The organism is Sutterella sp. AM11-39 (assembly GCF_003472385.1).
Classification (GTDB): Bacteria; Pseudomonadota; Gammaproteobacteria; order Burkholderiales; family Burkholderiaceae_F; genus Duodenibacillus; species Duodenibacillus intestinigallinarum.
Genome location: NZ_QRLV01000003.1, coordinates 1 through 55,145, shown reverse-complemented (window position 1 = coordinate 55,145; position 55,145 = coordinate 1). Strand labels below are relative to the sequence as shown.

Annotated in this window: 63 protein-coding genes, 6 tRNA genes and 1 pseudogene (1 of these 70 running past the window's edge); 27 read left to right on the top strand and 43 right to left on the bottom strand. The window is 55.0% G+C overall.

Annotated features, from left to right (window positions below; all coding sequences use genetic code 11):
• Positions 1-16: the beginning of a polyprenyl synthetase family protein gene (locus DW133_RS03550; RefSeq protein ID WP_118275273.1), read on the bottom strand. The gene continues 905 nt to the left of window position 1, outside the view; only the first 16 of its 921 coding nucleotides appear in the window; its start codon is at positions 14-16; its stop codon lies off the left edge, out of view.
• A 15-nt stretch (positions 17-31) separates the two neighbouring features.
• Complete coding sequence (locus DW133_RS03545) at positions 32-268, bottom strand: exodeoxyribonuclease VII small subunit (protein WP_118275430.1); 237 nt, start codon at positions 266-268, stop codon at positions 32-34.
• A 287-nt stretch (positions 269-555) separates the two neighbouring features.
• Here DW133_RS03545 and DW133_RS03540 point away from each other — a divergent pair, with 287 nt between their 5' ends.
• Positions 556-1,797, top strand: a complete 1,242-nt coding sequence (locus DW133_RS03540; protein ID WP_158571106.1) for a multidrug effflux MFS transporter — start codon at positions 556-558, stop codon at positions 1,795-1,797.
• 101 nt (positions 1,798-1,898) lie between these two features.
• Here DW133_RS03540 and ansB read toward each other — a convergent pair whose 3' ends face one another.
• A complete protein-coding gene (gene ansB / locus DW133_RS03535; protein WP_369907921.1) occupies positions 1,899-2,945 on the bottom strand; it encodes an L-asparaginase 2 in 1,047 nt (348 codons plus the stop codon).
• 336 nt (positions 2,946-3,281) lie between these two features.
• Here ansB and DW133_RS03525 point away from each other — a divergent pair.
• The 5 genes from DW133_RS03525 (at position 3,282) to gluQRS (ending at position 4,658) form a co-directional block, all read left to right on the top strand.
• Positions 3,282-3,357, top strand: a tRNA-Gly gene (locus DW133_RS03525).
• A gap of 32 nt (positions 3,358-3,389) precedes the next feature.
• A tRNA-Cys gene (locus tag DW133_RS03520) sits at positions 3,390-3,463 on the top strand.
• A 33-nt stretch (positions 3,464-3,496) separates the two neighbouring features.
• A tRNA-Gly gene (locus tag DW133_RS03515) sits at positions 3,497-3,572 on the top strand.
• 45 nt (positions 3,573-3,617) lie between these two features.
• A tRNA-Gly gene (locus tag DW133_RS03510) sits at positions 3,618-3,693 on the top strand.
• A gap of 92 nt (positions 3,694-3,785) precedes the next feature.
• Positions 3,786-4,658, top strand: a complete 873-nt coding sequence (gene gluQRS, locus DW133_RS03505) for a tRNA glutamyl-Q(34) synthetase GluQRS (protein WP_118275269.1) — start codon at positions 3,786-3,788, stop codon at positions 4,656-4,658.
• Between the two features lie 3 nt (positions 4,659-4,661).
• Here the strand turns inward: gluQRS and DW133_RS03500 are convergent, their stop codons facing one another.
• From DW133_RS03500 to DW133_RS10020, 12 genes and pseudogenes are all read right to left on the bottom strand, one after another.
• Positions 4,662-5,114 carry a hypothetical protein gene (locus DW133_RS03500; protein ID WP_118275268.1) on the bottom strand — a complete coding sequence of 151 codons (453 nt, stop codon included), beginning with the start codon at positions 5,112-5,114 and terminating at the stop codon, positions 4,662-4,664.
• Between the two features lie 101 nt (positions 5,115-5,215).
• The gene (locus tag DW133_RS03495; protein WP_147408854.1) at positions 5,216-6,151 is read right to left on the bottom strand and encodes a histone deacetylase family protein; all 936 of its coding nucleotides are present in this window, start codon (positions 6,149-6,151) and stop codon (positions 5,216-5,218) included.
• A gap of 144 nt (positions 6,152-6,295) precedes the next feature.
• A complete protein-coding gene (gene rbr / locus DW133_RS03490; RefSeq protein WP_369907920.1) occupies positions 6,296-6,823 on the bottom strand; it encodes a rubrerythrin in 528 nt (175 codons plus the stop codon).
• A 51-nt stretch (positions 6,824-6,874) separates the two neighbouring features.
• A pseudogene (locus tag DW133_RS10275) lies at positions 6,875-6,967 on the bottom strand (rubredoxin-like domain-containing protein); the annotation flags it as partial.
• 564 nt (positions 6,968-7,531) lie between these two features.
• Entirely contained in the window at positions 7,532-8,608 is a 1,077-nt protein-coding gene (locus DW133_RS03485; RefSeq protein WP_118275265.1) for a site-specific integrase, read from the bottom strand.
• A 358-nt stretch (positions 8,609-8,966) separates the two neighbouring features.
• Positions 8,967-9,641: a hypothetical protein gene (locus DW133_RS09975; RefSeq protein WP_147408853.1), complete on the bottom strand. Its 675-nt coding sequence runs from the start codon at positions 9,639-9,641 to the stop codon at positions 8,967-8,969.
• Positions 9,642-10,508: a DNA-processing protein DprA gene (locus DW133_RS03480; RefSeq protein WP_118275264.1), complete on the bottom strand. Its 867-nt coding sequence runs from the start codon at positions 10,506-10,508 to the stop codon at positions 9,642-9,644.
• An 86-nt stretch (positions 10,509-10,594) separates the two neighbouring features.
• The gene (locus tag DW133_RS03475) at positions 10,595-11,059 is read right to left on the bottom strand and encodes a DUF2514 family protein (RefSeq protein ID WP_147408852.1); all 465 of its coding nucleotides are present in this window, start codon (positions 11,057-11,059) and stop codon (positions 10,595-10,597) included.
• Positions 11,060-11,098: 39 nt separating this feature from the next.
• Positions 11,099-11,323 (bottom strand): hypothetical protein, encoded by a 225-nt coding sequence (locus DW133_RS03470; protein WP_147408851.1) that lies wholly within the window; start codon positions 11,321-11,323, stop codon positions 11,099-11,101.
• Positions 11,307-11,570, bottom strand: coding sequence for a hypothetical protein (locus DW133_RS03465; RefSeq protein ID WP_118275261.1), 264 nt, complete (start codon positions 11,568-11,570; stop codon positions 11,307-11,309). Before DW133_RS03465 ends, DW133_RS03470 begins: the two co-directional genes overlap by 17 nt.
• A gap of 2 nt (positions 11,571-11,572) precedes the next feature.
• Entirely contained in the window at positions 11,573-11,815 is a 243-nt protein-coding gene (locus tag DW133_RS03460) for a Gp49 family protein (RefSeq protein WP_118275260.1), read from the bottom strand.
• Between the two features lie 56 nt (positions 11,816-11,871).
• Positions 11,872-12,036 carry a hypothetical protein gene (locus DW133_RS10020; RefSeq protein WP_158571105.1) on the bottom strand — a complete coding sequence of 55 codons (165 nt, stop codon included), beginning with the start codon at positions 12,034-12,036 and terminating at the stop codon, positions 11,872-11,874.
• A 94-nt stretch (positions 12,037-12,130) separates the two neighbouring features.
• Here DW133_RS10020 and DW133_RS03455 point away from each other — a divergent pair, with 94 nt between their 5' ends.
• The 14 genes from DW133_RS03455 (at position 12,131) to DW133_RS03390 (ending at position 17,851) form a co-directional block, all read left to right on the top strand.
• The gene (locus DW133_RS03455) at positions 12,131-12,427 is read left to right on the top strand and encodes a hypothetical protein (RefSeq protein WP_147408850.1); all 297 of its coding nucleotides are present in this window, start codon (positions 12,131-12,133) and stop codon (positions 12,425-12,427) included.
• A gap of 11 nt (positions 12,428-12,438) precedes the next feature.
• Positions 12,439-12,765 (top strand): hypothetical protein, encoded by a 327-nt coding sequence (locus DW133_RS03450; protein WP_118275258.1) that lies wholly within the window; start codon positions 12,439-12,441, stop codon positions 12,763-12,765.
• 399 nt (positions 12,766-13,164) lie between these two features.
• Positions 13,165-13,238, top strand: a tRNA-Gln gene (locus DW133_RS03445).
• 96 nt (positions 13,239-13,334) lie between these two features.
• Complete coding sequence (locus DW133_RS03440; RefSeq protein WP_118275257.1) at positions 13,335-14,306, top strand: hypothetical protein; 972 nt, start codon at positions 13,335-13,337, stop codon at positions 14,304-14,306.
• Between the two features lie 71 nt (positions 14,307-14,377).
• On the top strand, positions 14,378-14,569 hold the full coding sequence (locus tag DW133_RS03435; RefSeq protein WP_118275256.1) for a hypothetical protein: 192 nt from the start codon (positions 14,378-14,380) through the stop codon (positions 14,567-14,569).
• Complete coding sequence (locus tag DW133_RS03430) at positions 14,566-15,186, top strand: ERF family protein (protein WP_118275255.1); 621 nt, start codon at positions 14,566-14,568, stop codon at positions 15,184-15,186. Before DW133_RS03435 ends, DW133_RS03430 begins: the two co-directional genes overlap by 4 nt.
• Positions 15,183-15,830 (top strand): lambda exonuclease family protein, encoded by a 648-nt coding sequence (locus tag DW133_RS03425; RefSeq protein ID WP_158571104.1) that lies wholly within the window; start codon positions 15,183-15,185, stop codon positions 15,828-15,830. The genes DW133_RS03430 and DW133_RS03425 overlap by 4 nt, the downstream gene beginning before the upstream one ends.
• Positions 15,827-16,099, top strand: coding sequence for a hypothetical protein (locus DW133_RS03420; protein WP_118275253.1), 273 nt, complete (start codon positions 15,827-15,829; stop codon positions 16,097-16,099). The genes DW133_RS03425 and DW133_RS03420 overlap by 4 nt, the downstream gene beginning before the upstream one ends.
• A 33-nt stretch (positions 16,100-16,132) precedes the next feature.
• Positions 16,133-16,450 (top strand): hypothetical protein, encoded by a 318-nt coding sequence (locus DW133_RS03415; protein WP_118275252.1) that lies wholly within the window; start codon positions 16,133-16,135, stop codon positions 16,448-16,450.
• Positions 16,447-16,659: a hypothetical protein gene (locus DW133_RS10170; protein WP_118275251.1), complete on the top strand. Its 213-nt coding sequence runs from the start codon at positions 16,447-16,449 to the stop codon at positions 16,657-16,659. The genes DW133_RS03415 and DW133_RS10170 overlap by 4 nt, the downstream gene beginning before the upstream one ends.
• Positions 16,656-16,922, top strand: a complete 267-nt coding sequence (locus DW133_RS03405; protein ID WP_118275250.1) for a hypothetical protein — start codon at positions 16,656-16,658, stop codon at positions 16,920-16,922. The genes DW133_RS10170 and DW133_RS03405 overlap by 4 nt, the downstream gene beginning before the upstream one ends.
• Before the next feature lie 145 nt (positions 16,923-17,067).
• Complete coding sequence (locus DW133_RS03400) at positions 17,068-17,295, top strand: hypothetical protein (RefSeq protein ID WP_199588784.1); 228 nt, start codon at positions 17,068-17,070, stop codon at positions 17,293-17,295.
• 27 nt (positions 17,296-17,322) lie between these two features.
• Positions 17,323-17,658: a hypothetical protein gene (locus tag DW133_RS03395; protein ID WP_118275248.1), complete on the top strand. Its 336-nt coding sequence runs from the start codon at positions 17,323-17,325 to the stop codon at positions 17,656-17,658.
• Positions 17,639-17,851, top strand: a complete 213-nt coding sequence (locus DW133_RS03390) for an AlpA family transcriptional regulator (RefSeq protein WP_118275247.1) — start codon at positions 17,639-17,641, stop codon at positions 17,849-17,851. Before DW133_RS03395 ends, DW133_RS03390 begins: the two co-directional genes overlap by 20 nt.
• Here the strand turns inward: DW133_RS03390 and DW133_RS03385 are convergent.
• From DW133_RS03385 to alr, 5 genes are all read right to left on the bottom strand, one after another.
• Entirely contained in the window at positions 17,817-19,160 is a 1,344-nt protein-coding gene (locus DW133_RS03385; RefSeq protein WP_118275246.1) for an integrase arm-type DNA-binding domain-containing protein, read from the bottom strand. The two genes, DW133_RS03390 and DW133_RS03385, sit on opposite strands and share 35 nt — an antisense overlap.
• Positions 19,161-19,317: 157 nt before the next feature.
• Positions 19,318-19,402, bottom strand: a tRNA-Leu gene (locus DW133_RS03380).
• 63 nt (positions 19,403-19,465) lie between these two features.
• Entirely contained in the window at positions 19,466-20,302 is an 837-nt protein-coding gene (locus DW133_RS03375) for a hypothetical protein (protein ID WP_118275245.1), read from the bottom strand.
• Positions 20,303-20,419: 117 nt separating this feature from the next.
• Positions 20,420-21,796, bottom strand: a complete 1,377-nt coding sequence (gene radA, locus DW133_RS03370; RefSeq protein WP_118275244.1) for a DNA repair protein RadA — start codon at positions 21,794-21,796, stop codon at positions 20,420-20,422.
• A 12-nt stretch (positions 21,797-21,808) separates the two neighbouring features.
• Entirely contained in the window at positions 21,809-22,885 is a 1,077-nt protein-coding gene (alr, locus tag DW133_RS03365) for an alanine racemase (RefSeq protein WP_118275243.1), read from the bottom strand.
• 344 nt (positions 22,886-23,229) lie between these two features.
• Between alr and lplT the strand changes: the two genes are divergently transcribed.
• The 4 genes from lplT to DW133_RS03345 all read left to right on the top strand — a co-directional run bounded on the left by lplT (position 23,230) and on the right by DW133_RS03345 (position 27,663).
• Complete coding sequence (gene lplT, locus DW133_RS03360) at positions 23,230-24,564, top strand: lysophospholipid transporter LplT (protein ID WP_118275242.1); 1,335 nt, start codon at positions 23,230-23,232, stop codon at positions 24,562-24,564.
• A 213-nt stretch (positions 24,565-24,777) separates the two neighbouring features.
• Entirely contained in the window at positions 24,778-25,458 is a 681-nt protein-coding gene (locus DW133_RS03355; protein WP_199588783.1) for a DJ-1 family glyoxalase III, read from the top strand.
• A 249-nt stretch (positions 25,459-25,707) separates the two neighbouring features.
• The gene (locus DW133_RS03350; protein ID WP_118275241.1) at positions 25,708-26,049 is read left to right on the top strand and encodes a cytochrome c3 family protein; all 342 of its coding nucleotides are present in this window, start codon (positions 25,708-25,710) and stop codon (positions 26,047-26,049) included.
• A 33-nt stretch (positions 26,050-26,082) separates the two neighbouring features.
• Entirely contained in the window at positions 26,083-27,663 is a 1,581-nt protein-coding gene (locus tag DW133_RS03345) for an FAD-binding protein (RefSeq protein ID WP_118275240.1), read from the top strand.
• A gap of 78 nt (positions 27,664-27,741) precedes the next feature.
• Here DW133_RS03345 and DW133_RS03340 read toward each other — a convergent pair whose 3' ends face one another.
• Together DW133_RS03340 and DW133_RS03335 are read right to left on the bottom strand one after the other, a co-directional pair.
• The gene (locus DW133_RS03340; RefSeq protein WP_233542098.1) at positions 27,742-28,368 is read right to left on the bottom strand and encodes a response regulator transcription factor; all 627 of its coding nucleotides are present in this window, start codon (positions 28,366-28,368) and stop codon (positions 27,742-27,744) included.
• Positions 28,349-30,151: a PhnD/SsuA/transferrin family substrate-binding protein gene (locus DW133_RS03335; protein WP_158571102.1), complete on the bottom strand. Its 1,803-nt coding sequence runs from the start codon at positions 30,149-30,151 to the stop codon at positions 28,349-28,351. The genes DW133_RS03340 and DW133_RS03335 overlap by 20 nt, the downstream gene beginning before the upstream one ends.
• A gap of 367 nt (positions 30,152-30,518) precedes the next feature.
• On the opposite strand from DW133_RS03335, the gene DW133_RS03330 reads away from it, so the two are divergent.
• On the top strand, positions 30,519-32,198 hold the full coding sequence (locus DW133_RS03330; protein WP_118275238.1) for a VWA domain-containing protein: 1,680 nt from the start codon (positions 30,519-30,521) through the stop codon (positions 32,196-32,198).
• Positions 32,199-32,266: 68 nt separating this feature from the next.
• Here the strand turns inward: DW133_RS03330 and DW133_RS03325 are convergent, their stop codons facing one another.
• The 15 genes from DW133_RS03325 to ndk form a co-directional block, all read right to left on the bottom strand.
• Positions 32,267-32,800 carry a phosphoribosyltransferase gene (locus DW133_RS03325; protein ID WP_118275237.1) on the bottom strand — a complete coding sequence of 178 codons (534 nt, stop codon included), beginning with the start codon at positions 32,798-32,800 and terminating at the stop codon, positions 32,267-32,269.
• A gap of 150 nt (positions 32,801-32,950) precedes the next feature.
• Positions 32,951-34,243, bottom strand: coding sequence for an adenylosuccinate synthase (locus DW133_RS03320; protein ID WP_118275236.1), 1,293 nt, complete (start codon positions 34,241-34,243; stop codon positions 32,951-32,953).
• A gap of 22 nt (positions 34,244-34,265) precedes the next feature.
• Positions 34,266-35,420 (bottom strand): ATP phosphoribosyltransferase regulatory subunit, encoded by a 1,155-nt coding sequence (locus DW133_RS03315; RefSeq protein ID WP_158571101.1) that lies wholly within the window; start codon positions 35,418-35,420, stop codon positions 34,266-34,268.
• A 92-nt stretch (positions 35,421-35,512) separates the two neighbouring features.
• Positions 35,513-35,707, bottom strand: a complete 195-nt coding sequence (locus DW133_RS03310; RefSeq protein ID WP_118275234.1) for a DUF2065 family protein — start codon at positions 35,705-35,707, stop codon at positions 35,513-35,515.
• Between the two features lie 21 nt (positions 35,708-35,728).
• Positions 35,729-36,601: a protease modulator HflC gene (gene hflC / locus DW133_RS03305; RefSeq protein WP_118275233.1), complete on the bottom strand. Its 873-nt coding sequence runs from the start codon at positions 36,599-36,601 to the stop codon at positions 35,729-35,731.
• 20 nt (positions 36,602-36,621) lie between these two features.
• On the bottom strand, positions 36,622-38,088 hold the full coding sequence (gene hflK / locus DW133_RS03300) for an FtsH protease activity modulator HflK (protein ID WP_118275232.1): 1,467 nt from the start codon (positions 38,086-38,088) through the stop codon (positions 36,622-36,624).
• Positions 38,089-38,287: 199 nt separating this feature from the next.
• Positions 38,288-39,505 carry a GTPase HflX gene (gene hflX / locus DW133_RS03295; protein WP_233542097.1) on the bottom strand — a complete coding sequence of 406 codons (1,218 nt, stop codon included), beginning with the start codon at positions 39,503-39,505 and terminating at the stop codon, positions 38,288-38,290.
• Between the two features lie 30 nt (positions 39,506-39,535).
• Positions 39,536-39,775 (bottom strand): RNA chaperone Hfq, encoded by a 240-nt coding sequence (gene hfq, locus DW133_RS03290; protein WP_118275231.1) that lies wholly within the window; start codon positions 39,773-39,775, stop codon positions 39,536-39,538.
• Positions 39,776-40,082: 307 nt separating this feature from the next.
• Entirely contained in the window at positions 40,083-41,438 is a 1,356-nt protein-coding gene (der, locus tag DW133_RS03285) for a ribosome biogenesis GTPase Der (RefSeq protein WP_118275230.1), read from the bottom strand.
• 18 nt (positions 41,439-41,456) lie between these two features.
• Complete coding sequence (gene bamB, locus DW133_RS03280) at positions 41,457-42,584, bottom strand: outer membrane protein assembly factor BamB (protein WP_118275229.1); 1,128 nt, start codon at positions 42,582-42,584, stop codon at positions 41,457-41,459.
• A gap of 70 nt (positions 42,585-42,654) precedes the next feature.
• Positions 42,655-43,296: a tetratricopeptide repeat protein gene (locus DW133_RS03275; protein WP_118275228.1), complete on the bottom strand. Its 642-nt coding sequence runs from the start codon at positions 43,294-43,296 to the stop codon at positions 42,655-42,657.
• A gap of 133 nt (positions 43,297-43,429) precedes the next feature.
• Positions 43,430-44,728, bottom strand: a complete 1,299-nt coding sequence (hisS, locus tag DW133_RS03270; protein WP_118275227.1) for a histidine--tRNA ligase — start codon at positions 44,726-44,728, stop codon at positions 43,430-43,432.
• Between the two features lie 538 nt (positions 44,729-45,266).
• Positions 45,267-46,547 (bottom strand): flavodoxin-dependent (E)-4-hydroxy-3-methylbut-2-enyl-diphosphate synthase, encoded by a 1,281-nt coding sequence (ispG, locus tag DW133_RS03265; RefSeq protein ID WP_118275226.1) that lies wholly within the window; start codon positions 46,545-46,547, stop codon positions 45,267-45,269.
• A gap of 31 nt (positions 46,548-46,578) precedes the next feature.
• Positions 46,579-47,739, bottom strand: a complete 1,161-nt coding sequence (gene rlmN / locus DW133_RS03260) for a 23S rRNA (adenine(2503)-C(2))-methyltransferase RlmN (RefSeq protein WP_118275225.1) — start codon at positions 47,737-47,739, stop codon at positions 46,579-46,581.
• A gap of 32 nt (positions 47,740-47,771) precedes the next feature.
• Positions 47,772-48,197 (bottom strand): nucleoside-diphosphate kinase, encoded by a 426-nt coding sequence (gene ndk, locus DW133_RS03255; RefSeq protein ID WP_118275426.1) that lies wholly within the window; start codon positions 48,195-48,197, stop codon positions 47,772-47,774.
• Positions 48,198-48,706: 509 nt separating this feature from the next.
• Between ndk and DW133_RS03250 the strand changes: the two genes are divergently transcribed.
• The gene (locus tag DW133_RS03250; RefSeq protein WP_118275224.1) at positions 48,707-49,048 is read left to right on the top strand and encodes an H-NS family nucleoid-associated regulatory protein; all 342 of its coding nucleotides are present in this window, start codon (positions 48,707-48,709) and stop codon (positions 49,046-49,048) included.
• Between the two features lie 278 nt (positions 49,049-49,326).
• On the opposite strand, the gene rlmD is transcribed toward DW133_RS03250, so the two are convergent.
• The 6 genes from rlmD to DW133_RS03215 all read right to left on the bottom strand — a co-directional run bounded on the left by rlmD (position 49,327) and on the right by DW133_RS03215 (position 54,497).
• Entirely contained in the window at positions 49,327-50,706 is a 1,380-nt protein-coding gene (gene rlmD, locus DW133_RS03240) for a 23S rRNA (uracil(1939)-C(5))-methyltransferase RlmD (RefSeq protein WP_118275222.1), read from the bottom strand.
• 95 nt (positions 50,707-50,801) lie between these two features.
• A complete protein-coding gene (locus DW133_RS03235; RefSeq protein ID WP_118275221.1) occupies positions 50,802-51,719 on the bottom strand; it encodes a M23 family metallopeptidase in 918 nt (305 codons plus the stop codon).
• Positions 51,720-51,916: 197 nt separating this feature from the next.
• Positions 51,917-52,675 (bottom strand): 5'/3'-nucleotidase SurE, encoded by a 759-nt coding sequence (gene surE, locus DW133_RS03230; protein ID WP_118275220.1) that lies wholly within the window; start codon positions 52,673-52,675, stop codon positions 51,917-51,919.
• A gap of 81 nt (positions 52,676-52,756) precedes the next feature.
• On the bottom strand, positions 52,757-53,191 hold the full coding sequence (locus tag DW133_RS03225) for a DUF1178 family protein (RefSeq protein ID WP_118275219.1): 435 nt from the start codon (positions 53,189-53,191) through the stop codon (positions 52,757-52,759).
• Positions 53,192-53,196: 5 nt separating this feature from the next.
• Positions 53,197-54,105, bottom strand: coding sequence for a ZIP family metal transporter (locus DW133_RS03220; RefSeq protein WP_118275218.1), 909 nt, complete (start codon positions 54,103-54,105; stop codon positions 53,197-53,199).
• Between the two features lie 71 nt (positions 54,106-54,176).
• Complete coding sequence (locus DW133_RS03215; protein WP_118275217.1) at positions 54,177-54,497, bottom strand: hypothetical protein; 321 nt, start codon at positions 54,495-54,497, stop codon at positions 54,177-54,179.
• A 32-nt stretch (positions 54,498-54,529) separates the two neighbouring features.
• Between DW133_RS03215 and DW133_RS03210 the strand changes: the two genes are divergently transcribed.
• A complete protein-coding gene (locus tag DW133_RS03210; protein ID WP_118275216.1) occupies positions 54,530-54,967 on the top strand; it encodes an META domain-containing protein in 438 nt (145 codons plus the stop codon).
• Positions 54,968-55,145 lie beyond the last annotated feature (178 nt).

Genomic DNA, 55,145 nt, shown 5'->3' with positions numbered 1-55,145 from the left:
CTTTGTCAGCTTCCATCACAGCAACACCTCCCTATTGCAAAGCCGTCGTGTCGCCCGAGCCGTTGTTTTGAGCTTCCAGTTTGCGAACGCGAGTCTCGGCATCTTCGAGCTTAGCCCGGCACAGATTCACCAGTTCGGTTCCGCGCGTATAGGCTTCCACGCTCTCTTCGAGAGCAAGCTTGCCCTCTTCCATCTTGCGGACAAGAGCTTCGAGTTCAGCCATCGCCTCTTCAAAAGTCGGTGTTTTCTCGTTTGCAGTCTGGGTCATAGCAGAAGCGGTGTTGTCGGTGAACAATTCACTCGAAAACGACACCGTATCCATCTCCGTTTTTTTTCGAATTGTCGGGCGAGCCGCTTGAAAAAAGCCCACGACTCGCAACTTAGCCTTCGGATTTTATCTCACCGTGCTTTTCTTGACCTGAAAAACGCTCAGCTTCCCGATTATGCGGCTTTCAGAGCTTTGCCGCATGGAAATTTCCTTCACTAGTCTTGCGAACTTCTTCGCCAATGCACTGCGATACAATGCGGCGCAACCTACTGAAGAACAAAAAGAAAATGCGCATCTCCTTCCAACCGGTCGACAATCCCGACAAAGTCAACACACACCTGCTCTCCTGGCTTCTGGCGGCCTGTTCCATGATCGGCCCGTTTGCCACCGACATGTACCTGCCGAGTTTCCACCAAATGGCTCAAGCCTTCGGCTCCGATCTGGCAGGTGTCCAAATGACGCTTTCCTCCTACCTCGCGGGTTTTGCCGTCATGACGCTTTTCTATGGAACCATTTCGGACATGTTCGGCCGTAAGCTCACGATGGTCACGGGCTTCTTGTGTTTTTCGGCCTCAAGTCTCGGCGCTGCCACTTCCGATTCTCTCTCGATGCTTGTTCTCTGGCGTTTGTGTCAGGGCATTTTTGCCGGCTGCGGCATGGTGATCGGAATGGCCGTCATTCGTGACCTTTTCGGCGGACCGAAAGCACAGATGCTGATGGCCTACGTATCCATGGTCTTCGGTTTTGGCCCGGCGCTGGCTCCGGTAATCGGCGGCATCGTCGCCACCCACCTTTCCTGGGAAAGTCACTTCTATATTCTGACCTTCATCAGCGCAGTTCTTGCAGTTCTTTGTCTCTTGTTTCTGCCCGAGACGCTGCCCAAGGAAAAACGCATGTCGCCCCGCCTGGGAACACTACTTTCCAACTACGCCTCAGCGGCGCGGCACGGTGCCTTTATGACAGCAAACACTGCGCTTGCCGTAGCCTTTCTGGGACAGGGCGTTTTCATTGCCGGAGCGGCGGACTGGTGCGTGGAAGTCATGCATTTGTCGCCGGATGAATTTTGGAAACTCTTTTTGCCGATGGTCTCCGGCACCGTCATCGGCAGCTGGATTTCGGCTCGCATTGCCGGCCGTCTGAGCACACAAGGAACAATCCGAGTGGGCTTTTGCGTGATGTTTGCCGCTGGCGTCTTTGCCTTGTGCACCATGTCGGGCTTGTTGCCCGAAGGCATCGTCTGGGCTGTTCTGCCCTTGATGATCTACACCATCGGCATCGGTATCGTTCGTCCAGGCATGGCCCTGATTGCCATGGACTTCTTGCCGCAATCCCGAGGTCTGGCCGCTTCCATGCAAAGCTTCGTGCAGACGATTTTCTTTGCGCTGTGTTCCGCATTGCTGGTGCCTTTGCTCTTCGGTAACGGCGCACTTTACGATCTGGCAATTGCAGGTTTCGGGCTTCTGACAATCTCTCTGTGGCTCATCGCCATGAACATGCGGCTTCACAAGTCCGCGCAAAAACAACCGTGAATTCCTTTTGTAGCCACGAAAAAAGGCGCATCGGCATTTTCGCCTTTGCGCCTTTTTCGTCACTTCAGCAGGACCTCCTCCGAGGTCCGATCACAAGCAGATTAGTACTTGTCGAAGTATTCCTGAAGCTTCTTGACGTCCTTGGTCTTCGTCAGACCCAACTGCAGCAGGACGCGAGCCTTCTGCGGGTTGAGCGTGCCGGAGGACAGGAAGCCGTACTTGGCGTCGTCAACTTCAGCGTCCTTGGTGGTGGCGCCCGTCGGAACGCGAGAGCTGCGAACCACGGCAATGCCGCTCTTGGCAGCCTTTTCAAGGATCGGGAAGATGCTCTTGTGGATGTTGCCGTTACCGACACCGGCGTTCACGATACCGGCGTAACCGGCGTCAACCAGAGCCTGAGCCTGGATGCCTTCCACGCCACCATGGTTGTAGACGATGCCAACCTTCGGAAGCGTTTCGATCTTGGAAACGTCAAACGGGGTCTGGTAGGTGTGCGGACGCAGCGAGGTGGATTCGTACGTCACCTTGTTGTTGAAGATCGTGCCGACCTTACCGAAGTTGGCGGCGACGAAGGTTTCGGGCTGAACCGTGTTGGACTTCATCAAGTCGCGGGCGCCGACAACGATGTTGTTCATGGCAACCACAACACCCTGCTTAGCCGTTTCCTTCGTGGCGGCCGTCAGAACAGCGTTGTAGAGGTTACGGGGACCGTCAGCACCGAGACCGGTGGAGGGGAGCATGGCGCCAACGAGCACCACGGGCTTCTTGCACTTGACAGTCAGGTTCAGGAAGTAAGCGGTTTCTTCCATCGTGTCCGTGCCGTGCGTGATCACGAAGCCGTCGACCTTGCTGCAGTCAGCGTTGATGGTCTTGGCAAGCTTGAGCCACACGTCGTCGGTCATGTCCTGCGAACCGATCTGAACAACCTGCTTGGGAGTAACCACAGCGATGTCAGCAAGCTGCGGAACAGCGGCAACCAGATGGTTGACGCTCACCTTACCGGCCGTGTAAGCGGAACCCGTTGCCGAATTGCCGGAACCGGCAATCGTGCCGCCCGTGGCGAGCACTTCGATCTGCGGCAAAGAGGCAGCCATGGCGGCACCGCAAGCGGTAGCGATAGCAGCGGCAAGCAGAGACTTCTTAACCAAGCGCATTTTTGTTTCTCTCTCTCAAAAAAATGTTTTGGTGAGTATTCACACGCCTGCGAACACCGACAGAGTCCTGTCGCAAACCGCGGGCATATGAAATTTATTCAGTTTCGCTTCGAACTCTTAACTAATGCGTCCTACGCAAAACTACTTAGTGAATCTAAAGCACGGGATCTACTTCGTTTTGTTAAATCAGTATCAGTTCTTGATAGAAATCAAAAATGCAAATTCCCGTACTGATTTTCTTAGAAATTTTTTCGTGTCGGAAAATTTTTTTTCAAAACCGCTTGACAGAAGCGATTACACCTGTAAAATGCGCATTCTCTTCGAGAGAACGCGGGAGTAGCTCAGTTGGTAGAGCGCAACCTTGCCAAGGTTGAGGTCGCGAGTTCGAGACTCGTCTCCCGCTCCAAAAGCTAGCGTCCCAAAGGCGTATAGACGGATGGCGCGATAGCAAAGTGGTTATGCAACGGATTGCAAATCCGTCTACAGCGGTTCGATTCCGCTTCGCGCCTCCAAGCTTTTCTCTGGAAGATGACGCATCTTTGAATGCGGGAGTAGCTCAGTTGGTAGAGCGCAACCTTGCCAAGGTTGAGGTCGCGAGTTCGAGACTCGTCTCCCGCTCCATTCAAAAGAGTATTTGCGATTGTCGCATATGCCCCACTCAAAGACGCGGGAGTAGCTCAGTTGGTAGAGCGCAACCTTGCCAAGGTTGAGGTCGCGAGTTCGAGACTCGTCTCCCGCTCCAATTTCTTCCATTTCCCGTAGAAGACATTCGATTGTGTACACGCTTTGTTCGTGGGACAATGCGCTTGTTTGTGTCTGCTCGCCTTTTTTCCGATGTCGCTTTCTCAACGTGCCTACTGCGGCCGCTTCGCCCCTTCTCCGACCGGCCCGCTTCATTTCGGCAGTCTAGTCTGCGCTCTGGCTTCCTTTTTGGATGCGCGAGCGCACAACGGCACCTGGTTGATTCGCATCGAAGACATCGATCCCCCTCGTGACGTTCCCGGAGCCGATCAAGCCATTCTGAAAACGCTTGCCAGACTCGGGATGACTTCCGACGTTCCGGTTGTCTGGCAAAGCCAACGTTATGCGCTCTACGAAGAGGCTTTACGCCGGCTCAGTCAACAGGGACTCGTCTACGGATGCGCATGCTCGCGCAAGGAAATCGCCGCAGTCCAAACCGAGCTCGGACTTCCTTCTCACGTCTACCCCGGCATCTGCCGCAACGGAACGCACGGCAGACCGGCTCGGTCGCTTCGCATCCGAACCTCCGACGAAGTTGTCGGTTTCACCGATCGTCGCTGCGGCTCTTTTTCCGAAAACCTGGAACGCGACGTCGGTGACTTCGTGATCAAGCGGGCCGACGGTCTGTGGGCCTATCAGCTTGCCGTGGTTGTTGACGACGCCGAGCAGGGCATCACGGACGTCGTGCGCGGCGAAGACCTCCTTGACAACACGCCCCGCCAGATTTTTCTTCAAAGAAAACTCGGATACCCCTCGCCGCAGTATCTGCACATTGCTCTGGCCCTTGACGGACACGGGCAGAAGCTTTCCAAACAGACCCATGCTCCCGCCATTGACAACGAAGATCCGCTGGAGCTCTTGAACGCTGCCGCCATACATCTCGGATTAGGTTCTCTGAACGCAAAAACGCCGCAGGCGTTTTACGCTGCGGCGCAGGAATACTGGGCTGAAAAGTACCTCTACTGAGGCTTACTCCTTCCACGGTACCGGGTGCGGGAAGATGCGATTCAGAAGCGCTCGAATGAGCACCTTTTCATCGTCGCCCGGCGTGCCGAAGGTGGCTTCGGGCAACTTTTCCGTTGCCTGAGCTTCGTATCGGCTTCCGTGCACGATGCGCACGTAATCAAGCTTGCCCTCGACAATTCGATCGTTCCAGCCGCCCACCGTGAAGTCGAACTTCAGACAGCGCGTGCAGCTTTCGTCGAACGTCTTCACTTCATGCACTTTAAAGCCCTTCTCCAGGAGCATCTGACGCACGGACAACCGCAACGATTCGTTGCCGTGCGGCGTCACGCTCACGCACACTACCTGAGCGGCATTGTCGTCAAAACGATATTCATAAGGGCTTTGGCCTGCGAATTGCTGACATCCGGCCAAAGCGATCGTCACGACAGGAACAAAGAATTTAAGAACTCTGCGCATGCAGTTAATCAATCACGTAAAAATCAACGAATGCGGATATTACAGCGCCTCGGAGGGACGTGCACGAAAAGAATTTGAATTCCAATTCAGACCACTCACAATTATGCCGAACGCGTAAGCGTTGTAATGTGCGCGACCGCACTTCTTGCAAGACTGCGGATGTCGTAACCCCCTTCCAGAATGCTCACAAGCCGCCCTCCGCAAACGGCGCGCGCCACACGCATGACCTCGATGGTCATAAAGGAGTAGTCAAATTCCGTAAGCTTGAAGAGCGCCTGCTTTTCATCTCGGTGCGCATCAAACCCGGCGCTCACCAGAATAAGTTCGGGCTTGAAGCTCAAAAGCTTCGGAATCCAAATGTCGTTGACTACACGAAGCACATCCGTGCCATCACTGCCTTCCGGCATCGGAGCGTTGATGATGTTGCTCGCTTGAGCCGGCTGCAATCCGAATGGAAACGCCGTTTCCTGATAAAGACTGAAAAGCGCGATGCGCTCGTCGCCCTTGATAATGTCTTCCGTTCCGTCGGCGCGATGCACATCGAAATCCACAATGGCAACGCGCTTTAGGCCGAGAACGTCGAGGGCGTGAAGCGCTGCACAGGCTACGGAGTTGATCAGGCAAAAGCCGTGCGCGAAATTACGACCCGCATGATGCCCGGGCGGACGCACGCAGGCAAAGGCGTTTCGAATGGTACCCGCACAGACCTGACGTACCGCCTCGATGGCGGCGCCTGCGCTTTTAAGCGCCGCTTCAAAGCTCAGCTCATTTATGAAGGTATCTTCGGAGATTTGCTTTTCTCCGGTTCTTTGGGCCTCACGACTGGTTTGTTCCAGTTCCTGTACATAGCTCTTGTCATGCGCACGCAAAACATCTTCCAAAGAGGCCGGAGCGCTCGGCAGTACAGTCACGACACGCGACAGCCCCATCGCAAGCATGCGGTCTTCGATCGCATCAATGCGTTCGGGAGACTCGGGAGAATCCGGCCCCTGCTGATAGCTGTGACACAAGTCGTGCGTAAAAAATCCGGTGGGCAAAAGCGTCTTCCTTTTTTCAGTCCTGGAGTTTCTTTAACTTATTGTAGGGTATTGCGGGCCCTCGGAAAAATCAAAGCGCGCCTCGACTTTCGTCAAAAGCGCGCTTGATACGCTGTTACTTCGCCTTACTGAGGCGGCAACCGTTTAGTAGTTCGTCTTGCGAACTTCAAAGAAGCTCTGAGCGTAGTGGCAAACCGGGCAAACATCCGGAGCGGCATTGCCGACAACGATGTGGCCGCAGATGCGGCATTCCCACATCGTCATTTCACCCTTTTCAAACACCTGCTTCATCTGAACGTTGTTCAGAAGCTTGCGATAGCGTTCTTCATGGGTCTTTTCAATGGCGGCGACCAAACGGAACTTAGCAGCGATTTCCGGGAAGCCTTCTTCTTCGGCAGTCTTCGCGAAACCGGCGTACATATCGGTCCATTCGTAGTTTTCGCCTTCGGCTGCAGCCTGGAGATTGGCTGCCGTGTCGCCGATGCCGCCCAAGAGATCAAACCACAGACGGGCATGTTCCTGTTCGTTGCGAGCGGTCGACAGGAAGATTTCCGCGAGCTGTTCGTAGCCTTCGCGACGAGCGACTTCAGCAAAGTACGTGTACTTGTTGCGGGCCTGGGATTCACCGGCAAATGCGGTGGCAAGGTTTTCTGCCGTCTTAGTGCCCTTCAGGCGGTTGTCGCCACCCGCAGCAGGAGCTTCCTGGACTTCTTCAAAAACTTCAACACCCTTGTGGCAAAGCGGGCAAACGAAATCAGCGGGCAGCTCATCGCCTTCATAGATGTAGCCGCAAACCTTGCAACGGAACTTCTTCATGGGAGTATCTCCTGCGTTATTCGAGTTATCTAAAAGCGTCCCCATACGAAGAGCCGATCTGCCTTTTCTGGTTTTGGGGATACCCGACAGCTCGTCGCTTGGAACGCTTACATCCTATTGGTTGGCAATTGTATGCTAAAAACCGGACAAAACTTCGCTGATAGACAAAAGCAAAGAAAGCTATAAAACCGACCGAACAACAACGCTAACGAATGCCGGCCTGAGCCCAACTCCCAGAGCGATCCGGGGTAAATTTTTTGTCCTAAGATGCACGCAGGCCCCGGAAGCCGAAGCGTCCGAGGCCTTTTACTTACGCGCCTAGCAGAGCAAGAACAGGATCAGGAAAATCAGGATTTTCACGACCCGCCTTGCTATACTAGCGGAAGAAGATTTGTGTTCCATTTATCAATCTTCCTTTAAGCGGCTCGGTGCTACCAACACCCGAGCCGTTTTGCTACGGTTTTGTCCCGACGACTGGATGGCTACCGCAGCAAAACCACCCAATGCTTGCCGAGTAATGGAACAAACCTCGGACAGACAATTCCTGAAGTTCTACACAGTCCCCTACCCTTCCACCATGCTATCGAGGCGCTTGGCAATGTCCTCCGACTTCGGACGGTAGTAGCGCTGCAGCATCTTCAAATTTTTGTGCCCAGTCTGACGAGCGAGGGACAGAAGATCAAGGCGCGGTGCTCCGGTCTTCGGATCAGGGCTCGCCGCCCACGTCGCAAAAGTCGCACGGCTGTCGTGGAAGTTGAGACCTTCGCGGATGACACGCCCGGCGGAATCGAGTTCCGGGCCAAGCCCTGCCCTGTCTCGAATCTTGCGCCACAAAGCGTCTCTCGTGGCGTCGCTCAATGCTCCGAAAAGTTTCGGCTTATCCCCCAATTCACGAACCAGATTGATGATTCTCAAGGCTTCCGAGCTCAAAGCAACGTCTCGGCGGCTATCAGTTTTAGTCACCTCATGCGGCAGATGGATCACCGCCCCATCGATCCACGCCTCTTCGATGCGCAGAATCTCCCCCGAGCGCATCCCAGTTTTGCAAGCCAGCAAGAAGGCTGCCATCGTCAGCTGCAGCTTGTCTAAAGGCACAGACTTCCCATCCCATCCACTGGCGACGAGCAGAGCCTCGATGTCTTCATCCGAGGCCGTACGCTCACGATGCTCCGCGGGCTTGGACAGAACGACACCAATGCAGGGATTCTTTGAGATAAGCCCCGACTTCACGGCCAAATTAAAAGCAGCCGAAAGCGTTTGAATTTCTTTGTGCGCTGTAGCCGGCGCCAAGGTTCCAATGTATTTTTGCGACGGTTCTTTGAGACGCTCGTCGAAATACTTCTGCAGGTCCTTGTACGTGATCTGGCCAATCTTCAGCGCGGCAAATGGGCGCTGCAGGAATCGGTTGATTCGCAAAACCTCTTGCTTTGCACCACGCTTCTTTCGCGACTCGGAGTCTCGGTAGGAGATCAGCCAATCTGCCACCGTGACCTTGTTGCTCCGTTGCTCCGGAGTCAGAGTCAGCATAGCCGCATACTTCCTTGCCTCTGCCGCGGTCTTGAAATTTTTTTGCCTTTGCCACCCGTCTTCTCGCCAGACAACCCGATACCGTCCGTTCGGAAGTTTGGAAATGCCCGCCATTTTTGTCCCCTAAAACTGTCTGGCCAAATGGAAATCAGCCAGCAAAACAGCCAGCAAATAGCCAGCATTTAATCGGATTATGCCGACCGAGGACAACAAAAAACCCCGATAAATCGGGGTATGCCGAGCTATGCGGAATATATATGGTGATGGTCGGAACAATCTTTCCTTATTTTAAAGGGAACTAAGCGATGGATACTTCTTTTTATACCGTAAGTTATACCTTACGGACTTTCTCGGCGCTCCTTGATGATTGATGTCAAGGCATCCTTCTTTGCCGCTACCTCTCCAGAAAGTCTTGCAACCTTCGAAAATAATCTTGTAGCTTCTGCGAATATTCTCTCACAATCCCTTTAAATTAGAAAATAGGATCTTCAGGTTCATCTAGAAACGGGAAATCATCAGAGCAATCATCAATTCGTCTAGATGCCACAAAAACACCAATTGTCGTAGCCCTTGGATAATGCTCTTTAATCATCCTCTGACAAGCCTTGAAATGCGATCCCGTAGTCAATACATCATCAAAAATAACCACTACTTCAGGTTCACCATCAGGAGATTCACTTTCATTCCACGTATAATTATTATATATTTCCTCAATATTCCTACTTGCTCCTCCTGTTACATGACAACTCTCCCTTGATTTGCTTTGTCTGATCAACTCCTTACAGCACACTCCAGAATTATTTAAAATTGAAACCAATCTATCGTCATACAAAGGATCTTCTTTAGATTTTGAAGGAGGGACAGGGACAAATATTACACTTTTCCCCTTAAGCTCTTCGAATAATTCATTTTCAACACTGGACCTTAAGCATTCTGACATTTTTCTAATGGCCCATATCTTATACGAATATTCTTGAGTCCCCCTTTTTTCTACACTTTTCTTCAAATTATTAATAAAACTATTTTGATAGTTGTCGTTTGGTATATAGTCCAAATAAAAATAACAAACATCATCTCTTCCGAGAAAATAATGCTCATGATAAAACTCGGATTCAAGCTTCTTCGGATTATCAGGACTTGGATACATTTACCACCCCATTATTTCTCTAATCTGCTCATACGATGACACTCTGTGAGCTCCTCTCTGAACATATTTTTCTGGCCACTTCAATCCTTTATGAAAACAGTTCTCTAGAATAAATAGCTTCCTGCCTTGATTGATAGCTGCCCTAGCCTGCACAAGAGTTCCAGAAGTTTCCCCTGCCTCCACAATGATCGTCGCCTGTGAAAGTGCTGACATGGTCACATTTCTTTCTGGGAAGAAAAACCTATTAATCCAAGCTCCCTGCGACAAATACTTCAAAACAGGAACCTGACTAACAAGAAGGTGTTCTTGTGCAATTTTGTTCTGGAGTTCTTTATTATCTCTTGGATAATATTCTGATATAGCAGTTCCTATCACTGCTAGAACTCGACCCCCGCGATTAATAGCAGTTGACAAGGCAACCGTGTCTATCCCCTTTGCCAAACCAGATACAACAAGAACGCCATCATCAACCAATCTCTTTGCGAGTACCTCTGCCCGCTTTAACCCCATATCGGACGCTTGTCTACTTCCTACAACTGCAACACTTCTTTGAGCGTGCAACAATTCCAAATTTCCTCTGGAATAAAACATATATATAGGATAACTTGCATCTTTCAAAGAAGTTGGGTAATTTTCTCCCCACCAAAAAGTGGAGCAAACATCATTTAATCCTTTATCATTAAAAATTTTCTTTATCTTCTCATAACTTTCCAGAGAAACTTCTCGTTCTACTATATCAGATACAAAAACTCCAGCCTTATTCAACAATGTACTAACCATCTTAAACGACATTTTTTCTTGAAGCCACAAATTTTCATATGCCCCCAATTCCAATATGTCATTTATCTCTTCTTTAAACAAATCCATTTATGTTCCTTTAATCAAAACCCATAACAGCGAATATATTGTCGAGCATCTCCTATAGAAAAACGAAACTTTTACCGCAACACAAGTTACTCAAGCAAGCGTACCACTGTTTCACCACCTATTGCGAATTCTTGAGCCATTCTTCCACCTTCTTCAAGTAATTCTGCACTCTCTTTGAGTAGTCTAGTGCATGTGAAAACTTGGGTTTGGTAAGAGCTTGAGGAACTTTTTCTATCGGCCGAGGACAGTCGGGAGAGATAACGATCGGCTTCGTTGCGCACCCGGTCAACGTCAGCTCGAAGATCAATAGACTCAGCACGAGCGCGCTCAAGCGCGTCCCATGCGTCCGCCAGTTGCTTCGCTTGGCTCTGCTCTTTTGATCGGTACTCATCTGTCTTTTCCTTTAAAGCCAACGCGTGCTGCGTCTGTATGTCGGCAATGTCAGCCTCATAAAGAGCGGATGCGTATTTGTATCCGCTGACAAATAGAACGACCGCTGCAATCAGCGCACCTCCAACCTTTAGCCATACACCCATAACACGCTCTGACAAAAATTGCCTCCAACCATTTCCGTGGCGTCACGAAATAGGTCAAAGTTGCACAGAACAAGGCGCTCGCATCAGTTCGCGGCGTAGCTCCTCGATCTCCTCACGACGTCGCTTTCGTGCAACCTCTTTGCGAAGACGCTCAAGCTCTTCGATTTCGGCTTGCTCGTCAGCATCCGAAACCTCCACAGGCTTCATTAGGCGACCGTACACATCTCGCAGAGAGTTGACTCGGCTGTAGAAATTGTCGACTTCACACATTTTCAACACTTGGCAGTTCGATGCCTTCATCAATTGCGCGATCCGAAAGAATGCGGATGTACCCAGTCATAAACGCATACTGGCCATACAAATCCTCCTTTGAGCTCGTCGGAGAGAATTCGAGCGTTCCTGTTTCCCACTTTTTGAGCATGGCATAAAGCTTTTTCAAGCGAATCACAGCCTGAAAATACTCGGCCTTGAAACGGTCCTTGTAATCAGCACTTTGCATCAGCTCGATTGTGTCTTTGAGTTCCATAGTCAATTCCCCCGCTGATGAGCCTTTTCCCAGGCGATATATTTCAAAGACCGGTCGATCGCATCGGCCAAGGCGAACTTTTCGCCTTTCTCAGCGTCGAAATCTTTCGGATCAGCGCACTGGCTCCAGCCAAGTTCTGTAAAACCCGATCGGAAAATGAGACAACACACGGTTGTGCAAGTTCCTTTCACGTGCCAAAAGTCAGTGTGAACCAAACGGTCCATTACGTCATCGCGTTTGATCATTTGCTGCTCCTTCAAACTGGAAAAGCTCACGACCCTGATTGCCGATCTGTATCAGATCAAATCCGATGGTTCTTTATCGCAAACCGAAGATCACTGATGGCTTTGTTTACGCGTTGTTGGTCTGCCTTCTGCTCGAGTTTTTGTTCGAGCTCAGCACATTTTTTCTCAAGCAAAGCAACGCGCTCTTCCAAAGTCAGCTCAACAGTTTTTTCTTCAGACATACAGGTTACCTCCAGGGGTGATTAGAGAAAGTCGGTTTCGTCTACTTCCGACACTCTAATCATCCCACGGAGGCCAGGACAAAGGAATAAGCAAATGCTCACGCCCACCATCGACACATTCGGCCTCGCACAGTCCGCCAGGGACATGAGATCTGCTGCTGAGATCCAGGCCAAGTTCCGCAACGACGTTGATGAGCTGATCTACAAGAGCCTCGAAAGTGCCAAGGGTCGCGCCCGGATCATCCTTGCCGACTACTTCGCGGACTTCCTGGAAGACGCTTTCGGTGCCACCGATGACGCCGACACGTTGCGCAGCGAAGAGCGCGTTGCCTATCAGGACTCGATCACGGACGAAGAAGAGCGCGAGGCGGTCCGCCGCCACCCGTGGTGAGGAGAACTCACATGGAAAAGAACTACATAGACATCGCCTGGCGTTTGAGTCAGCCCGACAAAGAGATAGGTCTCACCATCTATCTGCCGGACGAAACAACGGTGTTCCTCACTTGCATTCCGTTTGATCAGTTCTGCGAGGCCATCAGCAACTTGCGAGAAGCGCGCTGCATTTACGGTCGCAGCTTTGCAATCGAATACAACCGCGAGCATCTCCAGTTTTTCAGCAAAGGATCCGGCTTGTCTGTTGTTGCTACCGAACTGTTCGTCAAGAAGTTCATCCGGGAAGCCGAAGCATTCATCGACAGAGTGAAGGAGCTGCTCCATGAAGAAGCCTGAAGAAAGTTTCGCGCTGCTGTTCGCAGTGTTCGGCGGCTTCCTTCTTTTGATCCTGTTCGGAATCGGAGGAATGCCCGGCTACTGAAACAGCACAGAAGGCGCGCCCTTCTGTCTGCCGCTCCGATCGAGTTCTCTCCTGCTCGATACAAAGACCCCGGGGCGGCAGACAAAAGGACGCAACTCACGAAAAGAGACGACTAGGGGTGTGAGTCCCCGGACGCTATGAAGCTCTTTGGCAAGAGTGGAGCCGAGCGCGGCACGGCTACGTAGTCAACCGTAGACCGTTAGCGGGGGTGCAGCCGCCCCGTCAGACCAAGCTCCTTTCGAAAGAGAGGAGCCACGTGAGGCCGTTCAGTTATTCGGAATTTCCAAAGGGCTGAGCGGTTTGACGTGGTTATTGGGGGTATAGCTCAACGGCAGAGCATTCGGCTTTGACCCGAAGTATGCAGGTTCGACTCCTGCTACTCCTGCCAGAAACACCCCGCTGTAGCCTCATGCGAAAAATAAATTTGACCCACATTGTCTTCTTCATATACTTGAAGAATAAATATTTTTAGAGGTAACACACCATGTCCTTAGATAGAAAATCGGCAGGGTCAAATTCTTTTGAAATCAATAAGGTAGACAACAAAATGATGGCTGTCTCGGCAGGGGTTACAGGCTTCCTTTTCAAGGCCGAAAAGCAAGTCGAACGTGACGGCATTGAAATGGGGGTTCTTGAGAACGGGATGCCCTATCTTTCCGAAAGTGGTCTTGCACGAATGTGTGGGGTAGCTCGTTCGACGATTCAAGCAAGAGCTGCGTCCTGGCACAGTAAGAAACAAACGAAGGTTGACGACGAAATTGCAGGTCTTTTGAATTCGAAGGGATTTGATTCGGATGAATTGTTTATACAAGTTGAGATAAATGGTTCACGAACGAATGCCTATACAGAACCGGTATGCATGGCGCTACTTGAGTTCTATGCATTTGGAAGTGGCGGCCCCAAGGTAGAAGCCCTGCAAGCTTGTAGAAAGCTTCTGAGCATCTCCTTTAGAGCAATGGTGTATCAGGCGGTAAATTATCATCCCCAAAGTACCGTCATAGAAAACCTAAAACGTTGGGGCGATCGCGTAGACCTAACCAAAGACAGCGTCCCTTTCGGTTATTTCTGTGTTTTTTCCGAAATTGCCTCCATGATGATCCCGCTTATCCACGCTGGCTTCATTGTTAGCGACAAGGTAATACCTGATATTTCTGTTGGAATCGCATGGGCAAATTTCTGGAAAGACAACAACTTATCTCAGAAATATGGGGACCGAATTTCATACAAACATCAATACCCTTCCTACTACAGACAGTCAGTCGGAGGCGCTAAAGATGCTTATGCATATCCTGATGAAGCCCTAGGAACTTTCCGTAGATGGCTAAGAGCCAATTACATCAAGACGAAATTCCCTGATTACATCTACCGTGCCATGAAGAAGGGCGCGATAAGCACTCAAGCCGGAACCGCAACTTTGGAAGCTTTCTCTGCAACCCCAGAACTTCCGAATCAATAAGCCTATTCTTATAGCAATTTTTATTTTCAAGCCTCGCACCCGCGGGGCTTTTTCTTTTTCCGGAGCCAGGTATGGACACCATCCCGCACGATCCCGCTTGGCAGAAGTGGATCGAAGGAAAAATCAAGCGCGACAAGTGGAATCGTCGCCGCGCGCTCATCAAAAAGTATCGCGTGCTAATCGCCAGCAGCGCAGTCTCTTTTGTCGGAGTAACTGCGCTTTTCTTTTGGAAGATTTATCCGCTCATCCAGGAGCATCTATGACAGAAGCAAAGGTTTACACCGCAATCTCTGAGCTCACAGACGAGCTCAGACAACACGGCATCGAAAAGGCCAGGAAGTCGCAGGGCGGACAGTTCAACTACGCCTACCGCGGCATCGAGGACGTGTACGCAGCACTCGCTCCGTTGCTGCCGAAGCATCACATCGTTATCGCTCCGGTGCGCATCGAGAAGGAGCCGGACAGCACAGCTGGCAAGATGAGGCTCGTGCGTATCAAGGTGTCGTACCAGATCACCAGCACGGAAGACGGCAGCCACTTCTGCGTCGAGTCTCTCGGCGAAGGAGCAGACACCGGCGACAAGGCGGCAGGCAAAGCAATGAGCTACGCTTACAAAAGCCTCATGTTTCAGCTCTTTTGCATTCCTGTTGCTGGAACCCCTGACCCTGACGATAAGCCATCACCGCCGGCCGAACAGGCGCAACCGTTCGTCTCCAATGATCTCGTTGAGAGAAACCGATCCGCGGCCAACACCAGCAAGGAAGCATGGGTCGAGTTTTGGAAGAGTTGCACCAAAGAAGAGCGCGAGACTCTGCGCACATCCGGCGAAGTCGATCTTGCCAAGAAGATCATCGAAGCCATGCAGGGAGGTTTGCCATGAGTAGCCCGCTTCAGCAGACAGCGCAATGGTTCGCAGACCGCTGCGGCTGTTTGACGGCTTCACGCGCTGCTGCCGTGCTTCAGCGCAGAAAGGACGGTAAGCCCACTGCTGCCTATGAGGCTCTGATTGACACACTCATCTGCGAGCGTGTCACAAACCAGCCGGAAGGCATCGGCAATCCGCCGTCGATTCAATGGGGACGCGATCATGAGGATGAAGCGCGCGATGCCTACGAAGACGCTACTGGCGAACTCGTGGACCTCGTGGGATTTATCACACACCCAACGATTGAGTTCTTCGGAGCGTCCCCCGACGGTCTTGTGGGAGAAGACGGACTACTCGAAATCAAGTGCCCGTACAGCACAAATGTTCACCTGCAGCGCGTGGCCGCGGGAATTGTTCCTGAAGAGTACAAACCGCAGATGCTCGTGCAACTGCTCTGTACCGGTCGCAAATGGGTTGACTTCGTGAGCTACGACCCGCGGCTTTCCGGAGCATGGTCGCCAGCCAAGCTTTTCATCGTGCGGTATGAGCCAATTCAAGACGAACTCAACGCGGCTCTGGAGCAATGTGAGACATTCCTTGCCGAAGTCAAGACGCGTTTCGACGCACTGGCAAAGGCAATCATTGAGGATAAAAAATGACAGACGTCAAAGCAATCGCCAAAGAAGTCGTCAAGGAACTCAAGCGCGGGCAGTCGATTGTCGTGACTGCCTCGGACATCGCGCTCATGTGCGCCTATGCGCCCGACAGCAAGCCCGTGCGCGACATGCTCGCAGACCCGACTTTCCCTCCATGCGTCTCACTGGTCGAAGGCGGCACCCGCCGCTACCTTCGCAAGGACGTGGAAAGATGGATCGAGAGAAAGTTCCAAGACGAAAGCAGGCTTGCCCTGCAGACCTTTCGAGCATAAGGAGCGGCCGCAGCAATGCGGCCTTTTTCATTCATGACAAAAAGATTCGAGATTGATCCCCGCCTCAAGAAGATAGCGGATCACTACGGCTTCGACGCTCAAGCCGAAAAGACAATTGAAGAGATGGCCGAACTCATCGTCGCCATCAAAAACCTCAAAAAGTTTGACGGCTGCGAGGCCGACCATCTTGTGAACTTTTTTGAGGAACTGGCTGACGTCAAGATCATGGTCGACCAGCTTATCTACCTTCACGACCAAACTGCACCGGAAGACTACGACGTCGAGTCGGAAGTCGAGTTCAAGATCACGCGGCAACTGAAGCGTATCGCTGAAGAGGAGCTCAGCAAATGAGCGAGACCAAAACCGTGTGGCACCCCTTCCCCGAGGTGCCCCTGCCAGAGACTGAGTTTGCAAAGCTCTACCTAGTGACCGCAGTCGCGGAGTATGGGGAACCGTATGTAAGAACAGCATTCGGATGGCAAAACTTCGACATGTATAAAGGCGAGTTCACAGTGATAGCTTGGGCAGAGCTGCCAGAACCGTACAAACCAACACCATGAAAAACGCCAAGAAACCAGCCCCGTGTCCTCCGCCGGAGATCGTCCAGCTCGGCGACGGCATGGTCGCTCAGGTTACCGAATACGCCTTCGAGATATACGACAAGGATTTCAACCTCATCCTTCGCATCTCTGAAGACGATGGATTCATCTGTTCAACCGCAGCTAGCGGCGCCCGCTCCGATCTCAACCCTGACTTCCTATCGAAGTTCGCGGAGCGTCTCTGGCACTGGGCTCGAGTCGTAGAGACCCGAGCTAACGATTAACCTCTTCGGCCGCCGCCCGTGATGTGTGCAAGCGTAGGGAACTGCGCAGGCGGCGGCCACATTACTGGAGACAAATATGCCTTACGGAAAATGTCGAAACTGCATCTATTGCAGAACTTGGTCGGGAAAAACTTTCGATGCAAGAATGAGAGAGTTGAAACGCCGTTTTTCAGTTTACGAAGAACAGGCTGAAGAACTGGAAGAAAAAGAGGGAAGCTCTCTATATTGCCGCCGAAAAGCTCTGGCATACATGGAACGTTTGGACGGTTTTCTACGCCTTGAAGCGAATAGAGTCGCTCTTGGTGAACTCGGATGCGGAGAGTTTGATCTTGATCCCAATGCGTTAATTGACGAAGACGAACAGCAACAATGAGCCGCCTCCGAGCGGCTTTTTCATGCCATGAGCAAACCCAAAAAGAAACGCACCAAGAAGTACCAGCCAGGCAGGCCGAAGATTCCAACGTGGGCATACGACAGCTGGGGACAACTCACCGAAAAGGACTTCAAGATTTTCGAGGACGCCGTCAAGATCGATCTCGGCCTGATACGCATGGGGACGCAAGAGCAATGCCGCTACGGCGACCTGATCTTTGCCATGAAGCAACTCTTCGCTTTCTCTGAGAAGTTCTCGCAGGACGCCGAGTATCAGCTGCTTGCCACGATGGGCACCGCAGCAATCAACGATGCGCTGATCGAATTAGACAATGAGGCTTACAATGACAACGTCCGCAGATAAAAATACTTTTTCACCAGAAGAACAATTCCTTCGCGCCTGGGATGTGGCGAAGTTACTTGGGATTTCGATTCCAACCGTATGGAGATGGGCAAGGGAAGGCAAGCTTCCAAAGCCCGTGAAAATCTCTCAGCGCATCACTGTTTGGAAGAAAACGGAAATCATCCCTTGCGTCGAAGCTTTGCAGGCTGGTTGAGCTTCGAGCAGCAAAACTCCCCCCAAGCATCCATGATCCGCCGCCGCTCTTCCAACATGGCGGCGCGATCATAGGCTCCACCATAGCCGTCATCGAGCTTGTGCGCTAGGCATAGCTCAACGGCGTCTCTATCGAAGCGCTTCAAATTTGCATCCAGCTTCGTCCACGTCTTAAACGTCGCGCGCGATGTACCGTGGACTGTGATGCGAATGTCCTTCCCCAATGTTTCAGTCTGAGCCTTGTCGATCCACAACGGCAAGCCTTGTCTCTTGGCCTGTTTGTTCATATCGCCAACAATTTGACCTAACCCGGTATCTGACATCACCTTATGCTGGTAAGGGGATGGGAAGACCAGATCGGTGTTGGCCATTCTCGGCAGTGACTTGAGCAACCGAATTGCTGCCGTGCTCAGCAAAACGACAAAAATCCCTCGACCTTTAACCTTCATGGCCGATTCCGGGCAAGTCCACGTGCCGGCCTCCAGATCAATGTCAGACCATCTGGCAGTGCGCACCGCCTTTGAACGCGAAGCAGTCAAAATCGCGAAGGCAAAAGCCTTACTGGCGATCGTGCCCCAGTTCATCAGTTCGCAAAAGAACTCCGGCATCTCCTCCGGATCCAGTGCACCCATATTTCGAGGCTGCTTGACATGGGGCGATAGGTTCTCGAGCAAAACTCCCAAGGCACCTCGCTTATCGGCAGGATTTTCACCCTCCAACATTCCCATTGCCTGCGCCCATCGAAACACTCCGTTGATGATGGTGAGGCACTTGTTCTTGGCCTCCGTCGTAGTTGTCCAAATGGGTTTCAGGCACCGAAAGACATCCTGTGCCCTAATTGCATCAACCGGCATCTTCCCGAGTACCGGATTGATGTTCCGCGACAGATATGCTTCAACGACAGACACTCCTCGCACATTCTTATCGTAGTAGCCAGTTTTGACTCTGGCATCCAGCCATTGCTTTGCGACAGCCTCGAAAGTGCCTGCTTTGACCTGTGGAGACACTAAAACAGCAAGTTTGCGCTTCTCTCGTTGCTCCCGACGTTTTTGCGCGATGTCATGACCGTCTCGTACATCGGCAGCATACTTTGCTGCTTTCTCACGAGCCTGAGCCAGCGTGATTGAAGAAGTCGTCCCCAGTGATACAAAAGATCTTTTTCCTGTCAGAGGCGAGGCGTACCGGAAGACGTAGTACTTACCTTCGCCTTTTACCATCAGGTAAAGACCATTAACGCCACCCAAACAGGTAAGACCTTGCTTAGTAATGGCTGCCACCTGTTTTACGGTCAGAGGTTTTACTTGTTTCATTCAAAGAATTTCAATGGTATAACCAACCGAAAAGTTATACCATACGGAAGCGCTCTTTGCTAACTTGTCGTGATACGTTGTGATATTAAAAAAGCCCCGACTCACGGGGCTTTTATTCAACATCTGTTCCGTTACGATCTGTCGTGATTCTCTAAAATGGTGCGGATGGTCGGACTCGAACCGACACGCCTTGCGGCGTCAGAACCTAAATCTGGTGCGTCTACCAATTTCGCCACATCCGCGCAAATCGGAGCGCGCATTGTACCTGAAAGCAGTTTACTTGCGCGCTCAATTATCAGAGCAGATTATTTGCCGCTTTCCTTATCCTGGCAGCAGCACTGGCCTTCACCGTGGTGATGATGACCTTCACCGCCACAGCAGCATTCGCCTTCACCATGATGATGGTGGCCTTCACCGCCACAGCAGCATTCGCCTTCACCGTGGTGATGGTGACCTTCGCCGCCACAGCAGCATTCGCCTTCACCGTGGTGATGGTGACCTTCGCCGCCGCAGCAGCATTCGCCTTCACCGTGGTGATGGTGACCTTCGCCGCCGCAGCAGCATTCACCTTCATCGTGGTGATGATGTCCGCCGCAACCACAGCCACATTCACCCTCCTCGTGATGATGGTGACCGCCGCAGCCACAGCCGCATTCACCCTCTCCATGATGGTGATGATGGCCGCCGCAACCACAGCCGCAACCGCCGTGGTGAGGACGAGGCAACGGAACGGGAGTAAACGGTTCCTGAGCTGCCGTAACAGTCAGACCCACGCTTTCGAGCATGGCCTTGTACTGTTCGATGCCGGCCACGGCAAAACCGTCTTCGGTCTGAGCAACACGCACGCCGCGAGCAGTCAGGGCGTAGACGGCTTCCTGCATCAGGTCGAGGTCGCCCGTGACCTTGAAGATCGTTTCCACCGGAGCTTCGATCTTGTAGAAGCCACCGTTTTCGTCAACGAGAACGTCACCAACCTCCAAAGGACGAACTTCGCCTAAAGCATTTTCGATCGTCTGATCACCGACAACGAAAGTTTCGGGCAGCTTGATGCGTTCGAGGAACGCCAGAGCAATCGGCTTGGCACGGTCAAGAATCGGCTTGGCGGGTTCACTGTCGAGCGAAAGAAGTTTCGTGATGCGCATTGTTAGGATTTCTCTAAAGAATGGATTTCAGGAAAAAATATCGGTACGACGCCGTTGGGCAACGCCGATCTTTTTTTTGAGTGTGCAAAAGTCTAACAGAGGCTGACTGCTTTCTGATTAATCCAAAATGACGGCCAAAGCGTCGGTTAACCGATCCACCGCCTTCACCTCAAGTCCTTCGATCGGAGTTTTGGGTGCATTGGCTTTGGGAATGATCGCCATGGAAAAACCGAGTTTGGCCGCTTCCTTAAGTCGGTCCTGTCCCCGAGGTATCGGTCGTATTTCGCCGGTTAGGCCGACTTCGCCGAAAATCACGGTGCCCGCCGGCAGGGGGCGATCCGACAGGGAACTTGCCACGGCCATCAGCACGGCCAAGTCGCTGGCCGGTTCCGTGATCTTGACGCCGCCCACAGCGTTTACAAACACGTCCTTTTCAAAGCAGGAAATGCCGGCGTGGCGATGCAGCACCGCCAAAAGCATAGCCAGACGCTGCGCGTCCAGCCCGACGCACAAACGTCTCGGTGCGGGTGAATGGGATTCGTCGGCCAGAGCCTGGATTTCCACCAGCAGAGGGCGTGAACCCTCCTGGGTCACCATGACGACGCTTCCGGCCACATCGTTGCGATGTTCCGACAGGAAAATGGCCGAAGGATTGGAAACGGCGCGCAGACCGCGGTCGGTCATCGCAAAGACACCGAGTTCGTTGACGGCACCGAAACGATTTTTAAAGGCGCGAATCAGACGGAAGTTGCTGTGGGTGTCGCCTTCAAAGTACAAAACCGTATCGACGATGTGCTCAAGCACGCGGGGTCCGGCGAGAGCACCGTCCTTTGTCACATGCCCCACGAAAATGAGCGCGGCACCGGTGGTCTTGGCCAATCGAGTCAGTCGAGCCGAACATTCCCGAACCTGCGTAACGCTGCCCGGAGCCGATTCCAGATCCGAGCTGTAGAGCGTCTGAATGGAGTCGATGACAACAAACTGCGGTTTGGAGGCGGAAATCTCAGCCTCAATGCGCTCAAGCTCAATTTCGCTCATGAGCCTCATGCCGCTGGGGTCCAGCCCAATGCGCTGCGCACGCAAAGCAACCTGCGATGCGGATTCTTCGCCCGACACGTAAAGGGCCGTTTTGCCAAGACGCACCATGCGCGCAAGGACTTGCAGCAACAACGTGGACTTGCCGATGCCGGGGTCGCCGCCGATCAAACCCACGCCACCGGGAACCAGCCCGCCGCCGGTCACGCGATCAAACTCGCCGATGCCGGTCAGAATGCGCGGGACTTCACTCGCCTGAACCTCGGCAAGATCAACCACACCTTCGCCGTCGGCCAGAGACGTCTGACGACGCGATGCGGCAAAACGGGACTGAGAGGCCGTCGGTTCACGGAACTCACGCATTGTGTTCCAGGCGCCGCAGTGCGGGCATTTACCTTGCCATTTGACAGTAGAGCCGCCGCATTCGGAACAAACGTAATGGGTTCTTGCTTTTGCCATCGAGCGAGTCGCTTAGTCGGAGATCACGGGAACACGGCTGGCCACGGCGCAAAGCAATTCGTATCCGATCGTGCCGCAGCGGCTTGCCAAGTCGTTGACGGGAATGTGTTCCCCCCACAATTCCACACGACTGCCTACGCGGGCTTGCGGAATATCGGTGACGTCAATGGTGAGCATGTCCATCGAAACAGCACCGGCCAGGGGAGCGATCTTGCCTTCCACCCAGGTCGGAGAGCCGTCGGGCATGGACCGCGGATAACCGTCGGCGTAACCGCAGGCAACCACCGCCAGGCGCGTCGGGCGCCTTGCTATCCAGCGGCTGCCGTAGCCCACGGCCTCTCCCGGCTCAATTTCACGCACGGCAATGATGTCCGCGCTCAGTGTCATTGCGGGTTTCAAGCCGAGCTGCTCGGAAGTCACGGAAGCGTCGGGACTCACACCGTAGAGGACGATGCCGCCGCGCACACCAACGCCGCCCACCTGCGGGTGCAAAAGCGTCGCAGCGGAATTGGCCATGCAAGCGTCGTAGTCTGCCAAAAGCGGCTTCATGCGCTCGAGCTGCTTGGCGACCGTCACCGGCCCTTTGCCGTCGAAGTCCTGTTCGGCATTGGCAAAGTGCGTCACGATGTCAACGACCTTGACTCCTTCGATGGCGTTGATTTCTTCAATCACGGCCGCTGCCTGATCGGGCAGAAAACCCAAACGGTTCATGCCGGAATTGACCTTCAGGTGGACCTTGAGGTTGGTGTGGCTCGTTTTCTTTAGCAGTTCAATCTGCCAGCGGGAGTGCACCACGGGCTCGACGTCGAGCCGTTCAAGTTCTGCAATATCCCCTTCGTCGAAAAAACCCTCGATCATGAGGATTCGCTTTGTCCAACCCGCCGCTCGCGCTCTCTGCGCTTCCCGCACTTCAATCAGCGCCAGACCGTCGGCCTGCGCAAAGCCTCTGACGGCGTTTTCCAACCCGTGTCCGTAGGCATTGGCCTTGACGACCGCCCAAAGCGTACGTCCCTGCGCCGCCTCCCTCATGCGGGCGATGTTGTGCTGCAGTGCCTCGAGGTGAATCAGTACGGAAATTGGTCTTGGCATTTACTTCTCGATGTTTTCTCGGAGGCGTCAGAAGCCTCCCGCTTTGCTCTGTATCAGTCTTTTTTAGTTGCCGGCAACGTTGCTCGGAACTCAAAGCTGAAATCCTACTCGAACGGCACCGAATCGGAAACTGCGGAAATGTGAATTGCCGAACTTTGCAACACTCTGAGGTCTTGGGCAGACAAGTCGCGGAAGTCTTCCATTTCGGGCACTCCGATAACCGGACAGCGTCAAAAGTCACAATTTTTCTTGCTGCCGCTTTCACAGGCTCAATGCTAAACTGCGGCCACGACAATGATCCCGGATGCTCCGTCCGGATTCGAGAGATTCTGACGATACTTTTTATGAAGCGCGGTTTCTACAACATTTTGGCGGCACAGTTCCTATCGAGTCTTGCAGACAACGCACTGCTGATCGCCGCCATTGCGCTTTTGGCCAGCATTCAGGCGCCAGACTGGATGACGCCTCTGCTAAAGCTCTTCTTTGTTTTAAGTTATGTGGGACTGGCCGCCTGGGTCGGCATCTTCGCCGATCTGATGCCCAAGGGCCGCGTGATGTTCATTACCAATGCGGTCAAAGTCTTTGGCTGTCTGCTCATGCTTTTCGGCTCCCACCCGCTTCTGTCCTACGCCGTCGTCGGCATCGGCGCAGCAGCATATTCTCCTGCCAAGTACGGCATTCTCACCGAACTTCTTCCACCGGAAAAACTGGTTATCGCCAATGGCTGGATCGAAGGTCTGACGGTCGTATCCATCATTCTGGGCGTTGTGTTGGGCGGCGTTTTGATCAAGCCTGAAGTGGCGGGTTATATTCTTCAAACCTTCCACCTGCCTGCAATTGGTCTGGATACCGATCCCGAAGCGGCTCTCTTTATCGTCGGCATCGTCTACGCACTTGCCGCCGCCGTCAACCTGACGATTCCCGACACGGGCGTTCGTTACGCGCGCCCCAACTTCGAGCCGATCGCCTCCATCAAGAATTTCTTCCAGTCCTGCTCTTTGCTCTGGCACGACAAACTCGGGCAGATCTCACTTTCGGTCACCACGCTCTTTTGGGGCGCGGGCGCCGTGCTTCAGTTTCTCGTTTTGAAGTGGGCCGAACAAGCACTCGGCATGCATCTTTCCGACGGCGCCATTCTTCAGGCTGTGGTGTCGATCGGTATTGCTCTCGGCGCCGTAGGTGCAGCAGCCTTCATTCCGCTTAAAAAGTCGCTCGTTGTTCTTCCGATGGGCGTAGCCATGGGGCTCGTCGTTGGCGGCGCAAGCTTCTACGACCAAAGTCTCATTCCCGGCGTCGTTGAGATCTTCGGCTTTGAAATCCGCAACGCTGTGATCGGTGCCTGCGGCATCATGATCGCCGTCGGTGTTCTCGCCGGCTTTTTCGTGGTTCCGATGAACGCACTGCTGCAGCACCGTGGCCACGTGCTCATGAGCGCCGGCCGTTCGATCGCCGTGCAGAACTTCAATGAAAACCTCTCCATCCTTGTGATGCTCGCCGTGTACTCCCTGCTGATTCACCTGGATTTCTCAGTACAGGCCGCCATGGTCATGTTCGGCGCCTTCGTAGCCTTGAGTATGTTCTGCGTCATCCTGCGTCATCGCAGCAATCAGAAAAAAGGCGACAGTCTGCATCTTATCGGCGAGGATGTTCGTCACGAACATCGCATCGAGCATTCCTAACTCGCCTCGAAAAATTTCCCAAGACGCCCGGTTAGCCAGCCGGGCGTTTTTGTTTGGACATTCGAGACTTCGTTGACCGACAGCAAACTGCTTAAGTACCACTCCTTGGTTTAATGCCTGCGAAGCATGTGTACGACGTGTCAGCAATGTCCGTGTGATCTGCCGTACCCATGTTTTCTGATGCATTTCAACGATTTGGAAAGGATCGCAACAATGAAAAAGTTGACTTCTTTGATGGTCCTCATGAGCAGCGCCTGCGTCATGAGTTCAGCCTTGGCCGCCAATCCCGCAAAAGTGATGGTGATGCTTGCGCCCGGTTTTGAAGAAGGCGAAACGGTCGAAATTCTGGACGTATTGCGCCGCGGCGGATTCCATGTTGACTCGGTCAGCATTGCCGGCGAACAGGTAAGCGGTGCTCACAAAATCACTATCAAGGCCGACAAGGTGCTCGGCAAAGACCTCAAGGCCTATCAGGACTACGATATGATCGTTCTGCCGGGCGGCTGGACGGGCGTTGACAACATGATTGCCGACCAACGCGTACACGAGCTCGTTCGTCACTACGACAAGTCCGGCAAGTGGGTGGCGGCCATGTGCGCCGCTCCCAACGTTCTGGCCAAGGCCGGCGTCATTCAAGGCAAGACCATTACGGCGTATCCCGGTAAAAAGACCGAACCTTTCTACACAGGCGCCACTTATGTACGCGACACAGTCGTGATTGACGGCAAGATGGTCACCAGCCGCGGCCCGGGCACCGCTTTGCCGTTTGCGTTCGCTCTCGTTGACGTTCTGGGCGGCGACAGTGACTTCATCAAGGGCCGATTCCTCTACAACGAAATGAAGCTCTGGCCCGATTGGCAGAAAGGAGCTTATCCGGCACAAGCCAAGAAGTAATTTCGATTTTTCTCCTCAACTCTCAGTCTCCTTCTCTTTGAGCTGTTTGCCTTGCGTAACGTGTTGCGTGGGTAAACAGCTTTTTTCATTCGTGCGCTCACGCAGTCTGTTGTTTTCTAAAGATTTTTCCAAAAAGCGAGCATTGTCTGACTTCAAGCAAGCTACTTAAGTAACGCCTTGCGGGAAGATTCTCCTGAAACAAAAAGCAGCGCAGCTGAAAGCTGACGCAAAAACCGCCAGGAGATTCAAATGCACTCTCTTCTTTCCGTTCTTTGCACAGGCCTGCTACTCGTGACAGCCGTCGCCAACGCGGCTGACAACGCGATGCTGGCAGAACGCCACGCCAAGCGAGGCGTAGCTTGCACGAGCTGCCACGTGAAGTCGCCCAACGACAAACCGACCATGACGCAGTGTCTGGCCTGCCACGGCGGCAGCTATGAAAATCTCGCCAAAAAAACCGACGAGAGCGACATCAATCCGCACGCCACCCACATGGGTGAACCGGAATGTTCCGAATGCCATTCCGGCCACAAGCAACCTCGCCTTGTATGCGACAACTGCCACGAATTCACCGACATCAAGGTTCCGTAAAGCCGATCTTTCATTTCCTCTAGGAGAACAAAAATGACATTTAACCGCAGAAGCTTCCTAAAAGCCGGCTTGGCCGCTGCCGTCACCGCTCCCGTCGCGGGCGTTCACGCCGTGGAATACAGCTCCAAGATCAAGTTCGACAAGACGGCCGACGTCGTCATTCTCGGTTACGGCGGTGCCGGTGCCTGTGCCGCCATTGAAGCGCACGATGCGGGCGCCAAGGTCTTGATTCTTGAAAAGCTGCCCCAGGGCGGCGGCAACACGGCCGTGTCATCCGGCGGCTTCATGGTGCCGAAGAACGCCGATGAGGCCTATAAGTACCTAAGTGCAACGTTTGAATTCGCCGACAGCGAAAAAGACGATGAACTCGTCAAAACCTTCTGCAAAGAAATCATGGGGGTCAAGGACTTCATCATCGGTTTGAAACCCGATACCAAACTGATGATCTACGGTCACGCCGGCTTCAAATCGCTGCCTGGTTCCGACACAATCGACAAGTACCGTATTCGCGGCAAGAAGCGCGGCGGCGATATGCTCTTTGATCAGTACCGCTATGCTGTTGAAGAAGTCCGCAAGATTGATGTCATGTACGAAACGCCCGCACTCGAAATCATTCGCCGCAACGGCGAAGTCGTTGGCGTCGTCGCTCAGAGTAACGGCAAGAGAATCAACATCCGTGCCAACCGCGCCGTGATCCTCACAACCGGCGGTTACGAATACGATAAACAAAGTCTGCGAACCTACGCGCTCGGCAAGGACATCCAGGGTCTGGGCTCGCCCGGTAACACCGGCGACGGTCTGCGCATGGCTCAAACCATGGGCGCGCGTCTCTGGCACATGACCTCCTATTCGTGCCCGGTCGGTATGAAAGTCCCCGGTCTGAAGTCCGCTGTGCAGCTCAACATCCTGGCTCCTTCTCACATCTGGGTCGACCAGGACGGCAAGCGATTCGTCAATGAAAAGGGCCTCGATAACCACACCTGCCTGTACGCGGTCAACCAGATGGATCCGATCCGTCACCGTTACCCGCGCATTCCGTGCTACCTGATCATGGACGAAAAGGCCCGCAAGGCAGGCCCCATCTGCGGCGGCGCCACCTCGGGCTACGCTCTGAACCGCGAAAACTACAAGTGGTCGAAGGACAACTCCGCCGAAATCGAAAGCGGCGTGCTGATCAAGGCCGACTCGCTCAAGGAACTCGCTAAGAAGATCAACGTTCCGGGCGAAACACTCGAAGCCACTGTGGCACGTTGGAACAAGGACATCAACAACGGCAAAGACACCGAATTCGGTCGTATCCTAAAGCGCGATCCCAAGGGCAAGACCGCTTTTGCCGGTCGTGAAGCTCCCATCGTTTCCGAACCGCTCGGTGCCGGTCCCTACTACGCCGTTGCTCTTTATCCGACCATGCTCAACACACAGGGCGGCCCGAAGAAGAACGTGCGCGGACAGGTGATGGATCCGCAGGACAAGCCTATCGCTCGTCTATACGCTGCCGGCGAACTCGGCTCAATGTGGGGCTCCATCTACCAGGGCGCCACCAACAACGCCGAATGCATCGTGTTCGGCCGCATTGCTGGCCGCGCGGCAGCCGCCGAAAAGCCCTGGGCCTAAGTTACTCTCCTCTCCTGTGAGCCTTCGGGTGCTCTGCTTCCATGCGGGCAGAGCGCCCGATTTCTTTACCGCCGAATCCTACAAAACGCCGCGTTCCAACAGAACCGTAAGAGGAGCCAGCGAAGCGACGTTGTGCACATCGAGTTTGCGATATGCGCCGAGACGATGGACCTGAACCGTACGTTCGCTGATGCCGAGTTTCAAGGCGATCTGACGATTGAGTTTGCCTTTGGCGACCAAAAGAATGACATCGCGCTCGCGTTCCGTCAGCAAAGCGTAGCGTTGTTTCCACTGCGCTTCGTCAATCGGCATAGCCCGTCTGTCGCAGTCTTCCTGCACAACCCAGGCAACGGTTTTGAGCAATTTTTCCGGATCCACAGGTTTCTGGAGAAAGTCGCGGGCGCCTTCCCGAACAGTGTGTACCGCCATCTCGATGTCGCCGTGCCCCGTAAGAAAAATGATTGGCAAGGGATACTCGCGGCGATTCATCTCGTCCTGCAGTTCCAATCCCGATATACCGGGCATGCGGACATCGAGAATCAGGCATCCCGGACGCGAAGGCATGTCGCTCGTCAGAAATTCTTTTGCACCGGTATAAGCAGCAACATCCCAGCCCTGCCCGACCAAAAGCATTTCCAGAGCGGCAAGCTGATCGACTTCGTCATCGACCAAACGAATCAGAGGTTTAACCGGCATCTGCGCCATTGTTTGTCTCCGTCAAAGGCAGTCGAATGCGTGCCACCGTATGTCCGGCTTCCCGCACGATTGAAAAATTACCCGAAGCGCGCTCAATAAGTGTTCTCACGATCAAAAGACCGAGTCCCAAACCGGATTTTTTGCCCGAACGCAACGGTACGGATGCGTTTTCCAGCGTCTTTGCGTCAGTCTGTCCATTATCCAGCACGGCAATTTCAGCAGTGTACTCATGTCGCGTCAGCACGACTCGGACTTTCGCCTCGTTTTGTACCTGGCAGGCTTCAGCGCCGTTTTTCATTACGTTAGTCAAGCAAAGCTCAAACTCCAACGGATTCCAGCAAATCGAAACGTCCTCGGGCGGGCGACGCAGCTCAAATTTCACTTTACGGTACCGCATCTGCATCACCGAAACGATCTTCTCAAGAGCCGAGCCGAGTTCAATCGGTTCTCTTGCCAGATCTTCGTGCCTTGCATAGCGCCGAACCTGAGTGACGATTGAAGTAATGCGCTCGCATTGTCTGAGCACCAGTTGCACGGTCTTGTCGATAAGCGGACTATGTTGGTCATCGTCCTGCAGATACCGGTCCAATGCATTACAACTATTGGAGATTGCCGACACCGGGCCGTTGATCTCATGCGCCAGCAAACTTGACATGGCGCCGATGACGCTGACGCGTTCAAATTGCGACAGTCGCTCTTTGGTACTCTGCACTTCCTGCATGGCGTCCTTTTCTTTTTGGATGGATTGTCGCAGCTCACGGGTGCGTACATCGACCAGGTGGCTGACTCTTCGGCCGTGCCACATCATGCCCACAACAGCCATCAGAAACAGCACAATGAAAGGCCAGTATTTCTGCAGAAAGTCGCCGACAGACTGGATTCGCAAATAGGCGTATGGACCGGCCCTGAGTGTTTTGTACAATTCGTCGGCCTTTAAAAAATCCGAAGCCACGCCCCAGGCAACACCGTCTTTCGTGGGCGGCATCGACAGCAAAGCTACAGTAAAGTCTCGGCTGGCCTGCCACGGTGCCATTGTCGTTGCCACAAACGTCCAGTTCGGATAGAGATCCGTTGAACGCAGACAGGCAAATTGCCCATCGTTGGCCTTGAGTCCAATCGGTCGGAACTGCGCCACCAGCTCCGGCTCTGTTTGCTTCAGTTCCTCAACCGTGCAGGCACGCGCCAAAGCAATTTCCGCTCGGCCATCTTGGACGGCAAGCAGCAGTTTTTTCATCGGCGAGCCCGCTGCCACGATCTCATTGAAAAAATTGTCAGGATCATACCCCTGAGCGGCCACTTCTCCCAACGGAACATACACGCCGGAAAACCCGCGCTCGAAGTTCGCAGCTGCACGCTTGCCTCGCATGTCAGCAACGGTTTTGATCGGTGAATCGTTGGGCACCATGAAAACTGTGCCGACCGCCTCGTTGGGATCGGGGGCCATCGGCGTCGTCATCGTTGCCAAATCCTTCAGCCCGCGACGGAAAACTCGGCGATAGAAGCCGGAAGCTCCGATGAAAAATTCGAACTCGTTGTTTCTTACGCCTCTCTCAAGATCTCTGACGAGATAGTTCTGAATCCGAATTCGGTACTGCGGAAGTTCTCGCTGCAGGTACTCGAACGTATCCTGAAATCCTTTGCGTTCGAACGGCGAAAAACTTCTCTCAATGTAACCGATACGAAGTAGCGGTCGCGTATCAATTTCGGGGGAGGTCCCGGCCGCATAAGATGACATCGTGATCGACAGAAAACAGAATGAACAAACCGACACCAAAATCTGTTTGATCTGCATGACAGAGGACTTCGGGAAAGTTAGCAAAAGAATGCGAGCGTCAACCTCGCGAAAAACGCCTGCAACACAGTCCATTGTAACGAATCGGAACGAACAAGTTTGGTTTGTTTCATGTCATTATTATAGGTTGGATATGAGCTGTTATTCAGCATTAATTTTCCATGTAACCACAGTAGTTTTCTTGTTTCTTCGGTACCTATATTAAGTCATATATAAGCTTTTATATATTCCTTTCTACTCTCGTATTTCATCGTTGATTTGCATCTCGTCTTGACAACATCAGCCGTCCGTCTGTTAATATGGCCGACGTTGACGATGCTAGAGCGCGTCACATTCGAGAGACTTTTACCGATTGCGAGAACCCGATATGGCTACCGAGATCCTCACCGTGTCCGATCAGTTTTCCCCCTCCTCCCGCCGAAAGGCCGTCTGCGCTTTTCTGCGCAGTTTCGCCGGTTCAGGCGACACCCAGTTCCAGTTTTCTCACTTCCCGTCAACTGACGGCAAGACTGTTTGGCTCGGCGAACACACCCTTTTAGCCGACTGTTTCGAAACGCTGGCGCTCGGCCACGGCATCCACGAGATGATGCACGTCGAGCACACCGACTTTGAAAAAGGTCAATCAGTTCACAACCTCATTCACCGACTCTTGAACGTCGTAGAAGACGTCCGCATTGATCGTCTCGGAGAAGAAAAATCTCCCGCCTACAGAATCTGGCGAGAAAAGCTTGCCGACTACCGAGAAGCCGACGGCACCTTGAGGGCAGTCACGACGCAGAAATTCACATCGGCTCCCATCGAATGCGTCGTGACTTGGCTTCACTGCGAACTGATGGCGCACGCCGGTTACCGCTGGGCACTGCGCAATCTGTCTCAAACCCGCGATCTTGTCCGACCGATGCCCAAATCAATCCGGCGAGCCTTGCTCAAGGAGTCCTTGAAGGTCGATCAAGCAAAATCCACCGGCGACTGTCTGAAGATCGCGCACAAACTTTTCAAGATCCTGACGCGGCTCAAAGCCGAACAAAGCCTTCAGCAAACACAGACCGGAGAACCGGAAACAGGAAAAACGGCAAACCTCTTTGAGTCGCACGAAGCGCAAAACACATCTGAAAACAATCCGGCTGAATTCATCGAAAAGCTTTTCGAACAGCCCATGAGCAGTGCGCCGGCAACGCAATACCGGATGCGACGAGCACAGTTGCCGACCACAGCCGACACCGTCGGCGCCGGCATTTGCGACGTCGAACCGGAATCCTCCTACAGATTGAACCGTTGGCCGTCGGACTCCTCGAAGCTCCGGGACTGCGGGCTTCGACGCGAATTCATTCGTCAGTTTCAAGAACTTCAAAAGAACCTCGGCAGCCTCACGCAGAAATTCTCGCAACTTCTTAAAACCAAGGATTATTTTGCCGACTATGGATTTCACAAATCCGGAAGCAATCTGCGCGACGATTGGGTCGATGCCATGGCCTGTTCCGATCACCGACTCTTTGAAGTGGCGGCCACGGGAAAAAGCGTGAACGCCGAAATCTGCGTGTTGCTCGATCGCTCGGGATCGATGGGCGTCTTGACGATGACACTTGCCAAAGCCGCCGTCAACGCTCTGGTGCGCGCCGTGGATCGCATCAAAGGTACGGCCTCGCGCGTAGCCCTCTTTCCTGGGCTCGACAACGACCATATTGCACTTCTCAAAGACACAAAGGAAACGCTTGCTTCATTTGAACACAAGCTGCCTCCGGTCGATGCCTATGGCGCTACGCCGATACAGGAAGCCATGCGCTGGGGATTGGATTCCTTCAAGCTGTCGCGAGCACGCAATAAGCTTCTGGTCATCATCACCGACGGACGGTTCAATGCGCAATACGCGCAGAGTATGCAGGAAAAACTCAAAGCCGCCGGTGTTGAATTCGCATTAATGTCTATCGGCATTAACAACAGCGAAGCGGCCAGAAACCACGTGTTGGTTCACCAACCCGATCAGATAAACAGCGGGCTCTTGCAACTGATGTCACAAACGGAGTTTGCAAGGACGCTCACGCGATAAAAAAAGTCCCGCACAGGTTTCAATTCCTGCCGGGACCGAAATTTTTTCAAACGAAAGTCGACGCTTTATCAGAGCTCGTCGCCGTACTTTTCAAGACACTTCTTGAGATGCACTTCTTCGCCGAGATCGTCATAGCACTCAAACGGCTGGTGAATCCAGGGGCTGTCCTTGAACGTGATCACGCTGTAGTCGGGCTTGAAGACAGAGCAGGCCTTAACCCAAAGAACGGCCACGCGGATTTCAGTGACTTCCGGATAGCACTTGCGCAGATGCTGAACCACACGGCGGATCGTTTCGCCCGAGTCGCAGAGGTCGTCGACCAGAAGGAGCTTGCCCTTGAGTTCGGTCACACCCGTGATGTACTTGGCAATGTCGAGATCACCCTGCACGGTGCCGGCCGCTTCGCGATAGGAGCTCGTCGTCATGATTGCCAGCGGCTTGCCGTAGATGCGGCTGAAAAAGTCGCCGGGGCGCATGCCGCCGCGAGCCAAGCAAAGCAGAGAATCAAACTGCCAGCCGCTCTTGGCCACGCGGGCCACAAGCCGTTCGCAAAGTTCAATATAGGTATTCCAGTCAAAATGGGCGTGGGTGGTTTCAGCCATGTCTGCTTAACGAATTGTGTGGGTTTGGTACGTCAAAAGGCGGAGTCCGTTGGGAAACCGCCTTTGTGTTTTTTGTTTTGAGGAGCGATTTTAGCTCAGGCCACACCGAAGGGAAAACTTTTTGGTCGTGCGGCCCGAACCCAGGCTCCATTAAGCGAACGGATCGTTCAAAAGAATTGTCTGGTTGCGATCCGGCCCCGTGGACACGAGAGCGATCGGGCAACCGGCCACTTCGGAGAGGCGCTGCAGATACTTCTGAGCGGAAGCCGGAAGATCTTCCCAACGAGTCACACCGAATGTGCTTTCGTTCCAGCCTTCGAACTCTTCGTAAACCGGTTCGCAAGCGGCGGCAGCGTCTGCACCATAAGGCATCAGATCGACCCTTTCACCGTTAACGGTGTAACCCACACCGAGCTTGACGGTCTTCATGCCGTCGAGCACGTCGAGCTTCATGATGGCAAGGCCCGTGAGGCCGTTGATCTGAACGGCACGGCGCAAAGCGGCACCGTCAAACCAACCGCAGCGACGCGGACGGCCCGTCACGGCACCGAATTCGTTGCCTTTGCGGCGCAGTTCTTCGCCCACTTCATCAAGAAGTTCGGTCGGGAACGGACCGGAACCGACGCGGGTGCAGTAGGCCTTGGTGATACCGAGAACGTAGTTGAGACGGTTGGGACCGACGCCGGCGCCGGCACAGGCCGAACCAGCCACGACGTTGGAAGAAGTCACGAAGGGATACGTACCGTGGTCGATGTCAAGCATTGAGCCCTGAGCGCCTTCAAAGAGGAACTGCTTGCCCTGATCCATCTGCGCGTTTAGTTCGGCGCTGATGTCGGCGACAAGCGGACGCAGACGTTCGGCATAGCCGAGCGTCTTGGCGATCACTTCTTCCGGATCGAGCGGTTCGGCATGCAGGTAGTTCTTGAGCGTGAAGTTGTGCAAATCCATCACGGAACGCACGCGTTCGGCAAAGCGTTCCGGATCGAACAGGTCGGCGACACGAACGCTGCGGCGAGCGACCTTGTCTTCGTAAGCCGGGCCGATGCCGCGGCCTGTGGTACCGATCTTGTTGGCGCCGAGCGCGGCTTCGCGAGCGTGATCCAGCGCCACGTGGTACGGCATGATCAGGGGGGCGTTGCCCGAGACGCGAATGCGCGGTTCAGCATCCACTCCGTGGCTCTTGAGTTCTTCGATTTCAGAGAAGAAGGCTTCGGGAGAAAACACGACACCGTTGCCGAGATAGCAGCGAGAGGTCGGATGCATGATGCCCGACGGGATCAGACGCAGAATCGTTTTTGCGCCGTTGATCACGAGGGTGTGACCGGCATTGTGACCGCCGTTGAAGCGAACGACGCCGTCGACGCGCTCGGTGAGCCAGTCGACAACCTTGCCCTTGCCTTCGTCACCCCACTGGGCACCGACTACCACGACATTTTTAGACATTGGGACTCCTTCCATCCGGAATTCAGAGGGCCTTGAGTTCAAAGCCCGAAGAGGTTCTAACTAATTCTTTCGTAATCACAAACTGTTCGAGCACGTCTTCGTCGCGCTCGCCGGGCAGCAAGCGTACGACGATATGCCCTTCGTCGCGAAGCTTTTCAACCTGTGCTTCAAGGTCGCGAGCAAGCGGTCCGCGCGCCACAACGGCCTGCGGACGGTGCGAAGCGGCCACCTGTAGGCCCGCGAGCGCACGCAGGTACACCGTAAAGCCACAGGCCGGTCGCGAGCGACCGAACGCCAAACCAACACCATCATAGCGCCCGCCTCTCAAAACCGCCTGAGCATAATTCGGTATGTTCACCGAGAACGTTATGCCCGTGAGGTACTGATAGCCGTGCACATCGCAGAAGTCGACGCTTACTTCGTCAGCCCCGCAGATGCTCGCAAGCTCTCGAACTTCCCGCAAAGCAGCCTGAATTTCGGGCTTTTGCGGCAGCTCGCGCTCAAGTATATCGAGAACGGAAACTTCTCCGAAAGTCCGCAGCAAAAGCTGCAAAGCCTGCTGGACTTCCGGATCAAAACCAACGGCGGCTTGCGCAAGTGCAACCGGGTCCTTCATGCGAAGCGCCCGCACCACACCATGCACGCTTTCGTCGGAAATTCGTTCGCCCATCAGGGCGTGCAGAATGGCCATGTGACCGATGTCGATGTGCACCACATCGATGCCGAGTTTTTTCAGAGTACGCACGGCAAGCGACATAATCTCGGCGTCAGCCTCAATGCCGCTGGCGCCGAAGAGTTCGACGCCCGCAACCACAGGTTCTCGGCTTGCCAGAGGATGCATCGGACGCGCGTGCAGACAGCTGCCCGCATAGCACAGGCGGCTCACGCCCTTGCGGCCCAGAATATGCGCGTCAATGCGCGCGCACTGCGGCGTCATGTCGGCGCGGATGCCGATCGTGCGGCCCGTACCCGGATCCATGAACTTGAACGTGCTGTTGTCCAAATCGCTGCCGCTGCCGGTCAAAAGCGAATCAACGTACTCCACCATCGGCGGCTGCACGAGTTCAAAGCCGTGGACCTTAAAGAGATCCAGACACTTACGCCGCATCGACTCAAGCACGCGTGCTTCGCGCGGCAGAATATCCGAGAAATGCTCCGGAATAAGCCAACTGATCATATGCTTTGAGCGCCTGTGCCGCATCGGCCGACCGGGCGGAAAAAGCGCTCCTCCCTCTTTGAAAATCTATTGTTCTTGACGCCTTGGGCTCATCACTTCCAGTAGAGCATGATAAGCCACACGGCCGCCAGGCCACCCGCCACCAGCACCGCGGCGATTCGTACCAGGACGGCATCGGGCAGATCGGCAGCGGTCTTGACGGCCTGCTTCCACTTAGCTGGAGCCACAAGCGGCAGAATTCCTTCGAAAACCGCCATGAAGCATAACGCCAGAACGAGAGTTTTCATGCGCAGTCGGCCCAGATTTTTTTACTTTTCTTTGGAGTTCTTGAGGTAATCGAAGAACTCGCCCGAGCCGTCCAGCACGATCATGTCGGTCGACTTACCGAAACTCTGCTTGTAGGCCTCGATGTTGCGGTAGAACTTCGCGAACTCGGGATTACGGTTGAAGGCTTCGGCATAGACGGCATTGGCCTGTGCGTCGCCCTCACCCTTGATTTCCTGAGCCTGGCGATAGGCTTCCGCCAGAATCACTTCACGTTCGCGATCGGCCTGAGCACGGATTTGTTCGGCCGCGGCAGCACCCTTGCTGCGTTCTTCGCTCGCCACACGCTTGCGTTCGGCTTCCATACGGCGATAAACGGACTCGGAAATTTCAGGCGTAAAGTCGACGCGCTTCAGACGCACGTCCACGATGTCGATACCGATGTCCTGCACACGGGCCTGCAGGCCCTTCTGGATCTCATTCATGGCCTTTTCGCGTTCGCGGGACGTGATTTCGTTGACCGTTCTGCGATTGACGGTCTGGTTGAGCACGTCGCGCAGCAAGGCGGCCACTCGGTCTTCGGCAGCACGTTCATTGCCGATGAAGGACACCCAGTACTTACGCGGATCGGAAATGCGCCAGCGCACGAAACTGTCGATCAAAAGATTCTTCTTTTCGCTCGTCTGGACAAGGTCGGCGTTGGGCGCGTCGAGCGTCAGGATGCGCTTGTCGAGATAAACGATGTTTTGCAGCGGCGCCGGAAGCTTCACGTAGAGGCCCGGTTCGCTCTTGACGTCTCGCAGTTCGCCCAAGGCAAACACGAGCGCGTATTCACGTTCGCCGACCGTATAAAGGCACAGTTGGGCGGCACCCACCGCCACTACGGCAGCGACCAAAAGGGAAGTCAGTTTTTTCATAGTCTTCGTTTCCCCTCAAATCAACGGAGGCGCTCGCGAGACAGAGCACGGGAGGCTTCCGGCTGCGGGGCGGCTTGAGCTGTCGGAGCAGCAGTCACGGCCGAACCGTCTGCCGCACTGTTTTGGGCCTGCGTCTTGGCTGTCGAAGCGCTTTGTTCGAGCAGCTTGTCAAACGGCAGATACAAAAGGTTGCTGGCACCCTTAGATTCAACCAGAACCTTCTTGGTGTTGCTGTAGACGTCGCGCATGGCGTCGATGTAGATACGGTCGCGCGTCACCTGCGGGGCCTTTTCATACTGTTCTAGCACCTTGCTGAAACGCTCCGCATCGCCTCGCGCTGTCTCGACCACGCGGGCCTTGTACGCTTCGGCTTCCTGGTTCAGACGAGAGGCCATACCACGGGCCACCGGTACGACGGCATTGGCATAGGCCTGACCTTCGTTAATTTGACGCTCGCGGTCCTGACCGGCCTTGACTGCATCGTTAAAGGCTGCTTGCACCTGCTGCGGAGGCTGAGCGTTCTGAATGGCCACGCTCATCACCTCAATGCCAGTCTGGTAACGGTCGAGCATGGCCTGCATGGCCACCTGCACGGCAGAGGCGATTTCCTGCTTGCTTTCAAAAAGCACCGAGTCCATGGTCTTGCGGCCGACGACTTCGCGCATGGCCGATTCGGCAGCGTCAAATACGCTGCGGTCCGGATCGCGGCTGCGGAAAAGAAAGTCCTTGGCGGCATGCGGCTTGATGCGGTACTGAACGTTGAACATCACGTCGACGATGTTTTCATCGTCGGTAAGCATCAGCGCTTCCTTAAGACGCTGCGTCGTGCCGCGCATACCGATCTCGGCCTTGCGCACACTCGAAACGTCGACGATTTCGACGTCCTGCACGGGCCAGGGCATGCGCCAGTTAATGCCGGGTGCGCTGTCCTGCGTGTACTTGCCGAATGTCGTCACCACACCGATCTGACCTTCGGGAACGATGTAGATGCCGCTGGCAAGCCAGGCAATAGCAGCCACGCCCACGAGGCCGGCGATGCCGCGCACCGAAAATGACTTCGGATCACGACCGAAGCCGCGGCGTGCACGCGGCGTACGCGGAGGCGGAGGCGCCTGATTGTCGTCGTCACGTTGCCGCGCGGGCTGATCCTCTTGACGAGGCACTTCATCGTCGCGACGAGACTGCCACGAGCCCTGGTTCTGACGATTGCCGCCGGCGTCGCGTCCGCCGCCGAGAATCGAATTAACCATGCGGTTGAAATCGTTCCAAAGCTGATCAAGATCGTTGCCTTCGTTGCGGTTGCCGCGACGATCGTTCATATTGCCGCGATCGTTGCCGCCAGCCTGTCGTTCGGCCTCGTCGCGACCGTTTTCGTCGTCGCGAGGATCGGGATGATTGCGATCCTGATTCTGCTGATTTTCCTGTTCGTCATTGCGGGGCTTGTCAGAGCCCGCAGAACGGCCCCATTGCGGGTCATTGAATGACATGGAAGTATCCCTGTTTCTAGATGGTTCTATCGCATTCTTTTCGCCCGCAAATTCCCCTCGAAAGGGTCGTCGGGCAACTGTTGCAGTTTAGCATTGCGCCTTGAGGCTCCCGAGCGGAAAAAGCGCTTGATTAACCGCTTGTTACCAACGCTCACGAAGCGGATTCGAAAAGCCTTTCGGCACCAGGAAACGACCCGCTTCAGAGCAGCGCTTCGAGTTCCTTGAGAGCCTCATCGTCGCTTTTTGCCGCCGGCCTTTCCTCTTCCCAGAATTCAAGCTCGCGCGGTACGCTCGCATTCTCCTCGTGGACCTTTTGGGCTTCCTGAGCGAGAACGTCGCGCAACAGATCAAGGCCGGCACCGGTTGCCGCACTGATCGTCACGGAGCGCACGGTACCGTCGGCATTGCGCTGCACGGCGGGCTCAAGCCCCGACACATCGCATTTGTTATAGACCACAATTTGGCGGATGTCATCGGCGCCGATCTGCTTGAGAACGGTCGCAACGGAGGCCATCTGCTCTTCGCGCACAGTGCTCGCGGAGTCAACAACATGCAGCAGAATGTCCGCATGCACCGTTTCGTCAAGCGTTGACTTGAAGGCTTCGACGAGCTGATGCGGCAGTCCGCGGATAAAGCCAACGGTGTCGGACAGAACAACGGTTTGCTCGTCGCTCACCCAGCAGCGGCGCGCCGTGGTGTCGAGCGTAGCAAAGAGCTGATCTGCCGCGTAGGCCTTCTCTCGCACCAGTCGATTAAAAAGCGTGGACTTGCCAGCGTTGGTGTAGCCCACGAGACTCACCGTCGGCGTATCGCCCTTCAGGCGGGAACGACGCTGAGTGTCGCGCTGTCGGGAAAGTTTTTTGAGCTGTTCGCGCAGCATCTTGACACGCGCACCAATCATGCGTCGGTCAAGTTCGATCTGCTTTTCGCCGGGGCCGCCCGTCTTGCCGAGACCGCCGCGCTGGCGCTCCAAGTGCGTCCAACCGCGCACCAGACGCGTGGAAAGATGCTCGAGACGGGCAAGCTCGACCTGCAACCGACCTTCCTTACTCTTGGCGCGACGGCGGAAGATTTCGAGAATCAATTCGGTGCGATCGAGAACGGGAAGCTCGGTGATGTTGGCGATATTTCGTTGCTGTGCAGCCGAAAGCGCCGCATCGAAAACGATGCAGTCGGCTCGGGCTCCCTTGGCAAGCATCTTGATTTCTTCGATCTTGCCGCTGCCCAGATAGGTTGCCGGATCGGGCTTATCGCGCCGAGCCTGAATCAGTCCCACGGGTTCGAGATTGTCGGAGCGCACGAGCTCGGTGAGTTCCTCGCCCGCATCGAAATGCCGTTCGCGTCCGACCGCTACCGTCACAAGAAAAGCGCGGGCCGCTTCAGCTTCCCGCGCACTGTCAAATTGAAATTTTGTCAACTCAGTTGAGAGCCTTGCTGGGTTCGGAAATCACGGAAGAACCGTGCCGGTGCTCGGGACAGTCACGGGACGGGTGGGAACCACCGTGCTGATGGCGTGCTTGTATACCATCTGCGTGACCGTATTGCGAAGCAACACCACGTACTGGTCAAACGCCTCGATCTGCCCCTGCAACTTGATGCCGTTGACGAGGTAGATGGAAACCGGAATGTGTTCCTTGCGAATCGCGTTCAGAAAAGGATCCTGAAGAAGCTGTCCTTTGCTTGCCATTTTGTATTCTCCGCCACGTCCCGCGGTAGGCGACGACCTCCCTGTCGAGTAAAGCGCCTCGCAAAGACGTGAAAATTGTTGTTGTGTTCTTATCAGCACAGAGTCAGACGGACGTTGCCGTTCGTCGGACTGAATGGACTGCTGCCAATTCGAAACGATGCGGCTTAGGTAAAAGCTCAAGCCGCCTTCTTAAATCGTAGAGCAGATTGTATCCGCAAGGCGCGGCGTTTTGGCTCAAAATGTGCGCAAAATGTTGCAGTTTTCGAGCTTTTTCGCAAATCACCATCAAAACCGCCCGTAACGAAGCTTATTTCTTCTTTTCGTCCTCGGCATACGGATTGCGGCCGGTCTTGAGTTCCACACGCAGCGGCGTTCCGGCAAGATTGAACGCATCGCGGAAAACCCCTTCGAGATAGCGCTTGTAGCTGTCGCTTACCGCATCGAGGCTGTTGCCGTGAATAACGATCACAGGCGGGTTCATGCCGCCCTGGTGCGCATAGCGCAGCTTCGGACGTGTGCGGCCCACGCGCGGGGGCTGCTGCTGTTCGACGGCGGCCATCATCACACGCGTCAGGCGAGGCGTCGAGAGTTTGGCAAAGCTTGCCGCATGCGCGTCCTTGACGGCCTTCATCAGATGGTTAAGGCCGTTGCGCTTGAGAGCCGAAATGTGGATGAATCGAGCCCAGCGCAGGAAGTGGAACTTACGTTCGATGTCGAGATCCACCATGGAGCGCTTGTAACTGTCGACACCATCCCACTTGTTGACGGCGACCACAAGCGCTCGGCCTGCTTCAAGGGCATAGCCGGCGATCTGAGCGTCGGACGCGGCAATGCCTTCCGTAGCGTCAAGCACCAAGATGCAGACGTTGCAGTCCTCGATAGCCTGCAGGGTCTTCACAACCGAGAACTTTTCAACGGCTTCAAACACGCGTCCCTTGCGGCGCAGACCGGCCGTATCGATCAAGCGGAACGGGATGCCATCGGATTCGAAATCCACCTTGATGGCATCGCGCGTCGTGCCCGGCATGTCGTAGGCGATCAGGCGATCTTCCCCCAGCAGAGCATTGGCAAGCGTCGACTTGCCAACGTTGGGGCGACCGGCCAAGCAAACCTTGATTCGCTTGGGGGCATCGGGATTTTCTTCTTCCTCTTGCTCGGGTTCGTTGAATTCCTCGGGCAGTTCGCTGAGCACCTTCTGCATGAGCGGCAGTACGCCGTGGCCATGCGTGGCCGAGATGCGGATCGGCTCGCCCATGCCGAGCTCGTAAAACTCAGCGGCGTGCTCGGCGGCCAGCCCCTCGCACTTGTTCACCGCGAGATAAACAGGGCGCTGGCAAGTGCGCAGACGCTGCATGATTCGTTCATCGTGCGGCGTCAGACCCGCGCGGGCGTCAGTGACGAAAATCACCACATCGGCTTCGGCAATGGCGGCCTCGGCCTGATCGGCCATTTCGCGCACGATGCCTTCGGACTTGACAGGCTCAAAGCCGCCCGTATCCACCACGATGTAGGGACGGGGGCCCACGCGACCCTGACCGTACTGACGATCTCGGGTCAAGCCCGGGAAATCAGCCACGATCGCATCGCGGCTGCGGGTCAAACGGTTAAAGAGCGTCGACTTGCCAACATTCGGACGCCCGACGAGAGCGACAACAGGAAGCATAGAAATCGGTTCTTGGGGTTACTTGGTAACGGTAATGTAGGAAATCTGACCTTCATCGGTCTGGAAAATGGCGCCATTGCCCAGAGAGATCGGGGGCACTCGCACGGCGCCGTCCACAGACGTGCGGCCGACGAACTTGCCCGTCTTGGGATCCAGGAAGTGCACCACGCCGTCATAGTCGCCGACGGCAATTACTTCGTCCAGAACGGCAACAGCCGAGGGAGAGCGCCACAAAAGGGCGGAATTCTGCCAGACAAGTTCGCCCGTTGCATAGTCGTAGGCGTTGATTTCGCCGCGCGACGTTGTCACATAGACACGGCCGCCGTCGGTCACCGGGCCGCTCACGGCGTCAACCGCGGCGCGCCACAGCGGACGACCATCCTTGGCGCTGATACAGAGAATGCCTCCCTGGAAGGCTGCCGCGCACATCATGTTCTGATCAACGAGCGGAGTGCCGACCACATCGCAGAGGCGTTCCACTTCAGTAATGCCCTTGGGCTGAGCAACGACGATGTCAAAGATCGTCTTGCCCTGACCGTCGAGAGCCAGCAGGCGGCCGTTGCTTTGACCAACCAGGATGCCGGCCGGAGAGAAGCGCATGCTCGACGCAGCACGCACGGTCAGCGCCGGCACCTGGGACTGATAGCGCCAGCGGCGTTCGCCGGAAGCAGCATCAAAAGCCGTGATGCGGGTATCGGCCGTACGCACGATCACAAAGCCCGCACCAACAAGGGGCGGAACGCTCATTTCTGACGAAAGACGCGCACTCCAAAGCTTCTTGCCAGTGGCATCGAACACTTCGACTTCGCCCTTGACGGTACCGACAGCCACAAATTCGCCGTCGCTGCCCACGCCGGCCGAAATTTCCGCATCGGTCTCAACCGCCCATTCTTCTTCACCCGTCTTGGGGTCAAGCTTATAGAGCGTATTGCCGCCGGCCGCATAGAGACCCGACTGGGTCAAAAAGGGCGTCACCAGCCCGGTGACGCTGCTGCCTACCGACTGCGACCAGACACTGTCGGAGTCAACGAGTTGGTTGATGTCTTCAAGTTCGGCCGGTTCGTGCGAAGTGGAGCTGCAGCCGACCAGAGCCAGGCCGCACACGGCCGCAATCGTCAGTGCAACACGTTTGAATTTGTTGTTCACGAGGTCACTCCCGTTTACGAAACGACGCCGCGTCTTAACGGCGGCGCCCTTTCAAAATGTCGATGGATGCTTAGGACTTCTTTTCCGGCAGAGCTTGGATCTTGAGGCTCAGCAGCGCCAGCAGTTCACCCGAAGCGCGGTCGCGTTCAAGGGCGTCTTCCCAGCACTTGCGCGCGCCTTCCACATCGCCCAGCGCGAGCAGCACGTCACCGCGGCGATCCAGCACGAGCGGGGTCTGTGCCTGAGCGGGATCGATGGCGTCAATGACGGCCTTGGCCTTGTTCGCGTCCTTGGCGTCAAGTTCGACGCCGGCCAGGCGCACGCGGGCAACCGTGGCATATTCCGGATGACCGCTTTCGTTGATCACCCAGTTGAGAGCCGTGCGGGCGGCATCAAGATTGCCCGCCTTCTGCTCGACGTTAGCCTTCATGAGGGCGGCGAGCGATGCAAACACATGGCTCGAATATTCCTTCATCAGGCCATCGGAAAGCGAGCGGACGTTTTTTTCGTCCTTTTGCACGTAGGCGTTCTGAAGCTGTACGTACGCCACCGTTGCCTTGCCGCCCTGATAACGCTTATACCAGTGCCAGCCGTTGTAACCGGCAAAAGCCAGACAGATAACGGTGATGCAGCTCAGCGTGAGGTTACCCCACTTATCCCACCAAGCCTTAAGTTGTGCTAGGGACTCTTGTTCTTCTAAATCGTATGCCATAGGTGCAATTACTTTCCGATGTTGCGAGCCGCAAAAAACGGCTCAGAAAACGCATCTGTTCACAAAGCGCCGCCGGTCGGCGAACCGAAAGCAGCGCAAAGTAAAAGATTATTTTAGCGACTTGAAGCGAGGCTTAACTGAAGTCAGGTTCCTTCGCGGCGCCGAAGATCTCCGAGAGCGACTCGAGCGCAATCGTCATCTGTTCGGCAAACTGCTGATTGCCCTGAGCGTCGCGCAGTCGCTTGATGGCGACCTGCCCGGCGTTGACTTCGTTTTCACCGCAGATCACGGCCCACTGAGCCAGAGACTGGTCGGCACGCTTCATGCTCGACTTAAAGGAGGTGCTGCCGGCGTGCACGATCACGCGATGACCGGCATCGCGCAGCTGCTCGCCGATCTGACGCGCCACGAGTTCGGTGTGGCCGCCCTGGTGCGCGACGTAAATGTCGCACGCGGCAACGGGCTTGTCGCCGCCGGCGGCACGCACGAGTTCGATCACGCGCTCGGCACCGATGGCAAAGCCCGCGGCAGGAGTAGCGCGGCCGCCCAGCATTTCAATGAGCGGATCGTAACGGCCGCCGCCGCAAATCGTGCCCTGACTGCCGAGCTGGTCCGTTACCCATTCAAAAACCGTGTGGTTGTAGTAGTCAAGACCACGCACCAAACGAGGATTAATCGTGTAGTCGATGCCAAGCGCCTGCACGCCGGCTTCGAGGCTGCCCAGGAAACGGCGGGAGTCTTCGCCCAAGAAGTCGAGCAGACGCGGGGCGGCTTCCACCATCGCCTGCATGTCGGGGTTTTTGGTATCCAGAATGCGCAGCGGATTGGTTTCCAGACGGCGACGGGCGTCTTCGTCGAGCACGTCGTAGTTGTCCTTCAGATAGGCAACAAGCGCTTCGCGATGACGGGCACGCTCTTCGGTGGCGCCGAGACTGTTGAGCTGCAGGCTGGCCTTGATGCCGAGATTCTTCCACAGACGTGCGGTAAGCGACAGCAGTTCGATGTCAACGTCCGGACCGCCGAAGCCCAGCGCTTCGCAACCGAACTGATAGAACTGGCGGTAGCGGCCGCGCTGCGGACGTTCGTGTCGGAACATCGGACCGAAGTACCACAGACGCTGCGGCGCGTTGTAGGTGATGTTGTGTTCAATGGCGCAGCGGCAAACAGCGCTCGTGCATTCTGGACGAAGCGTAAGCTGTTCGCCGTTCATCGAATCGGTAAAGGAGTACATCTCCTTTTCAACGATGTCGGTGGCTTCACCCACGCCACGGGCAAAGAGCCCCGTGGCTTCGAGAATGGGCGTACGAATCTGACGATAGCCGTAGCTTGCCGCCACACAACGGGCCGTATCCTCAAACTTTTCCCAGATCCCAGCCTCTTCGGGCAGCATGTCGTTCATGCCCTTGATGCCGGTAATTTTGATTTTTGCCATTGTTCTTTCCTTGTTCTTATCCGTTGTTTGATACACGCTTTGGTCTTGAGCAGAGCCTTATCTGTTTCCGTTTGTCAAAAAACATCAAATCTACCGCACGCTTTCTGACACTTATTCGCTCTGAGCACTCACGGATTTCTCTATGAGGCCAGTCGGGCGCCCAACGGTACTTTCGATTCCAGCGGCGCCTTTTCTTTCAGCACTTCACTTTCATCCTCGGCTAGGTTTGTCGACTCGACCCTTCGGGCTTATCGCGACATGACCGTTGCCGGCCTTGCCGCCTCTGTCTTCTTCCTCATCTCCGGGCTCCCTGTGAGTGCCTCAGCGGTTTTTTAAATTCTTTCGGCTCTCCTTTTGTTGAGCTTGTTGTTCGAATTTTGTCGCACCGAATGGTACTTGGCGACACTCCATAGTGTCTAGCAACGATCCCGATGGAATACAGCGTCATGATTGCCTCCGCTGTCATTGCGCAAGCTCGTCTTTTTCTAAGTTTTACGTTGCTGCAAGATCCGTTATGGGAGATTCAGTCGCTTTTTCGTCAACTAGCAGAACCCCAGCGCTCGGCCACGTATGCATCGATCATGGCCTTGAATTCGTTCATGATGTCGTCGCCTTTCAAAGAGGCTTTTTTGACACCGTCGCAATAGACGGGCGCCACGGGCGACTCTCCACGCCCTGGCAGACTGATGCCGATGTCAGCGTTGCCGCTTTCCCCGGGGCCATTGACAACGCAGCCCATCACGGCCACCGTCATCGATTCAAACCCCGGAGCCGTGCGGCGCCATTCGGGCGTTCTCTCGCGCAGGAATTCCTGCGTCTGCGCCGCAAGCTTCTGGAAAAGATCGCTCGACGTTCTGCCGCAGCCCGGGCATGAAACCACCAAAGGCGAAAAATGTCGCAGCCCCATGCTCTGCAACAATTCCTGGGCCACGTATACCTCTTCTTCCCTCGCCTTTCCGGGAGCTGGCGTAATCGAGATGCGAATCGTGTCACCGATGCCTTCGCTCAGAAGCACCGAGAGCGCTGCGGAACTCGCAACAACACCCTTGGTACCGCCGCCCGCTTCCGTCAGGCCCAGATGCAGCGCCCAGGGCGCGAGCGCCGAGAGCGACCGACAAACGGACACCAGATCCTGCACGTCGCTCACTTTGGTCGAAAGCACGATGCGATCGGCGGGCAGGCCCAGTTCCACTGCCTTGAGAGCACTCTGATGCGCACTCTTCACAATTGCATCAAGCGTGACGGCGCGCACGGTACGCGGCTGAGCGGACGCGCGGTTGGCTTCCATCAGCTGCGAGAGCAGTTCCTTATCGAGAGAACCGCCGTTGACGCCGATGCGCACGGCCTTTCCGTTGTCGGCCGCGATATGGATCATCGTTGCGAAATTATCGTCGTGCTTGGCGCCCTTGCCGACGTTGCCCGGATTGATGCGGTACTTGGAAAGCGCCGCTGCGCAGGCCGGATAATCCGTCAGAAGCTTGTGCCCGTTGTAGTGAAAGTCGCCCACGAGCGGCACGAAAAAGCCCTCGGCATCAAGCTGCGCACGAATTTCGGGAACTGCCGAAGCCGCCTGAGGCGTATTGACCGTCACGCGCACGAGTTCGCTGCCTGCGCGCGAAAGAGCCTTAACCTGAGCCACGGTCGCCGCCACGTCTTCGGTTGCGGTATTCGTCATCGACTGCACCACAACCGGCGCGCCGCCGCCCACCGTCACGGTGACGTGGCCGTTTTGAATCTTGACGGCATGCGTCTTGCGTCTGGGGTGCCAAACGGCGTCAGAACTTTTGTCCGGGTACACGGGAATCGTCTTGTCGGACATCTTGGAAATCCTTTGTTGAAAGACTCGTGCCTCAGGCGCGGTCTTTTTGCTGCTCGGGCAGGATGCCGAAAGCTCGCTTTTGTTCAAGCAGACGTTCGGCGCGGCGCGTTCTGTCCTTGACTTCGCCTGCCAACTGACCGCAGGCGGCGTCAATGTCGTCGCCGCGGGTCTTGCGAATCGTCGTGACGATACCCGCGTCGTTGAGAATCTTTGCAAAGGCAAGCACCGTTTCGCGCTCGGGACGCTTAAGGTCGGAATCCGGGAACGGATTGAACGTGATCAGGTTGAACTTGCAGGGTACGGTACGCACAAGTTCGATCAGTTCGCGGGCGTGCTTGGGCTGATCGTTGATGCCGCCGAGCATCAGATACTCGAACGTAATAAAGTCGCGCGGAGCCACCTTGAGGTAGCGGCGACACGCGGCCATCAGGTCTTCGAGCGGATGCTTCTTGTTGACCGGCATGATCATGTCGCGCAGCGCATCGTCGGGCGCATGCAGACTCACGGCAAGTGCCACGGGCACTTCAGCGCCGAGCTTGTCGATTTGGTTCACAAGACCCGAGGTCGACACCGTCACGCGGCGACGCGAAAGGCCGTAGCCGTTGTCGTCAAGAAAGAGCCGCAGAGCAGGGATCACGTTTGAAAGATTCTGCAGCGGCTCGCCCATGCCCATGAGCACGACGTTGCTGATGATGCGGTCGTTGGGATCGGTGACGCCGGCTTCCGCGCGCAACGTGCGCTCGGCATGCCAGAGCTGGCCTACGATCTCGGCGGTGGTGAGGTTGCGATTGAACCCCTGCTTGCCGGTCGAGCAAAAGAGGCAACCCATTGCGCAGCCTGCCTGAGTGGAAATGCACAGCGTTCCGCGGTCGTCTTCAGGGATGAACACCGCCTCCACTGCGTTGCCGTTGCCCACATCAAAGAGCCACTTGCGGGTACCGTCGGCCGAATGCTTGACGGTAATGACAGGAGGCGCTTTGATGTAGGCCAAGTCATGCAACTTGGCCCGAAAGCTCTTGGCCAGATTGCTCATTGCATCAAAGTCGTCCTCGCAGTGCCGATGCATCCAGCGGGCAAGCTGAATGGCACGATAGGGCTTTTCTCCGAGTTCGGCGCACCACGCCTTGATCCCCTCAACATCAAAGTTGAGCAGATTCACGCGTTCGGTCGCCTGGCTTTGATTTTCTTGCATAGTGTCAATCCGGCCTTGCGTTGAGCTTCTGATTAACGCGAGCAGATAGCGAGCGTCGGGAAGAAGTAAGCCACTTCAACGGCGGCCGTTTCGGGAGCGTCGGAGCCATGAACGGCGTTGGCGTCGATGCTTTCGGCAAAATCGGCGCGGATCGTACCCTTTTCAGCCTTCTTCGGGTCGGTGGCGCCCATCAGCTGACGGTTCTTGGCGATGGCGTCTTCGCCTTCGAGAACCTGGATCATCACGGGGCCGGAGGTCATGAAGTTGACGAGGTCGTTGAAGAAGGGACGTTCCTTGTGAACGGCGTAGAAGCCTTCGGCTTCGGCGCGGGAGAGCTGACGCATCTGAGCGGCGACGATCTTGAGGCCGGCGTTTTCGAAACGGGTGTAGATCTGGCCGATCACGTTCTTGGCGACGGCATCGGGCTTAATGATGGAAAGAGTGCGCTGAATAGCCATTTGTTTCTCTTGATATGAAAAAAAGTAAAGAAAGAGTCCGCCGTTGCAGCAGACCCGCATTCGAAAGAGACGCCGTCCGAAGGTGTACTCACCGCCTGAAAACGGGCCTCGAAAATTCAACGCGCGATTTTACCATGCACGGCACCGCTCCTTGCGGCCCGCAAGCGGCGCGGTTGCACATTTTTTCGATTTTCCGGATGCCGCAGCTTGTCGTCCCGTCTCGTTTCATTTCGAGTCATCAGACCATAGTGAAAGCGTCGAGATTTTCGCTTCGAATAGCATCCGGATAAGCTCAGTTTCGGCACTGTGCTTTTATTCGGTTCATAACTTTCTCTTAGACCGATTCACTTACTCAAGCAACTCTGAATCAATTCTTTTCGCTTTTTTTAGCAATTTAGTAACAAAATAGCGCACAAAATGCAACGGTCTTGTATACTCAGCGGCGATCTAAATTAAAAAGAGACGTGTTTAGATCAAATTTTCTTATTGCTTAAACCCAGGAACGAACAATGGATAACGATTTCAAGACCATCTACGACAACCTGCGCGCCGAGCAGGAGGCATTGAATGCCAAAATGCAGTCCGCCAGAGGCGATGCCATCAAGCATGTTCAGGAAGTGATCGATGCCTTTCACCTTCTGCGCAGCGAACTGAAGTTCGAAGACGATCATCAGGCCAAGTCCCCCGCCGAAAAGCGCCGCGGTCCGGCCTCCATCAAATACCGCACGCCCAACGGCATTGAATGGACGGGCAAGGGCAACATGAAGCGCGAATTCCGTGACTACCTTCTTTCTCAAGGCCTCACGCCGGAAGATAAGGACCTCTTCCTGACGCCGCAATTCATGAAGTAATCGCTTTCGAGATTTCGGATCGACGAGCCTCCTTCGGGAGGCTTTTTTGTTAATACAAAAAAAGGATCTCAAAACCGCGTTCCGAAATCCTCTTTTTTGTTTGAACATAATCACAGCGGCATTTCGACTTCAATTTGATTTCTGCTTCCAGCTAGTCGCCGACATTCGAAATCATTTCGAAAAAATCGCCATACCAATGTTTAATTTGCGCCGACTCAAGGCGGCTAAGGCCTGAACGAAAACAGATGGATTCGTTTATTTCAGGCACTTTCACCGCATCAGGCCAAGTCAGGATCTTCACCGGGCTCGAGCACGGCGATGCTTTCGACGTGTGCAGTGTGCGGGAACATGTTCATCACGCCCGCGGCACGAACGTGCCAGCCGCCTTCGTGCTTAAGAATGGCGCAGTCGCGCGCCAGCGTTGCCGGATTGCAGGAAACGTACACCACGCGCGACGGACGCTTTTTCGTGGCCGCCAATGTCTGAGCGAGCGCCTGAGCACCTTCGCGCGGCGGATCGATGAGCACGCGATCGATTCCTCCCATCTTCTCCCACAAAGCGTCCCAGTCTTGCGTCGACCAGGTAAAGAGATTGCGGGCAACAAAATTCGTCTTCTGAGCCAAACCGTTGGCGGCAGCGCCGGCGCGAGCGCGCTCCACCAGCGCTTCGCTGCCTTCGATGCCGGTCACGTATTCGGAGCAGCGTGCCAAAGGCAAGGTGAAGTTGCCCAAACCGCAAAAGAAGTCGGCAACGTGATGTTCGGGCTTAACATCGAGCAGATCAATGGCACGGCTGACCATTTCGCGGTTGACGCGGTGATTGACTTGCGTGAAGTCCGTAGGCTTGAAGCTGATGGCCAAATCGAACGCTTCGAGCTTGAGCTTAAGGCGGTCTCGCGCTTGCGGATGCATCGGATAAGCGGAGTCGGGGCCCTTGGGCTGCAGCCAGATGTCGACGTTCTGAGCTTGAGCAAATGCTTCGATCTTGGCCGTGTCTTCGTCGGTGAGCGGCTCGAGAATGCGAAGCACGAGCGCGGTATGGCCGTCGCCGTCCACAGCCACTTCAATCTGGGGAAGGCGTTCGGCAATGGTAAGACTGCCCACCAGTTCGCGCATGGCAGGAAGCATGTCGGAGACCTTCTGCGGCAGGATGCGGCACTCGGTCATGTCGGCGACGTAGCTTGAGCTCTTTTCGTGAAAGCCCACCAGGATCCCGCCCTTTTTGGCAACGTTGCGCACCGTGAGACGGGCGCGGTGACGATAGCCCCAAAATTCGCCCACGATGGGAGGAAGAATGCTTTCGGGCGTCACCTTGCCGATGTGCCACAGCGCGTCGGTCAGAACGGTCTGCTTGAAGTCGACCTGGGCGCGGGCATCGAGATGCTGCATCACACATCCGCCGCATGTACCCGGTCCGATGCCGAAGTTAGGACAGGCCGGTTCGACACGCAGTTCGGATGCCGTGAGGATCTCCTTGACAATGCCGATCTCATAGCTCGGCTTGTTGCGGATCTGCTCGTATGTGACAGTTTCGCCCGGCAAAGCGCCTTGAATGAACACGACCTTGCCGTCGCGCCTGGCAACGCCTCTGCCTTCGGCATCAAGTTTTTCCACCTGTGCTTCGAACACGGGACGAATTTTTTCCTTGCGGGGACTCATTTTTGGGGTTTCCTTCTGTGTGGAGTCTCAAATTAAGAAGAATCGCCCCGCACAACGAAAGTGACGGGGCGACGAAAGATTCTGTTTCGATCCGATTATTTCTTCTGCAAGTAAAGCATCGGATTGAGAGGCTGTCCGCCCTGACGCAGCTCGAATCGCAGTTTTTCAACACCCGAACTGCTTTCGCCCACTTCAGCGATCTTCTGTCCGGCGCGCACGCTTTCATTCAAACGGACCATGACCTTGCTCAGATTGCCGTAGACAGTCACAACGGGAGCCGTGGGCTTGCCCGGCAGGCGGATATTGTGGCGCACCAACACAAACTGGCCGTATCCGTCATTGTTGTTGCCGATGTAGTGCACGGTACCGTCGAGCACAGCCATCACGGGAGAACCCTTGTCGGCACCGATGTCGATGCCGAGCGTACCCGTATGGTTGAAGTCGGCGATCACTTCGCCGTCCACCGGCCAGCGGATTTCGATGTCGCCGCGGGCGGCGGCTTCACGCTGCTGCTCCTGTTCGGCTATCTTGCGTTCGGCAGCCTGCTGAGGCGTTTCCGGGCGCTTGGCCGTCTCAACGGTCGGTTCGGTCGGAATGGCCTGACCTTCGGTCACCGTCGCGGCGGGAGCAGCCGACTGGCTGCCGTCGTCGCGCTCCACGGGAATCTGCAGTTCACGACCGAGCGAGAGCTGGGTGGGGTCCTGCACATCATTTAAAAGCATCAATTCGCGGGGATTGACGCCGTAACGCATGCTGATGTTGTAGATCGTGTCGCCCTGCACCACCACATGCGTGCGACCGCTTGCCTGCGGCGTCGGTTCAGTCGTCAGATGACGCGGCTGAAAGGTTCCTTCCGAGGGAACGGGAACCGCGTGAGCTTCAGTGCCTTCCACCGGAACGGAAACTTCGGGAGGCGTCGTGCTGCGATCTTCGATCGGCGCCAACACGTCAACGGACGAACAACCGGCCAAAAACACCAAGCCGCAAAGGGCGGCCAAACCACGCATGCGCATTGTTCTTTGCTCCTCACTTACCGTCGCTCTTCGCCTTCGAGACTCACCGACGGCCTTCTATCCTTTTGTTTTACCCGCACCGCTTTCGTCTTTTACGCTGCCGAAAAAGGCGCGCTTCGGGCAAAAGCCGCTTAATTTCCTGATTCTAACGATAAGCTTCGACAAAAGACGGCAAGATCGCGTTTTTTAGATTTCTTTTACAGATTATCTTCTACAAGCGCACGCGCCTCGTCGATCTGCTTGTGGCTCGTGAGGTCGATCTGAAGCGGCGTCACGGACACAAACCCGTGCTGTGTGGCCCAGAAATCGGTGCCTTCGCTTGCGTCGCGAGGCTTGCCGGCGGCGCCCAGCCAATAGATCGGCATGCCTCGGGGATTGATCTCGTCAATCATGCGCTCGGCATTGTGGCGACGCCCCAAACGCGTCGTGCGAATGCCCTGCATGGCGTGAAGCGGCAAATTAGGCATATTGACATTGAGCAAAATCGGTCCGGCGGGATCCTTTTCCCGGCGGGCAAGGAAACGCTCGACGATTTTTCCTGCCATGGCCGCAGCCGACGGCAGTTCCGCCCAGCCCTTGTCGATCTGGCTGAACGCAATGGAGTCGATGCCGAAGATATATCCTTCGATTGCGGCAGCCACCGTACCTGAATACATCGTATCGTCGCCCATGTTGGCGCCGCAGTTGATGCCAGACACAACCAGATCGGGACGGTCGTCGAGAAGCCCCGTCAAGGCCAGATGCACGCAGTCCGAGGGCGTTCCGCTCACCACGAAGACATCTTCGGAAGCGTTGGTTACCGTAAGCGGTTTATTGAGCGTGAGCGCATTGCTCGAGCCGCTGTGGTTATGCTCGGGCGCTACGATGGAAACGCGGCCGAATCGGCGCATTTCGTTGGCAAGCGCATTGATGCCGGGCGCCATGTAGCCGTCGTCATTGCTGATGAGAATATGCATGCGTCAAACCGTCCTTTCGGTGGGCTCTTTTGGGAATGCGGCATTGTACTGAGAATCGCGCCCAAGCTGTGCGTCGCGCATTCAGTTAAGAGTCTTGCCGCTCGATTCGGGCACCGGCAGCACTTCAATGCCTTCTTCGATAAGTTCCTGAGCTTGCCGAAGCGAACATTTTCCTTTGACAAGACGCCGTTTCGATTCGCCGCGCTTCATCCGGCGCGACTCTTCGGCAAAGTTTTCGCCGACGTCCTCGGCCTTCTCGGCAGCCTTGCGGATTTCGGTCATCAGCGCTTCGCGCGCCGCTTCAACCTTGCTGCGCAATTCCTCCCGCGTCTTGGCATCCGTTTTGGCTGCGGCAAGCCTTGAAGCGCTCGGCAATTTCTTCACGTCGGCCGTATCGCACACAGGACAGCGCAAAAGACCGTCGGCAAGCTGACTTTGCATGTCCTCGAGCGATGCAAAGCAACCTTCGAACTTGTGTCCGTTGCAACAGCAAAAGTCGAAATACTTAAGCGGCATAGGCCTCAGTGCGGTTTCGGTTGAGCAGTTTGGTCCGCAGGGCACTCCGTGTGGACATGTTCGTGCACGGCGCTTGCTTCGGTCAGGCGATGCGTCTCCTCGTGCAAAGGCTGCAGAATCAAATAGGAGACAGCAACACCGGCCAAAACTGCAGCCAGCACTCCCACAGGCAATTTTGCCTCTTCCGCATCGTTGAGGTGCATCAGCTCGGGCAGCAAAATGGCAAGCACCACAAAGATGAAGCTAGCCGCCGACACGAGCATGGCGTAACCGATGAGCCAGCTCAAAACAGAGAGAACTGCCCAACCAGCGATGCCGCCCAGTACGCAGGCCAGCGACGCGATAAAGACGTAAAGGGCCGCGCGTCGTTTTTCAATTCCCGCATGCATCAGAATCACGATCTGACCGATGACCTGCGGCAATTCGTGCGCCATAACGGCACCGGCCACAATCCAACCGCTCACGGCATCAATTGAAAAAGCTGCCGCCACCAGCACGCCGTCAACGAAACTGTGGCAGGCCGTACCGGCCAGCAACACAGGTGCCTGCGCGCCGTTGGAACGGCAGCAGGCGTCGCGCACCACGCGGCTGCCGCCCCCTAAAAGCACCGGGACAGGACGCACTTTGACGTTGCCGTGCGTATGACCGCCGAGACCGGCAAACAGGCACTCGAGAAGCAAAAAGAAAATGAAGGCTCCAAGCAACACGCCGCCCGCAAGATGCGCGTCAATGCCCGACTCCACCGCCTCCGGAATCAGATGCGTACAGGCAATCGTCAACAAAAGCCCCGCCGCAAAGGCCGCAACAAGATTGCCGCAACGCGAAAAGATGCGAAACGACAAAACGGCGGCAAGCCCCACGGCCAGCACACGGCTCAACAGATTGGCAAGAACAATAAAAAAAAGCGTGGTCATCGGGAGGCGTTATGCCCGCAAGAGGCCTCGATCGTAGAAAAACGTTTCCAAGACGTTACCGAAGTTGTCAGTCAATTTGACCTGCGCAGCGAACGGCCGATCGGCTCGCCGCGGTCCAAGGTGCTGAATTTTAACCAAAGATTTCCCACAGCTTTCCCTGGTACGCCCAGATACATCTTGTTGCGTTCAGCCCTAAAAAGTTTCAGCAACTTTCCGGTCACTCCCGTAAAGTTCAGTTCAAGGTCAATGGCAAGCGATTCCCGTTGGTTTTGACCTGTCTCCTTTGGTTTGATTTGTTGTTTCGGCGGAAGAGCATTTCTTGCTTTTCCGCCTTTTTTTTCTTGGCTTTTCCTAAGCCAGAACTCAGACCGTCCGATTACAATTCTCGCCACGTTTCAACCCTATATTCGAAAGGTTTTAACCAATGAATCACGGAATCAAAGCACTCGCTCTGGCCGCCGCCCTGAGCACCGTTCTCGCAGGTTGCTCTTCGACCACGACGACCAAGGCCGAGCCGGTTGTTCTTGAAAACACCAACTGGATGCTGCCTCTGCCCGAAAAGTCCGAATGCGACACGCCTCCCGTTCTGGAATTTCTTTCCGGCAACCGCCTCGCGGGCGACCTCGGCTGCAATCGCGCCTCGGGGTCGTTTCAATTTGACGGCCACAACATTCTGTTTGACAAGGTTGCGACCACCCGCCGTATGTGCGGCCCGGAATTCATGAAGCTCGAAGACCAGATGCTCACGATTCTGCGCGATGCCCGTACCGTGGAAATGACCGAAAAGGGGCTCACATTCTTTGACGCCGACGGCAAGGAAATCCAGACTCTGGTTCCCGAAGTCGCCGGCGCCTGCTACTAATCTGTAGCTGTTCGTCGCCATCAGGCCGCAAGCGCTTTCGTAGCGCCTGCGGCTTTTTTGCAACCAAAACTCGCCATCACTTTTGTGAATAATGGTTAAGATTGCGTTTACGACATTCTTTTGAATTCATAGAAATTCGGCGCGGAAACCCCTGCATTCATGCAGGTGAGGAAGCGCC

Coding starts and splice junctions, on each gene's coding strand:
- surE (WP_118275220.1), bottom strand. CDS start 52,675: ATGCATATTCTCATCAGCAATGACGACGGCTACATGGCGCCCGGCATC.
- DW133_RS03345 (WP_118275240.1), top strand. CDS start 26,083: ATGACATTTAACCGCAGAAGCTTCCTAAAAGCCGGCTTGGCCGCTGCC.
- DW133_RS03210 (WP_118275216.1), top strand. CDS start 54,530: ATGAATCACGGAATCAAAGCACTCGCTCTGGCCGCCGCCCTGAGCACC.
- radA (WP_118275244.1), bottom strand. CDS start 21,796: ATGGCAAAAGCAAGAACCCATTACGTTTGTTCCGAATGCGGCGGCTCT.
- DW133_RS03430 (WP_118275255.1), top strand. CDS start 14,566: ATGACAGAAGCAAAGGTTTACACCGCAATCTCTGAGCTCACAGACGAG.
- hflK (WP_118275232.1), bottom strand. CDS start 38,088: ATGTCATTCAATGACCCGCAATGGGGCCGTTCTGCGGGCTCTGACAAG.
- DW133_RS03310 (WP_118275234.1), bottom strand. CDS start 35,707: ATGAAAACTCTCGTTCTGGCGTTATGCTTCATGGCGGTTTTCGAAGGA.
- DW133_RS03405 (WP_118275250.1), top strand. CDS start 16,656: ATGAAAAACGCCAAGAAACCAGCCCCGTGTCCTCCGCCGGAGATCGTC.
- DW133_RS03330 (WP_118275238.1), top strand. CDS start 30,519: ATGGCTACCGAGATCCTCACCGTGTCCGATCAGTTTTCCCCCTCCTCC.
- DW133_RS03340 (WP_233542098.1), bottom strand. CDS start 28,368: ATGGCGCAGATGCCGGTTAAACCTCTGATTCGTTTGGTCGATGACGAA.
- DW133_RS03355 (WP_199588783.1), top strand. CDS start 24,778: ATGAAAAAGTTGACTTCTTTGATGGTCCTCATGAGCAGCGCCTGCGTC.
- alr (WP_118275243.1), bottom strand. CDS start 22,885: ATGCCAAGACCAATTTCCGTACTGATTCACCTCGAGGCACTGCAGCAC.
- DW133_RS03225 (WP_118275219.1), bottom strand. CDS start 53,191: ATGCCGCTTAAGTATTTCGACTTTTGCTGTTGCAACGGACACAAGTTC.
- lplT (WP_118275242.1), top strand. CDS start 23,230: ATGAAGCGCGGTTTCTACAACATTTTGGCGGCACAGTTCCTATCGAGT.
- DW133_RS03460 (WP_118275260.1), bottom strand. CDS start 11,815: ATGATCAAACGCGATGACGTAATGGACCGTTTGGTTCACACTGACTTT.
- DW133_RS03220 (WP_118275218.1), bottom strand. CDS start 54,105: ATGACCACGCTTTTTTTTATTGTTCTTGCCAATCTGTTGAGCCGTGTG.
- DW133_RS03480 (WP_118275264.1), bottom strand. CDS start 10,508: ATGGATTTGTTTAAAGAAGAGATAAATGACATATTGGAATTGGGGGCA.
- DW133_RS09975 (WP_147408853.1), bottom strand. CDS start 9,641: ATGTATCCAAGTCCTGATAATCCGAAGAAGCTTGAATCCGAGTTTTAT.
- DW133_RS03415 (WP_118275252.1), top strand. CDS start 16,133: ATGACAAAAAGATTCGAGATTGATCCCCGCCTCAAGAAGATAGCGGAT.
- DW133_RS03455 (WP_147408850.1), top strand. CDS start 12,131: ATGCTCACGCCCACCATCGACACATTCGGCCTCGCACAGTCCGCCAGG.
- DW133_RS03400 (WP_199588784.1), top strand. CDS start 17,068: ATGAGAGAGTTGAAACGCCGTTTTTCAGTTTACGAAGAACAGGCTGAA.
- DW133_RS03385 (WP_118275246.1), bottom strand. CDS start 19,160: ATGAAACAAGTAAAACCTCTGACCGTAAAACAGGTGGCAGCCATTACT.
- der (WP_118275230.1), bottom strand. CDS start 41,438: ATGCTTCCTGTTGTCGCTCTCGTCGGGCGTCCGAATGTTGGCAAGTCG.
- DW133_RS03235 (WP_118275221.1), bottom strand. CDS start 51,719: ATGCGCATGCGTGGTTTGGCCGCCCTTTGCGGCTTGGTGTTTTTGGCC.
- DW133_RS03335 (WP_158571102.1), bottom strand. CDS start 30,151: ATGCAGATCAAACAGATTTTGGTGTCGGTTTGTTCATTCTGTTTTCTG.
- DW133_RS03540 (WP_158571106.1), top strand. CDS start 556: ATGCGCATCTCCTTCCAACCGGTCGACAATCCCGACAAAGTCAACACA.
- DW133_RS03350 (WP_118275241.1), top strand. CDS start 25,708: ATGCACTCTCTTCTTTCCGTTCTTTGCACAGGCCTGCTACTCGTGACA.
- DW133_RS03250 (WP_118275224.1), top strand. CDS start 48,707: ATGGATAACGATTTCAAGACCATCTACGACAACCTGCGCGCCGAGCAG.
- DW133_RS03500 (WP_118275268.1), bottom strand. CDS start 5,114: ATGCGCAGAGTTCTTAAATTCTTTGTTCCTGTCGTGACGATCGCTTTG.
- gluQRS (WP_118275269.1), top strand. CDS start 3,786: ATGTCGCTTTCTCAACGTGCCTACTGCGGCCGCTTCGCCCCTTCTCCG.
- DW133_RS03275 (WP_118275228.1), bottom strand. CDS start 43,296: ATGGCATACGATTTAGAAGAACAAGAGTCCCTAGCACAACTTAAGGCT.
- DW133_RS03450 (WP_118275258.1), top strand. CDS start 12,439: ATGGAAAAGAACTACATAGACATCGCCTGGCGTTTGAGTCAGCCCGAC.
- DW133_RS03320 (WP_118275236.1), bottom strand. CDS start 34,243: ATGTCTAAAAATGTCGTGGTAGTCGGTGCCCAGTGGGGTGACGAAGGC.
- ispG (WP_118275226.1), bottom strand. CDS start 46,547: ATGTCCGACAAGACGATTCCCGTGTACCCGGACAAAAGTTCTGACGCC.
- DW133_RS10170 (WP_118275251.1), top strand. CDS start 16,447: ATGAGCGAGACCAAAACCGTGTGGCACCCCTTCCCCGAGGTGCCCCTG.
- DW133_RS03395 (WP_118275248.1), top strand. CDS start 17,323: ATGAGCAAACCCAAAAAGAAACGCACCAAGAAGTACCAGCCAGGCAGG.
- DW133_RS03435 (WP_118275256.1), top strand. CDS start 14,378: ATGGACACCATCCCGCACGATCCCGCTTGGCAGAAGTGGATCGAAGGA.
- rlmN (WP_118275225.1), bottom strand. CDS start 47,739: ATGCAAGAAAATCAAAGCCAGGCGACCGAACGCGTGAATCTGCTCAAC.
- rlmD (WP_118275222.1), bottom strand. CDS start 50,706: ATGAGTCCCCGCAAGGAAAAAATTCGTCCCGTGTTCGAAGCACAGGTG.
- DW133_RS03425 (WP_158571104.1), top strand. CDS start 15,183: ATGAGTAGCCCGCTTCAGCAGACAGCGCAATGGTTCGCAGACCGCTGC.
- hisS (WP_118275227.1), bottom strand. CDS start 44,728: ATGGCAAAAATCAAAATTACCGGCATCAAGGGCATGAACGACATGCTG.
- DW133_RS03315 (WP_158571101.1), bottom strand. CDS start 35,420: ATGATCAGTTGGCTTATTCCGGAGCATTTCTCGGATATTCTGCCGCGC.
- DW133_RS03375 (WP_118275245.1), bottom strand. CDS start 20,302: ATGCGCATCACGAAACTTCTTTCGCTCGACAGTGAACCCGCCAAGCCG.
- DW133_RS10020 (WP_158571105.1), bottom strand. CDS start 12,036: ATGTCTGAAGAAAAAACTGTTGAGCTGACTTTGGAAGAGCGCGTTGCT.
- hflC (WP_118275233.1), bottom strand. CDS start 36,601: ATGAAAAAACTGACTTCCCTTTTGGTCGCTGCCGTAGTGGCGGTGGGT.
- DW133_RS03325 (WP_118275237.1), bottom strand. CDS start 32,800: ATGGCTGAAACCACCCACGCCCATTTTGACTGGAATACCTATATTGAA.
- ndk (WP_118275426.1), bottom strand. CDS start 48,197: ATGGCTATTCAGCGCACTCTTTCCATCATTAAGCCCGATGCCGTCGCC.
- DW133_RS03465 (WP_118275261.1), bottom strand. CDS start 11,570: ATGGAACTCAAAGACACAATCGAGCTGATGCAAAGTGCTGATTACAAG.
- hfq (WP_118275231.1), bottom strand. CDS start 39,775: ATGGCAAGCAAAGGACAGCTTCTTCAGGATCCTTTTCTGAACGCGATT.
- DW133_RS03485 (WP_118275265.1), bottom strand. CDS start 8,608: ATGGCGGGCATTTCCAAACTTCCGAACGGACGGTATCGGGTTGTCTGG.
- DW133_RS03545 (WP_118275430.1), bottom strand. CDS start 268: ATGACCCAGACTGCAAACGAGAAAACACCGACTTTTGAAGAGGCGATG.
- DW133_RS03420 (WP_118275253.1), top strand. CDS start 15,827: ATGACAGACGTCAAAGCAATCGCCAAAGAAGTCGTCAAGGAACTCAAG.
- DW133_RS03390 (WP_118275247.1), top strand. CDS start 17,639: ATGACAACGTCCGCAGATAAAAATACTTTTTCACCAGAAGAACAATTC.
- DW133_RS03440 (WP_118275257.1), top strand. CDS start 13,335: ATGTCCTTAGATAGAAAATCGGCAGGGTCAAATTCTTTTGAAATCAAT.